General features: G+C 71.5%; 55 protein-coding genes, 1 tRNA gene and 1 rRNA gene (1 of these 57 running past the window's edge). 26 read left to right on the top strand and 31 right to left on the bottom strand.

The annotated features are described in order from the left end of the window. On the top strand, window positions 1-209 hold the 3' portion of the coding sequence (locus tag N3K63_RS13110; protein WP_261580637.1) for a TfoX/Sxy family protein. Its footprint begins 130 nt before the window's first position; 209 of the gene's 339 nt are visible here — the last part of the coding sequence; the start codon falls outside the window, past its left edge; it ends in the stop codon at window positions 207-209. A gap of 71 nt (window positions 210-280) precedes the next feature. Here N3K63_RS13110 and N3K63_RS13105 read toward each other — a convergent pair whose 3' ends face one another. From N3K63_RS13105 to N3K63_RS13090, 4 genes are all read right to left on the bottom strand, one after another. After that, window positions 281-1786 carry a protein adenylyltransferase SelO gene (locus N3K63_RS13105; protein WP_261580636.1) on the bottom strand — a complete coding sequence of 502 codons (1506 nt, stop codon included), beginning with the start codon at window positions 1784-1786 and terminating at the stop codon, window positions 281-283. 100 nt (window positions 1787-1886) lie between these two features. After that, the gene (locus N3K63_RS13100; RefSeq protein WP_261580635.1) at window positions 1887-2912 is read right to left on the bottom strand and encodes a Gfo/Idh/MocA family protein; all 1026 of its coding nucleotides are present in this window, start codon (window positions 2910-2912) and stop codon (window positions 1887-1889) included. Beyond that, window positions 2909-3913 carry a Gfo/Idh/MocA family protein gene (locus tag N3K63_RS13095; protein WP_261580634.1) on the bottom strand — a complete coding sequence of 335 codons (1005 nt, stop codon included), beginning with the start codon at window positions 3911-3913 and terminating at the stop codon, window positions 2909-2911. The genes N3K63_RS13100 and N3K63_RS13095 overlap by 4 nt, the downstream gene beginning before the upstream one ends. Then, entirely contained in the window at window positions 3910-5082 is a 1173-nt protein-coding gene (locus N3K63_RS13090) for an ROK family transcriptional regulator (RefSeq protein ID WP_261580633.1), read from the bottom strand. Before N3K63_RS13090 ends, N3K63_RS13095 begins: the two co-directional genes overlap by 4 nt. Window positions 5083-5286: 204 nt before the next feature. Here N3K63_RS13090 and N3K63_RS13085 point away from each other — a divergent pair, with 204 nt between their 5' ends. From N3K63_RS13085 to N3K63_RS13045, 9 genes are all read left to right on the top strand, one after another. Further along, window positions 5287-6525, top strand: a complete 1239-nt coding sequence (locus tag N3K63_RS13085; RefSeq protein WP_261580632.1) for an ABC transporter substrate-binding protein — start codon at window positions 5287-5289, stop codon at window positions 6523-6525. A gap of 79 nt (window positions 6526-6604) precedes the next feature. Continuing rightward, on the top strand, window positions 6605-7510 hold the full coding sequence (locus N3K63_RS13080; RefSeq protein WP_261580631.1) for a carbohydrate ABC transporter permease: 906 nt from the start codon (window positions 6605-6607) through the stop codon (window positions 7508-7510). Continuing rightward, window positions 7507-8418 carry a carbohydrate ABC transporter permease gene (locus N3K63_RS13075; protein ID WP_261580630.1) on the top strand — a complete coding sequence of 304 codons (912 nt, stop codon included), beginning with the start codon at window positions 7507-7509 and terminating at the stop codon, window positions 8416-8418. Before N3K63_RS13080 ends, N3K63_RS13075 begins: the two co-directional genes overlap by 4 nt. A gap of 19 nt (window positions 8419-8437) precedes the next feature. Beyond that, on the top strand, window positions 8438-9472 hold the full coding sequence (locus N3K63_RS13070; RefSeq protein ID WP_261580629.1) for an NAD-dependent epimerase/dehydratase family protein: 1035 nt from the start codon (window positions 8438-8440) through the stop codon (window positions 9470-9472). Continuing rightward, window positions 9472-10533: a dihydrodipicolinate synthase family protein gene (locus tag N3K63_RS13065; protein WP_261580628.1), complete on the top strand. Its 1062-nt coding sequence runs from the start codon at window positions 9472-9474 to the stop codon at window positions 10531-10533. Before N3K63_RS13070 ends, N3K63_RS13065 begins: the two co-directional genes overlap by 1 nt. After that, window positions 10530-11549, top strand: coding sequence for a hydroxyacid dehydrogenase (locus N3K63_RS13060; RefSeq protein ID WP_261580627.1), 1020 nt, complete (start codon window positions 10530-10532; stop codon window positions 11547-11549). Before N3K63_RS13065 ends, N3K63_RS13060 begins: the two co-directional genes overlap by 4 nt. Next, the gene (locus N3K63_RS13055; RefSeq protein ID WP_261580626.1) at window positions 11546-12505 is read left to right on the top strand and encodes a hypothetical protein; all 960 of its coding nucleotides are present in this window, start codon (window positions 11546-11548) and stop codon (window positions 12503-12505) included. The genes N3K63_RS13060 and N3K63_RS13055 overlap by 4 nt, the downstream gene beginning before the upstream one ends. After that, complete coding sequence (locus tag N3K63_RS13050; RefSeq protein WP_261580625.1) at window positions 12502-13419, top strand: GNAT family N-acetyltransferase; 918 nt, start codon at window positions 12502-12504, stop codon at window positions 13417-13419. Before N3K63_RS13055 ends, N3K63_RS13050 begins: the two co-directional genes overlap by 4 nt. A 101-nt stretch (window positions 13420-13520) precedes the next feature. Then, window positions 13521-15686: a peptidase C14 gene (locus N3K63_RS13045; protein ID WP_261580624.1), complete on the top strand. Its 2166-nt coding sequence runs from the start codon at window positions 13521-13523 to the stop codon at window positions 15684-15686. Window positions 15687-15804: 118 nt separating this feature from the next. On the opposite strand, the gene N3K63_RS13040 is transcribed toward N3K63_RS13045, so the two are convergent. Beyond that, complete coding sequence (locus N3K63_RS13040) at window positions 15805-16467, bottom strand: GntR family transcriptional regulator (RefSeq protein WP_261580623.1); 663 nt, start codon at window positions 16465-16467, stop codon at window positions 15805-15807. 201 nt (window positions 16468-16668) lie between these two features. On the opposite strand from N3K63_RS13040, the gene N3K63_RS13035 reads away from it, so the two are divergent. The 5 genes from N3K63_RS13035 to N3K63_RS13015 are packed head-to-tail and all read left to right on the top strand — an operon-like array spanning window position 16669 to window position 22960. Continuing rightward, complete coding sequence (locus tag N3K63_RS13035; RefSeq protein ID WP_261580622.1) at window positions 16669-18852, top strand: peptidase C14; 2184 nt, start codon at window positions 16669-16671, stop codon at window positions 18850-18852. Between the two features lie 34 nt (window positions 18853-18886). Then, complete coding sequence (locus N3K63_RS13030) at window positions 18887-20281, top strand: hypothetical protein (protein ID WP_261580621.1); 1395 nt, start codon at window positions 18887-18889, stop codon at window positions 20279-20281. 39 nt (window positions 20282-20320) lie between these two features. Continuing rightward, window positions 20321-21091 carry an SDR family NAD(P)-dependent oxidoreductase gene (locus N3K63_RS13025; RefSeq protein ID WP_261580620.1) on the top strand — a complete coding sequence of 257 codons (771 nt, stop codon included), beginning with the start codon at window positions 20321-20323 and terminating at the stop codon, window positions 21089-21091. Further along, on the top strand, window positions 21088-22164 hold the full coding sequence (locus N3K63_RS13020) for an enolase C-terminal domain-like protein (RefSeq protein WP_261580619.1): 1077 nt from the start codon (window positions 21088-21090) through the stop codon (window positions 22162-22164). Before N3K63_RS13025 ends, N3K63_RS13020 begins: the two co-directional genes overlap by 4 nt. A gap of 1 nt (window position 22165) precedes the next feature. Next, window positions 22166-22960, top strand: coding sequence for an SDR family NAD(P)-dependent oxidoreductase (locus N3K63_RS13015; protein ID WP_261580618.1), 795 nt, complete (start codon window positions 22166-22168; stop codon window positions 22958-22960). A gap of 9 nt (window positions 22961-22969) precedes the next feature. Here the strand turns inward: N3K63_RS13015 and N3K63_RS13010 are convergent, their stop codons facing one another. Next, window positions 22970-23320: a nuclear transport factor 2 family protein gene (locus N3K63_RS13010; protein WP_261580617.1), complete on the bottom strand. Its 351-nt coding sequence runs from the start codon at window positions 23318-23320 to the stop codon at window positions 22970-22972. Then, window positions 23313-24062 carry an SDR family NAD(P)-dependent oxidoreductase gene (locus N3K63_RS13005; RefSeq protein ID WP_261580615.1) on the bottom strand — a complete coding sequence of 250 codons (750 nt, stop codon included), beginning with the start codon at window positions 24060-24062 and terminating at the stop codon, window positions 23313-23315. The genes N3K63_RS13010 and N3K63_RS13005 overlap by 8 nt, the downstream gene beginning before the upstream one ends. A 77-nt stretch (window positions 24063-24139) precedes the next feature. Here N3K63_RS13005 and N3K63_RS13000 point away from each other — a divergent pair, with 77 nt between their 5' ends. Both N3K63_RS13000 and N3K63_RS12995 read left to right on the top strand, forming a co-directional pair. Then, entirely contained in the window at window positions 24140-25114 is a 975-nt protein-coding gene (locus N3K63_RS13000) for a C-terminal binding protein (RefSeq protein ID WP_261580614.1), read from the top strand. 14 nt (window positions 25115-25128) lie between these two features. Then, window positions 25129-25983: a fumarylacetoacetate hydrolase family protein gene (locus N3K63_RS12995; RefSeq protein WP_261580613.1), complete on the top strand. Its 855-nt coding sequence runs from the start codon at window positions 25129-25131 to the stop codon at window positions 25981-25983. 128 nt (window positions 25984-26111) lie between these two features. Here the strand turns inward: N3K63_RS12995 and N3K63_RS12990 are convergent. Continuing rightward, window positions 26112-26185: transfer RNA gene (locus tag N3K63_RS12990), tRNA-Pro, on the bottom strand. A gap of 127 nt (window positions 26186-26312) precedes the next feature. Between N3K63_RS12990 and N3K63_RS12985 the strand changes: the two genes are divergently transcribed. The 4 genes from N3K63_RS12985 to N3K63_RS12970 all read left to right on the top strand — a co-directional run bounded on the left by N3K63_RS12985 (window position 26313) and on the right by N3K63_RS12970 (window position 28521). Beyond that, entirely contained in the window at window positions 26313-26891 is a 579-nt protein-coding gene (locus N3K63_RS12985; RefSeq protein WP_261580612.1) for a GNAT family N-acetyltransferase, read from the top strand. A 1-nt stretch (window position 26892) separates the two neighbouring features. Next, on the top strand, window positions 26893-27396 hold the full coding sequence (locus tag N3K63_RS12980; protein WP_261580611.1) for a macro domain-containing protein: 504 nt from the start codon (window positions 26893-26895) through the stop codon (window positions 27394-27396). A 61-nt stretch (window positions 27397-27457) separates the two neighbouring features. Next, window positions 27458-28156, top strand: coding sequence for a lysoplasmalogenase (locus tag N3K63_RS12975; RefSeq protein WP_261580610.1), 699 nt, complete (start codon window positions 27458-27460; stop codon window positions 28154-28156). Between the two features lie 8 nt (window positions 28157-28164). Then, on the top strand, window positions 28165-28521 hold the full coding sequence (locus N3K63_RS12970) for an RNA-binding S4 domain-containing protein (protein WP_261580609.1): 357 nt from the start codon (window positions 28165-28167) through the stop codon (window positions 28519-28521). A gap of 288 nt (window positions 28522-28809) precedes the next feature. On the opposite strand, the gene N3K63_RS12965 is transcribed toward N3K63_RS12970, so the two are convergent. Together N3K63_RS12965 and N3K63_RS12960 are read right to left on the bottom strand one after the other, a co-directional pair. Then, entirely contained in the window at window positions 28810-29253 is a 444-nt protein-coding gene (locus N3K63_RS12965; RefSeq protein ID WP_261580608.1) for a ribosomal maturation YjgA family protein, read from the bottom strand. After that, window positions 29232-30128, bottom strand: a complete 897-nt coding sequence (locus tag N3K63_RS12960) for an NUDIX domain-containing protein (RefSeq protein ID WP_261580607.1) — start codon at window positions 30126-30128, stop codon at window positions 29232-29234. Before N3K63_RS12960 ends, N3K63_RS12965 begins: the two co-directional genes overlap by 22 nt. A 665-nt stretch (window positions 30129-30793) precedes the next feature. On the opposite strand from N3K63_RS12960, the gene N3K63_RS12955 reads away from it, so the two are divergent. After that, window positions 30794-32599: a ribonucleoside triphosphate reductase gene (locus N3K63_RS12955; protein ID WP_261580606.1), complete on the top strand. Its 1806-nt coding sequence runs from the start codon at window positions 30794-30796 to the stop codon at window positions 32597-32599. 16 nt (window positions 32600-32615) lie between these two features. Next, entirely contained in the window at window positions 32616-33305 is a 690-nt protein-coding gene (locus N3K63_RS12950) for an anaerobic ribonucleoside-triphosphate reductase activating protein (RefSeq protein ID WP_261580605.1), read from the top strand. Between the two features lie 399 nt (window positions 33306-33704). Here the strand turns inward: N3K63_RS12950 and N3K63_RS12945 are convergent, their stop codons facing one another. Continuing rightward, window positions 33705-34598 carry a LysR family transcriptional regulator gene (locus tag N3K63_RS12945; RefSeq protein ID WP_261580604.1) on the bottom strand — a complete coding sequence of 298 codons (894 nt, stop codon included), beginning with the start codon at window positions 34596-34598 and terminating at the stop codon, window positions 33705-33707. A gap of 26 nt (window positions 34599-34624) precedes the next feature. Here N3K63_RS12945 and alsS point away from each other — a divergent pair, with 26 nt between their 5' ends. Continuing rightward, window positions 34625-36424, top strand: coding sequence for an acetolactate synthase AlsS (gene alsS, locus N3K63_RS12940; protein WP_261580603.1), 1800 nt, complete (start codon window positions 34625-34627; stop codon window positions 36422-36424). Between the two features lie 17 nt (window positions 36425-36441). After that, a complete protein-coding gene (gene budA, locus N3K63_RS12935) occupies window positions 36442-37173 on the top strand; it encodes an acetolactate decarboxylase (RefSeq protein ID WP_261580602.1) in 732 nt (243 codons plus the stop codon). 18 nt (window positions 37174-37191) lie between these two features. Here budA and der read toward each other — a convergent pair whose 3' ends face one another. The 19 genes from der to N3K63_RS12840 all read right to left on the bottom strand — a co-directional run bounded on the left by der (window position 37192) and on the right by N3K63_RS12840 (window position 55524). After that, window positions 37192-38715 carry a ribosome biogenesis GTPase Der gene (gene der / locus N3K63_RS12930; RefSeq protein ID WP_261580601.1) on the bottom strand — a complete coding sequence of 508 codons (1524 nt, stop codon included), beginning with the start codon at window positions 38713-38715 and terminating at the stop codon, window positions 37192-37194. Next, window positions 38705-39388 carry a (d)CMP kinase gene (gene cmk, locus N3K63_RS12925; RefSeq protein WP_261580600.1) on the bottom strand — a complete coding sequence of 228 codons (684 nt, stop codon included), beginning with the start codon at window positions 39386-39388 and terminating at the stop codon, window positions 38705-38707. The genes der and cmk overlap by 11 nt, the downstream gene beginning before the upstream one ends. Beyond that, complete coding sequence (locus tag N3K63_RS12920) at window positions 39381-40508, bottom strand: prephenate dehydrogenase (RefSeq protein ID WP_261580599.1); 1128 nt, start codon at window positions 40506-40508, stop codon at window positions 39381-39383. Before N3K63_RS12920 ends, cmk begins: the two co-directional genes overlap by 8 nt. Before the next feature lie 20 nt (window positions 40509-40528). Continuing rightward, entirely contained in the window at window positions 40529-41335 is an 807-nt protein-coding gene (locus N3K63_RS12915) for a pseudouridine synthase (RefSeq protein WP_261580598.1), read from the bottom strand. Beyond that, on the bottom strand, window positions 41332-41916 hold the full coding sequence (gene scpB, locus N3K63_RS12910; protein ID WP_261580597.1) for an SMC-Scp complex subunit ScpB: 585 nt from the start codon (window positions 41914-41916) through the stop codon (window positions 41332-41334). Before scpB ends, N3K63_RS12915 begins: the two co-directional genes overlap by 4 nt. Beyond that, window positions 41906-42820 carry a segregation and condensation protein A gene (locus tag N3K63_RS12905; protein WP_390895203.1) on the bottom strand — a complete coding sequence of 305 codons (915 nt, stop codon included), beginning with the start codon at window positions 42818-42820 and terminating at the stop codon, window positions 41906-41908. Before N3K63_RS12905 ends, scpB begins: the two co-directional genes overlap by 11 nt. Next, the gene (locus tag N3K63_RS12900; RefSeq protein WP_261580863.1) at window positions 42804-43637 is read right to left on the bottom strand and encodes a ParA family protein; all 834 of its coding nucleotides are present in this window, start codon (window positions 43635-43637) and stop codon (window positions 42804-42806) included. Before N3K63_RS12900 ends, N3K63_RS12905 begins: the two co-directional genes overlap by 17 nt. Window positions 43638-43765: 128 nt before the next feature. Next, window positions 43766-44845, bottom strand: coding sequence for a DsbA family protein (locus tag N3K63_RS12895; protein WP_261580596.1), 1080 nt, complete (start codon window positions 44843-44845; stop codon window positions 43766-43768). Then, window positions 44845-46068 carry an aminotransferase class V-fold PLP-dependent enzyme gene (locus tag N3K63_RS12890; protein ID WP_261580595.1) on the bottom strand — a complete coding sequence of 408 codons (1224 nt, stop codon included), beginning with the start codon at window positions 46066-46068 and terminating at the stop codon, window positions 44845-44847. The genes N3K63_RS12895 and N3K63_RS12890 overlap by 1 nt, the downstream gene beginning before the upstream one ends. Window positions 46069-46138: 70 nt before the next feature. Continuing rightward, window positions 46139-46765: a vitamin K epoxide reductase family protein gene (locus tag N3K63_RS12885; protein WP_261580594.1), complete on the bottom strand. Its 627-nt coding sequence runs from the start codon at window positions 46763-46765 to the stop codon at window positions 46139-46141. Window positions 46766-46831: 66 nt separating this feature from the next. Then, complete coding sequence (xerD, locus tag N3K63_RS12880) at window positions 46832-47764, bottom strand: site-specific tyrosine recombinase XerD (protein WP_261580593.1); 933 nt, start codon at window positions 47762-47764, stop codon at window positions 46832-46834. Continuing rightward, entirely contained in the window at window positions 47761-48432 is a 672-nt protein-coding gene (locus N3K63_RS12875) for an NUDIX domain-containing protein (protein WP_261580592.1), read from the bottom strand. Before N3K63_RS12875 ends, xerD begins: the two co-directional genes overlap by 4 nt. Beyond that, window positions 48425-50122 carry a CTP synthase gene (locus N3K63_RS12870; RefSeq protein WP_261580591.1) on the bottom strand — a complete coding sequence of 566 codons (1698 nt, stop codon included), beginning with the start codon at window positions 50120-50122 and terminating at the stop codon, window positions 48425-48427. The genes N3K63_RS12875 and N3K63_RS12870 overlap by 8 nt, the downstream gene beginning before the upstream one ends. A gap of 6 nt (window positions 50123-50128) precedes the next feature. After that, on the bottom strand, window positions 50129-51832 hold the full coding sequence (recN, locus tag N3K63_RS12865; protein WP_261580590.1) for a DNA repair protein RecN: 1704 nt from the start codon (window positions 51830-51832) through the stop codon (window positions 50129-50131). After that, window positions 51829-52752, bottom strand: coding sequence for an NAD kinase (locus N3K63_RS12860; RefSeq protein ID WP_261580589.1), 924 nt, complete (start codon window positions 52750-52752; stop codon window positions 51829-51831). The genes recN and N3K63_RS12860 overlap by 4 nt, the downstream gene beginning before the upstream one ends. Next, window positions 52749-53561 carry a TlyA family RNA methyltransferase gene (locus N3K63_RS12855; RefSeq protein ID WP_261580588.1) on the bottom strand — a complete coding sequence of 271 codons (813 nt, stop codon included), beginning with the start codon at window positions 53559-53561 and terminating at the stop codon, window positions 52749-52751. The genes N3K63_RS12860 and N3K63_RS12855 overlap by 4 nt, the downstream gene beginning before the upstream one ends. Beyond that, the gene (locus tag N3K63_RS12850; protein ID WP_261580587.1) at window positions 53558-53722 is read right to left on the bottom strand and encodes a hypothetical protein; all 165 of its coding nucleotides are present in this window, start codon (window positions 53720-53722) and stop codon (window positions 53558-53560) included. Before N3K63_RS12850 ends, N3K63_RS12855 begins: the two co-directional genes overlap by 4 nt. A gap of 24 nt (window positions 53723-53746) precedes the next feature. Beyond that, complete coding sequence (locus tag N3K63_RS12845) at window positions 53747-54778, bottom strand: HAD-IIA family hydrolase (protein WP_261580586.1); 1032 nt, start codon at window positions 54776-54778, stop codon at window positions 53747-53749. Further along, a complete protein-coding gene (locus N3K63_RS12840; protein WP_261580585.1) occupies window positions 54778-55524 on the bottom strand; it encodes a hypothetical protein in 747 nt (248 codons plus the stop codon). Before N3K63_RS12840 ends, N3K63_RS12845 begins: the two co-directional genes overlap by 1 nt. A gap of 6 nt (window positions 55525-55530) precedes the next feature. Here N3K63_RS12840 and N3K63_RS12835 point away from each other — a divergent pair, with 6 nt between their 5' ends. After that, window positions 55531-56421 (top strand): hypothetical protein, encoded by an 891-nt coding sequence (locus N3K63_RS12835; protein WP_261580584.1) that lies wholly within the window; start codon window positions 55531-55533, stop codon window positions 56419-56421. 153 nt (window positions 56422-56574) lie between these two features. Here the strand turns inward: N3K63_RS12835 and rrf are convergent. Beyond that, window positions 56575-56691 (bottom strand): 5S ribosomal RNA (rrf, locus tag N3K63_RS12830). Window positions 56692-56696: the final 5 nt, after the last annotated feature.

The following is a 56696-nucleotide window of genomic DNA, read 5'->3' as shown; positions in this document are numbered from 1 at the left end:
TCGGTGACGCGGGGCTGCTCGTGCGGGTCGGCGCCGACGACACCGAGGGGTTCCTCCTCGAGCCCGACGCGTCACCGGCGGTGATGGGTCCGCGGCGGCGCGAGATGGGTCCGGGGTGGCTGCTCGTCGACGGCGAACGCCTGACCGACGACGAGCGACTCCTCTTCTGGGTCGACGCGGCACGGGAGTTCCACCGCTCGCAAGGGTGACGTGAGGGCGCCGGGGCGGGGTGCGGACGGGGCCCGTGCCGTGGGTCAGGCGCGGTGGGTCAGGCGCGTGGTCAGGTGCCGCAGAAGGCGCGGTGCCGCGGGGCGTCTGCCGGGGCCGGGGCGGCGAAGCGGCGGAACTCGAGCGATACGCGCTCGGTGTACGGCTCGCGCAGCAGGTCGACGAGCGTCTCGAAGGGCCCGAGGTCGCCCGCCGTGGCCGCGGCCAGCGCCTCCTCGACGAGGTGATTGCGCGGGATGTACACCGGGTTCACCGCCCGGATGCGTGCGGCGCTCGGCGCGAGGGCGCCCCAGCGCGCCAGCCACCGGTCGAGGGCGGGGACCGCGCCCAAGAACCTGTCCCGTACCGGCCGCTCGTCGCCGTCCGCCGCGCGTGCGAGGGCGCGCCAGAACCCCGTGAAGTCGACGCCGTGCTCGTCGAGCAGCGCGAGTGCCGCCGCCGTGAGTTCGTGCACCGCCGTCTGCGGTGCGCGGTCGTCGAGGCCGAGCTTCGCGCGGAACGCGGCGGACTCGTGGAACGCGTAGCGGGCGTCGAACGTCGCCACCGTCGCAGCGGCGGTCTGCTCCGCCTCCGCCGGGTCATCGGCCAGCAGCGGGGCGAGCGCCTCGCCCAGGCGTGCGAGGTTCCAGCGCATGATGGCGGGCTGCCGGTCGTAGGCGTACCGGCCGAACCGGTCGATCGAGCTGAAGAAGGCGCCGGGCTCGTAGGCGTCCAGGAACGCACACGGCCCGTAGTCGATGGTCTCGGCCGACACGGCCACGTTGTCGGTGCTGAGCACACCGTGGACGAACCCGACGCGCATCCACTGCGCGGTGAGCGCCGCCACGGCATCCACGATCCGTGTCAGCAGGGCGCGGTACGGATGCCGGGCGCCGGCCGCGCCGGGATGGTGACGGGCGATGACGTGGTCGGCCAGCCGCCGCAGGAGCGCCGGGTCGCCCTGCGCGCGGACGTATTCGAACGAGCCGAACCGCACGTGGCTCGCCGCCGTGCGCGCCAGCACGGCGCCCGGCAGCACCTCTCCGGCGTGGGAGCGGGGCGCTCCGGTGGCGACGACGGCGAGCGCGCGGGTGGTGGGGACGCCGAGCGCGTTCATCGCCTCGCCCATGAGGTATTCGCGCAGCATCGGGCCGACGACGGCGAACCCGTCGACGCGTGACATCGAGGTGGGGCCGATGCCTTTGAGGTGCAGGTCGCGCAGCCGACCGTCGGGTGTCCGCAGCTCCCCGAGCAGCGCCGCGCGCCCGTCGCCGAGGATCGGTTGGAAGACGCCCCACTGGTGCCCCGCGTACACCTGCGCGACCGCCGCGCCCGCGCCTTCGGCAGGCTCACCGGTGAGGAAGCGCACCCCTGCCGGCGAGCGGAGGTGAGCGGCATCCACCCCCAGCTCAGCGGCCAGCGGCTCGTTGAGCGCCAAGAGGCGGGGCCGCGGCGTGCGCACCGGGGTGACGGGGCGCGACAGCTCGGGGAACGCCTCGGCCCAGACGCGCTCGAGCACCGGCAGTGGCGCCGGTCGTGAGGTCGATGCCGCCGTGGCGACGGGGGTCACGTCGGTCATGGCGGCAGTGTAGGACGGCGGCGCGGCGCGCCCGCGTCAATGTGACGCCGCGGGACGCGAGGTTGCGGCCGGTGGCGCCGACACACGACGCACGCCGGCGTCAGTCCAACGTCACGACCGCACCGCCCCTCGCCACCGACGCCTGCGCTGCCTTCACGATCTCGACGGTGCGCACACCGACGCCGGCATCCGGCTGCGGCTGACGCCCCTCGCGCACCGCGGCGACGAACTCCTCGAGCAGCAGCGCATCGAGGTCGGAACCCACCGGGTCCCAGGTCTCGCCGCGGGCGTCGTGCCCTGCGATCCCCTTCGCGAAGGGGCTGACGGTCACCGTGCCCCGCTCCGCGACGATCTGCAGCGTGAGTCCGCCCCAGGTCGGCGAGCTCAGCGGCCAGCTCCACGAGCAATCGATCGTGGCGACGACACCGCTCGGGTAGCCGATCGTGACGAGTCCCCCGGTCTCGACGGCGAGATCGCGCTGGGCATGGAGGATCGTGTTCGACACGGCCCGCACGGACTGCGCCCTCTCCCCCAGCAGTTCGTCGAGCAGGTCGGCGCAATGCACCAGGTGGTCCACCAGCGCGCCGCCCCCCGCAAGCTCTGGATCGGTGAACCAGGCGCGGTCCTGGGGCAGGACGCCGTTGTTGATCCCGGTGACGCCGAGCACACGTCCGAGCCGCCCGCTGCGCACCTCGCCGAAGGCATCGCCGACGGCGGGGGCGAAACGCACGGGATACGCCACCATGAGGATGACGCCGGCCCGTGCCGCGGCCTCGCGCATCGCGATGGCGTCGTCGACGGTCGTGGCGAGCGGCTTCTCGCAGAGGACGTGGACGCCGGCAGCGGTCGCACGCTCAACGAGCGCGCGGTGCCGCGAGTTCTCGGCGGCGATCACCACCGCATCCGGCCCCCACGCGAAGGCGTCGTCATAGCTGTCGACATAGGCCACATCGATCTGGGCGGCCAGCTCCGCCCCCCGAGGCGCGTCGTCGGGCGCGCTCGAGCCGTCGGGGTCCGCAGCGATGAGCTCGACGCCGGGCATCGCCTTCAGCGCGTGCACATAGCTCAGCGCGTGGGTATGGGCGAAGGACAGGACCGCGATCCGCAGCGGCGAGGGATCCGTCATCGGCTGGCCTCCGCGGCCGTGGGGGCGGGAAGGGAGATCGCCGTGCCCGCGGCGATCGAGGCATAGGCGGCTTCGGTGACGGCCACGGCCTCGATGCCGTCGGCCGCGGTCACCCGGGCCTCGCGCTGCTCGGCGATGGCCGCGACGAAGTCGGCGATCTCGGCGTAGTACGGACTCTGCCGGGGCGACATGGGCGGCAGGTAGTCGGCGTCTCCACCGTCCGTCACCGCGTCGGTACGCAATGTCGTGTCCTCGGCGCTGTCGTAGCGCAGACGACCCTCGGAACCCGCGATCTCGACACTCGTCCGGAACGGCATGCCCGCCGCGACCCAACTGCCGTGAACGTGGCTGATGACCCCGCTGCGGTGCGTGAGCACCACGTGCGAGGTGACCGGCGCCGGAACGCGGTCGTCGACGGTCGGCGGGTTCTGCACCGCGTAGACCTCGGCGACGGGGCCGGCGAACCAGATCGCCTGGTCGATGTCGTGGATCATCAGGTCGCGGATCACGCCACCACCGGCCCGCTCGGAGAAGAACCAGGGGGCCTGCGGTGCCGCCCCCGCGCGGCTGAACCGCTGCACCGCGACGGTGCCGATGGCGCCGGCGTCGATGCGCTCCTTGATGCGTCGGTACTCGCCCATGTAGCGAACGACGTGGGCCGGGAACAGCCGGACCCCGGCTTCTGCCGCCGCCCGGGCGACGCCCGCCGCGATGTCGGCGGTCGGGGCCAGGGGCTTCTCGCACACCACGTTCCTGCCGCGCGAGATCGCCCGCAGCGCGAACTCGGCGTGCGTGCTGCTGGGGGTGACGATGTCGACGATGTCGACGAGTTCGATGAGCGCATCGACGGAGTCGACCACCGTGAAGCCGAACTCCTCGGCGACCTCTTCCGCGCCCGCCACCGAGGTCACATACCCGACGGCGCCGAGCGCGCGCCATGCATCGGCATGTACGCGCGATATCCCGCCGGCCCCGATCAGTCCGACCGTCAACGTGCTCACTCGTTCTCCTCAGTGGATTCGGACACAGCCGCGGACGCGCCGCGAAGTGGGGTGATCGGCGGCACGGGCATGTCGTCGATCCGATAGATCTCGGCGTTGTGGCGCTGGAAGGCGTGCACGAGGGCCCCGTGCGCTGCGGCCTCGGCGCCCAGTCGAGCCTCGGCGAGCGGCACGTGGAAGGGCAGTCCGAGGTGGTGCGGAAGCACGGCGCGCAGCGGGCCGAGCAACTGCTCGTGCGCCCCCGACAGTCCGCCGCCGATCACGATCATCGCCGGGTCGATCGTCATGATCAGCGTGGCGATGCCGTGCGCCAGCTCGTCGACGAAGGCATCCAGCTCACCCTGCGCGGCCACGTCGCCCGCCCGCGCCGCATCGAACACCTCGGCCGCCGTCGCAGCGGTCTGCCAGCGGATCTGACCGGTCTCGGTGTCGAGCCCTCGGAAAGCGAGGCGCCCGATGTCGCCGGCGGCGTTGTGGATGCCGCGACGCGGGCGACCGCCGAGGATCAGGCCCATCGCGATGCGGTTGCCGACGGAGAGGTAGATGACGTCATCGACGAGTTGCGCGACGCCGAGGTGGTGCTCGGCCACGGCGGCCAGTCGCACGCCGTTGTCGACGGCGACCGGGCATCCGAAGGCCTGTCGCAGCTGCGATCCGATGTCGATCCCCGACCATTCGGGGATCACGACCGACAGCGTGACCCGGCCCGCATCGTCGATGATGCCGGGCAGCGAGACGCCGATGGCGCGCACCTTGGACGCGGGCACGGACGCGCCCGCGAGCGTCTGTCGCACATCGTCGATGACCGCCGCGAGTTTGGCCGCGCCGCCGACGTAGTCCTCGACTCCGGCGAAGGTGCGCTGCATCGTCACCCGACCGGCGAGGTCGGCGAGGATGACGCGCACGCTGGCCACTCCGATGTCGACGCCGACCACGGTTCCCACCGCGGCGTGGAAGGAGTACCGGCGGGCGGGCCGGCCGGCGCCACTGCCGCTGTGCACCGGGGCATCGCCGATCAAGCCGGAGTCGATGAGCACGGCGACCGCGTTCTCCACCGATGTCCGCGAGATCTCCAGCGAACGCGAGAGCTCGGTCACGGTCGCGGGACCTGCGTCGCGAAGGTGCAGCGCCGCACGCGCCACGATCGACAGCGGGCTGGGCACGACCATGTGCGGTCCTCCTTGTTCGATGTCGCAGGCGTCGATGTCGCGGGGTGCGATCAAAATAGCACACCGCATTTTTACATCGTGTGTGGGTGTTTTCGTACGGGAAACACCGTTGTAACAACCACCTGTGAAGTTGTACTTGACCAATTATCCCACAGGAGTGTCATAATGAAACGGTACTCAGCACGGTATATGCAAAGGAGCACCATGCGCGTCAGAAAGTTCACCGGCGTCACCGCGGGCGTCGCGGCCATCGCCCTGTTGGCCGGCTGCTCGGGCGGCGGCGGAAGCGCGGCCGACGGAGAGCAGGACATCACGGTCTGGCTGTATCCGGTCATCGGCGACGAGGCGGTGCACAAGGACTTCTGGGACTCGACGATCGCCGAGTTCGAGAAGGAGAACGACGGCATCAACGTCTCGTACGAGATCTTCCCCTGGGCCAACCGCGACGAGTCCCTGCAGACCGCGATCGCCGCCGGCAAGGGCCCTGATGTGGTCTACCTGATCCCCGATCAGCTCGCCGCCTACCAGTCGTCGATCGCGCCGCTGAACGATCTGCTCAGCGAGGAGCGTCAGAACGACCTGCTTCCGAACGTCAAGGAATCCGTGACGATCGACGGCGACATCCTCGGCTCGCCCATCCTCACCAGTGCGCAGCCGCTCATCTGCAACGCCGCGGCGTTCGAAGCGGCCGGGGTCACCGACTACCCCACGACCTGGGACGACATCGTCGACATCGCCCCGAAGTTCACGGCGGCCGACATGTACGTCTTGAACTACCCGGCCTCGGCGGAGAACACGCTCAACCTCACCTTCTACCCGCTGCTGTGGCAGGCCGGCGGGCAGGTCTACGACGACAAGGGCGAGGTCGCCTTCGACAGCAAGGCCGGTGAAGAGGCGCTCTCCTTCATCACCGATCTGGCCGAGGCCGGTGCCCTCGATCCCGAGGCGCTCACCACCAACGTCCCGCTCGAGCAGACCGCCATCGCGCAGGGCAAGGTCGCGTGCACCTGGAACAACGGCGTCACCGAGGTCGCGCCGTTCTGGGGCGAGGAGAACGTCAAGGTTCTCGCGCCGCTCACCGACAAGGAGTCGGTCGCCTACGGCACGGTCGGTTCGCTCTCGGTCCTCAAGGGATCGAAGGCGCAGGACGCGGCGGCGAAGTTCGCCGAGTTCGCCGGCAGCGCCGAGATCGTCGAGCCGTACCTCACGGCCGCCGGCTACTTCTCGGCCCTCAGCACCACCGGTCCGCTCTATGCCGACGACCCCCTGCTCGGCGAGGTCGAGAAGTACGTCCCCGATACGACCGTGGGAGAGCTCAACTCGAGCTCGCGCGCCGTCATGGGAGTGCTCGCACCCGAGATCCAGGCCGCGCTGCTCGCGCAGAAGTCGCCGGCAGATGCGCTGAAGGATGCCGCGACCGCGGCCGCGCCCCTGGCCAAGTGACGATCGCTTCCTGACCCGGGGCGCGCGGATGACCGCCGCGCGCCCCACCCCTCCCACTCCCCCACGTGAGGTTTCGACTATGACGACGGCATCCACGGCGAAGCGGCCCGCGGGCCGGGTCGCACGAGTGCTCGAACGACGCGAAGCCCGCGTGGCGTTCTTCTTCGTGCTTCCCGCCTTCCTGCTCTTCATCGCCTTCCGCTTCGGCCCGAGCATCGCCGGTGTCGCGTTGAGTTTCTTCGACTACGACATCTCCGGCGAGATCGCGTGGCGAGGGCTGGACAACTTCGAGCGGCTCATCGCCGATCCCCTGTTCTGGCGCGCCTTGGGAACGACGCTGATCTACACGGTTCTGGCTGTGCCGATCTCCCTCGTGCTCTCGACCGTGATGGCTCTGGGCGTGCGACGCGCCTTTCGCGGTGCACGGTTCTTCCGATCGATCTTCTTCCTCCCGGTGATCACCTCGCTGGTGCTCGCCGGCTCGATCTTCGTCTGGATCTTCTCCAGCAACGGACCGTGGTCCGCCCTGATGGAACCGTTCGGTCTCGGCGGATCATGGCTGAGCAGCACGGTCCTCGTCATCCCCGCGATCGTCGTCGTGGGCGTGTGGTCACGCTTCGGCTACGGGATGATGATCATCATCGCCGCGCTGCAAGATGTGCCGCGCGAGCTCGAAGAGGCGGCCCTGGTCGACGGGTCGAACGGCTGGCAGCGGTTCCGGTGGATCATCCTCCCCTACCTGCGCCCGACCTTCTTCTTCCTCGCCGTGATCGAGACGACGGCCGCCTTCCAGGTCTTCGACGTCATCTACGTGATGACCCAGGGCGGCCCGGCCAATGCCAGCTACTCCCTCGTCTACCTGCTCTACGACCAAGGCTTCCGCTACTTCGACTACGGATACGCCGCCGCGGTCGGTGTGGCCCTGTTCATCATGACCCTCGTGGTCGCCCTCATCCAGCGCCTCGTGATCGGAAAGCAGAAATGACCGCCCTGATCCAGCCGCCCACCTCGAGCTCCGCGCCGACTCCGCCGCCCAAGGGCCCGTCGACCAAAAGCCGTTCCTTCCGAGCGCTCGAGCCCACCCGCGGGGGCATCGTCTTCCGTTGGATCTGGCTGAGCCTTGCCGGCGTACTCAGCTTCTTCCCGTTCTACGCGATGGTCGTGCTGAGCCTGAAGCCGGGCATGCTGGTCGAGCTCCCCGGGTCCCTGCTGCCGTGGACGGACATCTCCTTCGAGGCCTACGAGCAGGTGCTCGGCGGCCAGAACATCCTCGGCTGGCTGGGCAACACCCTCATCTACTCGGTCGTGTCGGTCGTGGCGGTGCTGTTCCTGTCGGCGCTCGCCGGCTACGCCTTCGCCAAGAAGCGGTTCCGCGGCAAGGAGGTGATGTTCTGGTCGTTCCTGGCGATGGTGATGGTGCCGTTCCACGTGACCCTCATCCCCACATTCATCCTCATGGCCAACCTCGGCGGCATCGACACCTACTGGGGCCTCATCCTGCCGACGCTGGCCAACGCGCAGGCCGTGTTCCTCATGCGTCAGTTCATCCAAGGACTCCCCGACGAGCTGTTCGAAGCAGCGCGCATCGATGGCGCCGGCGAGTTCCGCATCTTCCTGCGCATCGTGCTGCCGCTGTGCAAGCCGATCCTCGCGACGCTCGGGATCTTCGTCTTCCTGTGGCATTGGAACGACTTCCTGTGGCCGCTCATCATCGCCAAGTCGAACTCGATGTTCACGTTGACCGTCGGGATCTCGTCGCTGCAGCAGCAGAACGTTCCGCTGAGCACCATGCTCGCGGGGTCCGTCGTCGCGCTGCTGCCGATCTTCCTCGCGTACCTCATCGCTCAGCGGTACGTGCAGGAAGGCGTGGCCGGCACGGGCATCAAGGGCTGAGAAGAAGGGAAAGCACCACGTGACTCAGCAGATCTTCACGTCAGAGGCGGAACTCGAGGAGGCGCTCGCGACTCCGAGCGCCGCGCTGATCGACGACCTCGCCCGCGGGGCGGGCGACCTCGTGATCCTCGGCGCGGGCGGCAAGATGGGCCCGACCCTCGCCATGCTCGCGCGCCGCGGGATGGATGCCGCCGGGCGTCAGCGCGACGCGGTCTACGCCGTCTCCCGCTTCGGTGACACGGCGATCCGAGAGCGCCTGGAGAGCGCCGGGGTCACGGTCGTCCCGTTCGACCTGATCGAGAACGATGACTTCGCCGCCCTGCCGGACGCCCCCAATGTGGTGTTCATGGTGGGCGCGAAGTTCGGTGCCGCGACCAACGCGTCGTGGGCATGGGAGGTCAACGCGGCGCTCCCCGACCGCGTCGCCCGCCGCTACCGCGACAGTGCCATCTCGGTGCTCTCGACCGGCAACGTCTACCCCTTCCTGCCCGCCGCCTCCGGCGGAGCATCCGAAGAGGTCCCGCCCGCACCGATCGGCGAGTACGCCCAGTCGTGCCTCGGACGCGAGCGGGTGTTCGAGTTCGGTGCGCAGGAGCGCGGTACCCGGGTGGCGATCATCCGGCTGAACTACGCCGTCGACCTGCGCTACGGCGTGCTGGCCGACATCGGCAGCGCGGTGCATGCGGGACAGCCCGTGTCGGTGGCGACAGCCAACGTCAACGTGATCTGGCAGGGCTACGCGAACGAGGTCGTGCTGCGCAGCCTCACTCATGCCTCCACCGCCCCGTTCACGATCAACCTCACCGGCCCGGAGCTGCTGAGCGTCGAGTCCGTCGCCCGCCGCTTCGGTGCGCTGTTCGACCGCGAGATCGAGTTCGTCGACGACCCCCAGCCCACGGCGCTCCTCAGCGACGCCCGCCGGTGCATGGCCCTGTTCGGCTACCCCGCGGTCGCCGCGGAGACGCTGATCGGTCTGCAGGCCGACTGGATCGAGAAGGGCCTGCCGATGATCGCGAAGCCGACCAAGTGGGCCGTGCGGGACGGGAAGTTCTGATGGCGGTCCCGACGCTGCGCGCGGAGGCCGCGGCGACACTCGCCCGTGGGGCGGTGATCCCCGCGCATCCGCTGGCCCTCACCGCCGAGCGGCGCATCGACGAGCGTCGTCAGCGCGCCCTGACCCGCTATTACCTCGACGCCGGCGCCGGGGGCATCGCCATCGGGGTGCACACCACGCAGTTCGAGATCCGTGACCCCGAGCACGCCCTGTTGGAGCCTGTCCTCGCGCTGGCCGCAGAGGAGATGGATGCCGCCGCGGGTGCCGACGTGGTGCGCATCGCCGGTGTCGCCGGAGGCACATCCCAGGCGGTCGCCGAGGCCGCACTCGCCCGCGACCTCGGCTACGACGCCGTGCTGGTGAGCCCTCGCGTCGCCGGAGCCGATGAGCGGGCGCTGCTCGAGCGCGCCCGCGCCGTGGGCGAGGTGCTGCCCGTCGTCGGCTTCTACCTGCAGACCGCGATCGGCGGGCCCGTGCTCGATCGCGACTTCTGGCGGGAGTTCGCCTCGATACCGGCCGTCGTGGCGGTCAAGGCCGCTCCGTTCGACCGATACCGCACCCTTGAGCTCGTGCGCGGCGTCGCCGCATCGGGCCGTGCCGACGAGATCGCGCTCTACACCGGCAACGACGACGCGATCGTGGCCGACCTGCTCTCCGAGTTCCACGTGGACTCGCCCACTGGCCCGCGCACGCTGCGCTTCGTCGGCGGACTGCTGGGCCAGTGGGCGGTCGGCACACGCGCGGCGGTCACGCTCCTCGAACGCGCCCGACAGGCGATGGCGGGCGACGCCGACGCCTACCGGGAGCTCGGTCTCGTCGCATCCGACATGGTCGACGTCAACCAGGCCGTGTTCGACCCGGGCAACGACTTCCACGGCGTGATCGCCGGCGTGCACGAGATGCTGCGCCAGCAGGGGCTTCTCGACGGCATCTGGTGCCTCGACCCTGCGGAGGGTCTCTCGCCGGGTCAGGCCGAGGAGATCGCGCGGGTGCGCCACGCGTATCCGCAGCTGAACGACGACGCGTTCATCGCCGAGCACATCGAGGCCTGGTTGGCATGAGCCGGAACACGGGAGCGGCGGCACCGACCGTGGTCGCGGTCGTCTCGGAAGAGCTTTTCGCGGAGTTCTTCTCGGGTGAGGATGTCGGCCGGCTGCACGCCGTCGCGGAGCGCCTCGGTGGGACATTCGTGCGCGTCGACCGTCTGACCGGGACCGAACTCGGCGCCGCCCGCATCGTGATCACGAGCTGGGGTGTCGGGCCGTTCGACGCCGCGGTGCTCGCCGCACTCCCCCAGCTCGCGTTGATCGCGCACACCGGCGCCACGATCAAGCCTTTCGCGACCGACGAGCTGTTCGACCGCGGCATCCTGGTGACCCAGGCGGGCGCGGGAATGGCGCGGTCGGTCGCGGAGGTGTCGCTGACGTTCACCCTCGCGCTGCTGCACCGCGTGCCCGAGATGCACAACGCGCTGCGCGCCGGAGACGAGTGGTACGACGCGGATGCCGTGGGGGTGCAGCGCGAGATCCTCGGCACGGCCGTCGCCGTCATCGGCGCCTCACGCACCGGCCGGGCCTACCTCGAGCTGATCCGTGCCCTCGGCGCCGAGCCGTTGCTGGTCGACCCGACGATCGATACGGATGCGGCGGCCGCCCTGGGCGCCGAGCTGGTGCCGCTCGACGAGGCCCTGCGCCGCGCACAGGTCGTCGCGGTGCACGCCCCCACGCTCCCCGAGACCCACCACCTGATCGGTCGCCGCGAGCTCGCGTTGATGCGCGACGGTGCGGGGCTGGTGAACACGGCCCGCTCCTGGCTGGTCGATGAGGCCGCGCTGATCGACGAGCTGAAGAGCGGGCGGCTCAACGCCGCGATCGACGTGTTCGACGAAGAGCCCTGCGCCGCGGACAGCCCGTTCCGCTCGCTTCCCGGGGTGCTGGTCACCCCGCACCGCGCGGCGGGCACGCACCAGGGGCGACGGCGTCAGGGGCGGATCGTCACCGACGAGGTCGCCGCGTTCGCCGCGGGCCTTCCGCTCACCCACGCCGTCTCCCGCGACCAGCTGTCGTCGATGGCATGACGGGCACCGCGCTGCGGGTGGCCTTCGCCGGACTCGCCCACTCGCATCCGTACACCGACGCCGGCAACGTCCGCGCGCTCGGCGCCGAGGTCGTCGGCGTGCACGATGCGGATGCGCGGGCGGCCGAGGACTTCGCCCTGCGGTTCGGAGGCGCGGTGGTGGCCTCGGCAGGAGACCTGTCGACGTTGCGGCCCGATCTCGTCATCGCGACGCCGCACCCGCACGAAGTCGGCGCCTTCCTCCGGGCGCTCGGCGACGGGACCGCCCCGGTCTTCGTGAACAAGGTGATCGCGGCCACCGCGCTTCAGCTCGCCGAGGTCGACCGCGCGGTCGCGGACTCCTCCGTCCGGCTCGGCACGAGCTCCGTCCTCCGCTTCGCACCCGCCGTCAGGGCGCTCGCAGCGGAGATCTCCGCCGGCCCCGCCGCGGCGACGGTGTGCGCGCTCCGCGTACACGCCCAGCACGACAACGCGGCCTTCCGACTGCCGAGCCGCGCCTGGCAGGACGATCCGCACAGCGGCGGCGGCACGCTCGCGACGGTCGGGGTGCACGGCTGGGAGATGCTCGACGCGCTGCTGCCGGGGGCCGCCCTCGTCGCGGGGTCGGGCTGGACGCGCACACGCGACGGATCGGCCACCGCGTCGGAGGATGCCGCGGGCATCGACGGCCTGCTGAGGGTTCCCGGCGCTGCCCGCGACGTGCCGGTTCAGATGCTCGTCACAGGAGCGCCGGGCCCCGATGCGTACGCGGTGGATGTGGTGACGACCACCGGCATCCGCTCGATCGTGATCGGCGGCGATGATGGTGACGCGAACGAGGAGCTGGGCTTCGCCGGTCTGATCCGCGCGCTGCTCGATGCCGCGCCGCGCGCGGTGACCGTGGCGCCCTGGGACAGGGCCCGCGTGGTCGTGGCGAACACCATCCGCGGGGCCGAGATCGCGCGAGGTGCCGCATGAGCGACCACCGGCTCCGTGCCGCACACGCCGAGGACCAGACCGCACTCACGACGCTCTGGGCCTCCGCCTTCAGCCCTCCGCTCCCACCCGACCAATGGCTCATCGATCCCGAACGGCTCGCGCACACGATCATCGCCGAAGACGACGAGGGGCTGTGCGGCTCCATCTACGGCGTGCCCAAGCAGCTCCGCGAAGACGACGGCGGCATCGCCGACGTGCATGCGATCGGCAGCGTGGCGGTCTCGGAGCGCGCGCGAGGGCGGGGCCTCGCGCGCCGACTCGTCGCCGCGAGCGTGCAGGCAGGGAGCGCCGCCGACTGGGCGCTGCTGTTCACCGGCACCCCGGAGGTGTATCGCTCCAGCGGGTTCAGGACGTTCTCGATGTCACGAACGCTGGCGGGCCCCTGGAGCGCGCCCGCCCTCGCGGGCACCGACGGGCAGGTCGAGCGCGAGACCGTCGGTCGCGGCAGCCTCGGCGCGTTGCAGGACGTCTATGAACGCTCTCGCGACGGCAGGGTCGTGCTCGCCCCTGTGCGCGACGGCCGCGATGTGGCGATGGCGGAGGTGCGGCTGCGAGGGGCGACGCTGTACCGCCGGATCGAAGGATCGGCGGTGGTCGGCTACGCGATCGCCGAGTGTCGTGGCGAGGCCGGGGTGCTCCTGGAGAGTGCCGTGCTCCCGGACGCGGACGGCGCGCGCGACGACCTGCTCGTCGCCATCGCCGCGGACTGGGCGCTCGCCGGGGTCGCATCCTGCGATCTCGCCGTCCCCGCCCTGCCGGAGGAGGACCGCGCGCTCCGCGCCTTCGCGCCGGAGGCCGTGCGCCAGGACGACAGCACCGGGATGATCCGTCCCGTGCGGCGCGAGGCCCGTGTGCGCGGCATCCGGCACTTCACGGCGGGCGACTACTTCTGAGCGGCGCGCTCGGAGACAGGACTGGGGATCGATCGGATGATGCGGGCCGGACGAAGGACCGGACCCCTGACCGCGGCGATGTCGTCGCAAGGAGGATGAGCATGACCCAGAAGACGACCATGGCTGCGCAGGAGCCGACTCAGACCGCCGCCCTGCGCAGCAGACGCATGCTGCTCGCCGGCTTCGGTGCGGCGGCGATCGGCGGCGTGGCCGCCGTGAGCACCCAGACCCCCGCAGAGGCGGCGGGACCCGTCGCCGCGGAGGGCGGCCCCGGCTCGTCGTCGGTGGCGAACGGCGGCACGGCGAGCGAGCTGGTGACACGCAAGGGCAAGGACGGCGACCTCGCCCGTTCGACCGGTTACGCCGCACCCGGCGACGGCGGCGGCGGGCTGTACCGCTTCGTGAAGAAGGACGCACCGGCGGCAAACGGCGGCACCGTGCTCGCAGCACCCAAGGGCGGGGCCTGGGTGCTCGTGCACGACGGGACCGTGGACTTCCGGAAGTTCGGGATCATGGACGCGAGCGTGAACGCCGACGACGCGCTCGAGGCCATGGTGAACGATGCGAGCATCCACCGCATCGAGGGGCACAGCCCCCTCAACTTCGTGCGCCGTCACCGGTTCTCCCGCTCGAACCTGGCTTTCGACTTCGGCGGGCACCTGATGACGACGGCGGGCATCGAGAACGCCGGCAAGGACGACCCGTTCGCGGCGGTGATGTTCTTCCGCGGCGAGGTGACCGATGCCGTGCACGAAGCCAAGCTCGGCGAGGTCGTGCCCGACCTCGGCGACATCTTCCCGGTCGCCGACTCGTCGTTCTTCACGGTCGGCGACTGGTACGCGGCCGAGGTGAACGCGTTGTCGGGTCGTTGGGAGCGCGAGCTGCAGCGGCTCGTGCAGGTCACGCAGATCGTGGACGGCACACACATCCGCATCAACTACAAGAACGGCTGGCCGCTCGGCGCCGACCGCACGATGACCTGGCGCCGGGTGGTTCCGGTGCAGGATGTGACGGTCTCGAACCTGAAGTTCCTCGGCACCGGCACCGACGAGTACACCGGCTCGCACCCGCTGGCCTTCGAGTACGCCGTTCGCTGCGATGTGGACCACATCGACGGCACCGGCACGTTCTGGCCGCTCATCCAGCGCCGCTGGAACACGTACTACTCGACCGTGAGCTGCACGCTCAAGAACCCGACCTCGGTCACCTGGGGCGGAGCCGGCTACCTGACGCAGCAGATCTACTGCCTGTACGGCTACGTCGCCAACTGCCATACGGCCAACTCCCGGCACCTCAACGACTTCACCGCGAGCGCCTACTGCCTGGTCGAGAACTGCCACGGCGACGGCGACGACCAGGGCCCGTTCGTCACCCACGGTCAGTACGAGCACGACCTCACCTACACCGGCAACTCGGGACTCATGACCTTCGCGAACTCGGGAGCGGCATGGGGATCGGCGGCCAAGCGCATAACGGTGCGCAAGCACGTGTGCTCGTGGTTCGTCGCCCGCGTGCGCATCACCGACCTCACCCTCGAAGATGTGCAGGTGATCGGCAAGCCGTCGCTGGCGGGGTCGGGGATGCTGTGGATCAACGCGGACGGCGCGCAGCTGCGCGGATGCACGGCGTCCGACACCCTCGTGATCTCGCAGGCGTCCGACAACTCCGCCCGGCCGACGGTGATCACCGACTCGCACTTCACGTTCGTCGCACCGGGAGAGCTCACCAATGCCACGGTGAAGACTCCCGTCACGTTCGTCGACACCGTGCTCGACGGGGTGGGCGGGATGAAGATCACCGGTGCCGGAGCGGTCACCTTCCGCGGCTCGACGCTCACCGCCGCCGCCGACGCGGCACCCATCGCGTCGTCGTCGGAGCGCCTGCGATTCGAGGGGTCCACGTTGCGCAACGCCCGCATCGCCGCGGCACGCGGTGAGCGCCAGACGGTGGAGTTCTCGGGTTCGGACATCGCGCTCACGGGTGGCACCGGCATCTCCCGCACCGGCGACGGCGAGCTGCACCTCACGGTGTCCGACAGCACCTTCCGCGCGGAGGGATCGGCGACCCACATCTCGGTCACCACGGGCGCGACCCACTACCGCGCGGTCGGCAACAGGTTCGAGGGCGGCGCGCTGGAGCTGGCGGATGCCGCGTTCGGCGCGTCGTCCACGCTGCTGCACACCGGCAACGTCGAATCGGGCGTCACCCGCACGGCCTTCCCCGCCGCGGGCGACCGGGTCGTCGACATCGCGAACCTGGCGGTCTGATCCTGCTCCGCGAGAACGTCGGCCTGTCGGGCCGGGACGCCTGTTCCGGTCCGGCATCCGCGCGCCCCCGACACCCGCGCGGTGCCGGCGCTCGACGCGGATGCGCTGGGCTCGTCGCTCAGAGCGCGGGTGACTCAGCCGAAGGCGTGATGCGCTCGACCGCCCGGGTGACGTGCTCGGCGATCGCCGCCTGCGCCTGCGCGGGGTCGCCGCTTGCGATGGCATCGACGATGCGCTGGTGGCTGCGCACGTGCTCTTCCTGCTCGGCACGATCGAGGGCGGCGTTGGCGGCGTGCAGGAATCCGCTGATGCGTCCGCGCAGCTGCCCGCTCAGCTCATCGAGGAAGCGGTGCTCGGCGAGGTCGGCGAGCGTCTCGTGGAACAGCCGGTCCTGGCGCAGCACCTCGTCGATGTCACCGGGCGCCGCATCCGACATCGCCTGGATGACGGCGCCGAGGCGGGCAGCGGACTCCTCGTTCCACCGCTCCTGCACGCGGATCGCCATCAGCTGCTCGAGCGCGATCCGCAGGCTCGAGATCTCTTCGAGGTCCTGCGCGCTCAACTCCGCCACCCGTGCGCCGCGGCGCGGCTCGCGGGTGATGAGGCGCTCCTGTGCGAGACGCGTCAGGGCTTCGCGCACCGGGATGTGGCTGACGCCGAGCCGGTCGGCGAGCTTGCGCTCGACGAGGCGCTCGCCGGGCGCGAGCTCTCCGGAGTGGATGGCCGCGCGCAGCTCGTCTGCGACCTGTTCGGCGATGTTCCGATCCGAGACGCTGCGCATTCCGGGTGCCCTTCTCGATCCGCGGTTGCGTCTCGTCGAGCGGGCGCGCATCCGTCCGCTCGATGCTATGGCATCTGCGCACGGAATGGACGCCGCGCAGATTTTGCTAGATGCTATAGCAAAGCCATCCGCAGATGACGAAGGAGTTGTCATGACCGGTCCCACCATCAGCCGCGCCGCCCCCGCCCCGGAGGTGCGGTGATGCCCCGCACGGATGCCGAGGAGACGGTGCGCTCCACCGGTCGACGCGCCCTCATGACCGGCCTCGGCGCGGTCGCCCTCGGTGCCGCCGGCTCTCTCGCCGGCACGGCGCCCGCGCACGCCGCCCCGCCCGCAGTGGGCGCGAAAGACATCCTCCGCGCGGACTGCGTCGCCGACCTGGCACGGCTTCGCGCACGTGACGGCGAGACGGTGATCGTCGCGGGGTACCGCACGCCGGGCGACGCCGGTCTCCTCGTGTACGTGGGGCGCCGCGCCGCCGACCTCGAAGCCAACGGCGGCACGGTGATCGCCGGACAACGCGACACGAGGTGGCTGCTGCAGCACGACGGCACCGTCGACTTCCGCGCCTTCGGCATCACCGGGCCCGAGGTGGCCGCCGACGACGCACTCGCCGCGATGGTGAACGATCCGCGCGTGGAGCGGATCGAAGCACACACGGATCTGCTCTTCCAGCGGCGACACCGCTTCACCCGCTCCCATCTCGACATCGATTTCGGCGGCCATGTCATCACGACGGACGGAATCGAGGCGAACACCCACGACAACCCGTTCGGCGCGGTGATGTTCTTCACCGGGACGCCCCGAGATGTCGTCGTCGAGCACAGCCTGACGCAGGCCTGGCCGGAACTGACGGATGCGGTCGCCGTGCCCGACGCGACGGTCTTCCCCGTCGGCTCATGGTGGGCGGTGCAGTGCGATCCCGTCGCCGGTGGCGGAGCAGACGAGCGAGAGATCCAGCGGTTCGTCGAGGTGACGCAGCAGATCGATGCGCACCGCATCCGGATCGACTACCTCAACGGCTGGCCGCTGGAGAAGGGCCGCACACTCATCTGGCGTCAGGTGGATCCGGTCGCGAACGTGCGCATCTCGAACATGCAGTTCCTCGGAGCCGGGCCGTTCGACGGCCCCACGGACGGCTCCTTCCCCGACCCCCGTGAGCGCACCGGGTCGCATCCGATCGCCTTCGAATACGCCATCCGCTGTCATGTCGCCGACGTCCATGCCCGTCGCACCTGGTGGCCGGTCGTGATGCGGCGGTGGAACACCCACTTCTCGACCGAACGCTGCTCGGTCGAGAACCCTCCCACGGTGTTCTACGGGGGCGCCGGCTACCTGACCCAGCAGATCGCCTGCCTCTATGGACGGGTGAGCGACTGCACGTCGTCGAACGCGCGGCACCTCAACGACCTCACCGCGAGCGCGTACTGCATCGTCGAGAACTGCCACGGCGACGGCGACGACGAGGGCGGGAACCCCTTCACCACCCACGGTCAGTACGAGCACGACCTCACCTTCATCGGGTGCTCGGGACTGATGGACATCGCCAACTCCGGCGCGCAATGGGGCACCTCCGCCAAGCGCATCACCGTGCGCGACCACGTCTGCTCGTGGTTCGTCGCGGGCACGAAGATCACCGACCTGACGCTCGAGAACGTCCGCGTGATCGGGCGATCGACCTTCGACCCCCAGGCGACCATGACGATCAACGCCGACGGCGCCCAGGTGCGCGGCTGCACCGCCGGGCTGCTGGCCATCGGGCAGCGGTCGGCCCGATCGTCGCGGCCGACGACGATCGAGGACTGCACCTTCGCGCTGCCCGAAGACCAGGTGCTCATCCAGACGCCGGTCACCGCCCCGGTCAGCTTCGTGCGCTGCACGATCACGGGGATCGACGGGATGAAGGCTCGCGGCGCCGGAGACATCGAGTTCATCGACTGCCGCCTGAGCGGCCCGGCATCCGGCTCCCCCGCCGAACTCGGCGCGTCGAGGGTGACGATCCGGGGCGGCACCGTGCGTGAGGTGCTGCTCACCGCGACCGCGGTGCGCGACCAGGTCATCGCGATCGAGGGGGTCGAACTCAGCACGGAGCGTGACGAGGGCGCCCTGCTGTCGCGCGCTGCGGGCGCCGGAACCGTCACCTGGCGGCTGACGGGCCTGACCTCCACCGTGGCCAACGGAGCGTCGCACCTCGACATCGGCGCGGGCGTCAACCATGCCCGCATCACCGGCGCGCAATTCGTCGGAGGGCGCGTGCGGGTGGCAGCGGGCTTCTCCGAGCCGTCCACGCTGCTGTACAGCGACTGCGTCGAGCGCGGGGTCGCCACCGACCTTCCCGAAGCCGGCGCACGAGTGCTCATCGCCGACGTGCTGAAGAGCGCATGACCGGCGATCACCCTGACGAACCCGGAGGACCCTCGTGAACCACACGGCATCTGCCACGCACCTCGGCGACCGCATCCCCCTCCCCCGCACGCGCGCGCGCATCGGCGTGGCCCGCCGTGACATCACCCCGCCCACCGGCATCCGGGCCAAGAACTGGGGACCCGCCGAGTGGGAGCGCTCCGAGGGTGCCCACCGCCCGTTCGAACTCACCGCGCTCGGGGTGATCGCGGACGACGAGCGGCCGCGCGTGCTGCTCGCGGTGGACGGCACGTGGTGGCGTCGGGTCGCGGATGAGCAGCGCGTGCGCGGGGCGATCCTGTCCGGTCTCGGACTCGAACCCGACCAGCTGATGCTCTCGCTCTCGCACACCCACGCCGGTGCTGTGCTCTGCGCCGCCGACGCGCACCTCCCCGGCGGTGAGCTGATTGCCGGATACCTCGAGGCGCTCGCGGCCGCGGGCATCGCGGCCGCACGCGAGGCCCTCGACGCGGCGGTCCCCGGACTCATCGAGTGGGTCACCGGGCGCTGCCCCCTCGCCGCAGATCGGGAGCTCGATGTCGACGGCCGCCCGCTGGTGGGATTCAACCCCGGGGGCGAGGCGGACGACACCGTGATGATCGGGCGTCTCAGCGTCGACGGCGAAGTGCGGGGCACCCTCGTGAACTACGCGTGCCACCCGACGACGCTCGCCTGGCAGAACCGCGAGGTGTCGCCCGACTACGTCGGCGCCATGCGCGAGACCGTCGAGTCCGCCACGGGTGCCCCCTGCCTGTTCGTGCAGGGAGCATCGGGCGAGCTGGCGCCGCGCGAGCAGTACACGGGAGACGTCGCGGTCGCCGACCGGCACGGACGCTCGCTCGGCCACGCGGTGCTCGCGGCGCTGCACGCCCTGCCCGCTCCCGGCGAGGAGCTGACGCTCGACGGTGTCGTGGAGTCGGGAGCCCCGCTCGCGATGTGGACCGGACGGGCCGCGGGCGGCGGGGAGGGAGCGGCCGGTTCGGTGACGAGCGTCGAGCTGCCGCTGCGCGATCTGCCCACGCTCGACGAGCTCGCCGAGCAGTGGAAGGACATCGACCCGCGCTCGCGCGAGGAGCGCCTCGCGCGCGCCCGCAATCTGCGTGAGGGCTACATCGACGGTCCGACCGTGCCGCATCCGGTGTGGGCCTGGCGCCTCGGGGATGCCGTGATCGTGGGGCATCCGGGGGAAGCGTACTCGCGGCTGCAGAAGACCCTGCGGGCGCATTTCCCGAAGACGCCGATCGTGGTGATGAACCTCACGAACGGCCCGGGCTTCGTGTATCTGCCGACCCGCGACGCCTACGCGCGCGGGGCGTATCAGGCCTGGCAGACCCCTCTCGCCCCCGGCGCACTCGACCTCGTCGAGGACCATGCGATCACCGTGATCGCCGCACTCCTCGACCACAACTGAACCGCTGCAGCACATCGTGCTCACGACAAGAGGAGAGCAATGACCACCCCCGCATCTGTCGGCTCCGTCGCCGTCGTCACCGGAGGATCGGCCGGAATCGGCTGGGAGATCGGCCAGCGCCTCGCCGCCGACGGCTACCGGGTCGTCGCCGCCGACCGCGTTCCCGGACTCACCGCCGCCGACAACCCGGCCGGCATCGTGTGGCGGGAGCTCGACGTGACCGACCACCACGGCGTCGACCGCGTGTTCGCGGAGATCGAAGCCGAGCTCGGGCCGATCGAGGTGCTCGTGAACAACGCCGGCATCCAGCGGCACCGCGGCATCGAAGACCTCAGCTGGGACGAATGGTCCGCCGTGGTCGACGTCAACCTGCACGGGGTGTTCTCGGCACTGCAGGCGGCAGGGAAGCGGATGCTGGCGCGCGGCGACGGCCGCATCGTCAACATCTCGTCGATCTCGTCGCGCGGCTCGGCAGGGCGCGCGCCGTACGCCACGACCAAGGCCGCGGTGATCGGCCTGACCTCGACAGCGGGCGCCGAGTGGGCCGCCCGGGGGGTGCGGGTCAACGCGGTCGCACCCGGATACGTCGACACCGGCGTCTTCCGCCAGGGCGTGGAGGCGGGCACCCTCAGCCTCGACACGATCCTGTCGCGCATCCCCGCGAAGCGCCTGGCCGAGGCGAGCGAGATCGCCGCCGCGGTCAGCTTCCTCGTCTCCGACCAGTCCCGGTACATGAACGGCCAGACCCTGTACGTCGACGGCGGCTTCCTGGCCGACTACGGCGTGCCGCTGGCGAAGAAGCCCGAATGACGACGATCGCGCGCATCGACACGGCCACGGCCGTGCTCCCCCTTCCCGCGCCGCTGCACCTGGGCGCGATGACCGTGACGCGCCGCGAGTACAGCGCGGTGCGGGCGACCGCCGACGACGGCACGACCGGCGTGGCCTACTGCCTCTCACGGGAGGCGCCGATGGCCGAGATCGTCGACCGTCTCGTGGCCGCGCACGCGATCGGCGCCGATGCCGGTGACCCCGCGGCGGCATGGATGCGGATGCTGCGAGGCAGCGCCATCGTCGGCCGCGTGGGCCTCGTGCGACGGGCGATCGGCCTGGTCGACATCGCCTTGTGGGACATCGCAGCACGGCGGGCGGGTGTGCCGCTGTGGAAGCTGCTCGGCACCGGCGACGCTCCGCGCGAGGCGATGCTGGTCGCCGCGTATCCGTCGCCGGAGCGGTCCCCGCGCGAGGTAGCCGACGAGGTTCTCGCCCAGGCCGACGGCTGGACGCACGTGAAGATCTCCCGCACCCCGGATCCGGCATACATGCGCGACCTGATCGCGATGGTGAACGCCGAGCTGCCCGCCGCCACCGGGCTGGTGGTCGACGTCGGCTTCGGCTGGCCCGACGCCGACACGGCGCTGGCAGAGATCGCGCAGTGGGGCGACCCGCAGCTCGCATGGCTGGAAGACCCCCTGCTCCCCGAAGACGCCGACGGCGTCGCGCGCATCCGCCGACAGTCGGGGCTGCCGGTCTCGGTCGGCGATGAGGTCACCGATCCAGCCGTGTTGCGGGCGCTGGTCGAGGTCGGCGGCGTCGACGTCCTGCGGCTCGACGTCGTCGCGATCGGCGGGGTGACCCCTGCGCGGGAGATGATCGCGTGGGCGGCCTCGCGCGGGGTACCGGTCTCCGGGCACGTGTACCCCGAGGTCACCGCGCACCTGGGCATCGGGGTGGAGACGTTCGCGCGCGGCGGCAACCCCTACGACCCGGCGCCCTCGTTCATCCTCGGCGGTCCGGCCTTCGACGGCCCGGTGCGGCCGGCGGATGCCGTGGGCCTCGGCTTCGCGCTGGACCCCGCCGTCTTCCGATTCGAGAGGAACTGAGATGACAGACTCCGCACGCAGTGTCGTCGTGACGGGCAGCGGCAAGGGCATCGGTCGCGCCATCGCCGAGCGCCTCAGCGCCGACGGCTGGATCGTGGTCGGGCTGGAGCGCTCGCCGGGGTCCGGCACGGTCGACGAGGGCATCGTGGCCGAGGTCGTGCTCGGCGACGCGGCTGATCGCGCGACGCACCGACGGGCGGCCGGTGCCGCCCGCGCCCGGGCGCCTCTCGCCGGCTGGGTCAACAACGCCGGCATCACCAAGCGCACCCCCCTTCACGACCTCGATGAAGACACCGTGCGCGAGGTCCTCGGCATCAACGGCTTCGGATACATCTGGGGCTGCTCGACCGCCGTCTCCGCCTTCCTCGACCAGGGCGTGCCCGGCGCGATCGTGAATGTCGGCTCGATCCACGGACGCTCGAGCTTCACCGACCATGCCGCCTACGAGTTCACCAAGGGCGGCATCGACGCCCTCACACGCAGCGTGGCCGTGTCGTATGGGGCGCTCGGCATCCGCGCGAACACCGTCGCTCCCGGCGGCGTGCGCACTCCGCATCTGGAGGCCCAGATCGCCCGTGCGACAGACCCTGCAGCGGCGGAACGGGCGCTCGCGGAGGGCCCGCCGATGGGCCGTATCGCGCGCGCCGAGGAAGTGGCCGCGGTGACCGCGTTCCTGCTCTCCGACCAGGCCCCCTACCTGTCGGGCCAGTCGATCGCCGTCGACGGCGCCTGGACGGCATCCTTCGGCGACATCGCCATCGATCCGGCCGTGCGGGCGCGCTTCGCGCAGGGGTAGACGGGAGGCTCAGGCCTTGAGCATCGAGGCGCGCGAGATCACGCCGCCCACCACGTCGAACGTCGCGATGGTCTCTGTGGCGGTGCCCGCGTTGATCACCTGTTCCTGCGCCACGACCCACCGCGTACCGAAGAGCACGGTGGTCTCGATCACGCACGACAACTCGGGGTTCTGCAGCCGCGGCTCGTAGAACGCGCGGATCGCCGCCGAGCCGACGACGGGCTCCGCAGCGACGCCCGTGATCACCGCATCCGGCGCGTAGGTGGCGACGAAGGCATCCAGGTCGTGCGCGTTGAAGGCGTCGAGCTGCGCCTGAACGGTGTCGAGCGCAGAACGGTCGGGCGCGGTGCGGTCAGTCAATGCGAACTCCTCCGTTGACGTCGTAGGTGGCGCCGGTGATGAACCGGGCACGCTCCGACGCGAGCGATGCGATGATCCAGGCGACGTCCGCCGGCTGCCCGAATGCGCCGAGCGGAATACCGGCTTCGAGCTTCTCCCGCCCCGCCCCCTGCAGCTGGTCGGTGATCGCGCTCGCGACCGGGCCGGGAGTGACGGCATTGACGCGGATGCCCTCGCCGGCGAGGTGACGCGCGAAACTGCGCGTGATCGCGAGGATCGCGCCCTTGCTCGCCGCATAGTGGATCCCGGTCTGCAGCGCTCCGACCTGACCCGCGATCGAGGCGATGTTGATCACCGAGCGATCGCCCTCGGCAGCCCGCAGCAGGGGAAGAGCACCGCGGGTGAGGAAGAAGGTGCCCCGGGCGTTGGTCTCCAGCACCATGTCCCACTCGTCGAACTCGATGTCGGCATAGGGCGTGTACGGGCACACGCCGCCGTTGTTGACGAGCACGTGCAGTGATCCCCACGCGTCGGTGATCTCGCCGATCACCGCGTCGATCGATGCCCGCTCGCGCAGGTCGAGGCGCGAGACCCGCACCTCGGGTGACCCCGCCGCGCGGCATTCCGCGGCGACGCGGATCGCTTCGGCCTCGCGGCCGGCGTACGTGATCCAGAGGGCGGCGCCCTCGCGGGCGAGTTCGAGGGCGGCGGCGGTTCCGATACCGGAACTGGCCCCCGTGATCAACGCTCGGCGCACAGTCATAGGTCCGATGCTATAGCGAATCGGGCACTCATTGCGCTGCGCTGCGGAGATTTGCTAGATGCTATAGCATCGCCTCCATGACCGCGCCTCTCATCCTCGTCAGCGACTGCGACCTCCCGGGAACCGTCATCGAAGACACCCTGCGTCGGGCGGGCCTGCGCGCCGAGCGCGCCGCTTCCGGCAGCCTCGACGACATCGCCGCTGCCGGCCCGAGCGCCGAGGGCCTGGTCGTGCAGTGGGCGCAGATCACCGGCGAGGTCATGGATCGGATGCCGAACCTCCGCATCATCAGCCGGGTCGGCATCGGCTACGACATGGTGGACGTCGAGGCGGCGACGGCCCGCGGCATCGCGGTGGCCAACACCCCGAGCTACTGCATAGAAGAGGTCGCCGCGCACACGATCGCGATGATCATGGCCGAGGCCCGCGGCCTCGCCGCCTACGATCGCGCCGTGCGCGCCGGCACCTGGAGGGCCGTCGATGCGCATCCGCTCGCCGTTCGCCCCTCGACCACCACGGTCTCGGTGCTCGGCTTCGGCCGTATCGGCTCGATCGTCGCACGCGGATGCCGCGCGCTCGGCTTCCGAGTGCTCGTCGCCGACCCCTACGCCTCGGCTGCCGCCGTGCGCGAGGCCGGATGCGACCTGGTCGAGATCCCCGACGCCGTCGCCTGGGCCGACATCCTCACGCTGCATGTGCCGCTGACCGACACCACCCGACACCTCATCGATGCCGACGCGCTCGCGACGATGAAGCAGGGCGCCGTCATCGTGAACACATGCCGCGGTCCGCTCATCGACGAGGATGCGCTCGCGGACTCGCTGCGCGGTGGTCGCCTCGGCGGCGCCGCACTCGACGTGTTCGCCGGCGAGCCGCTCGCCGGCGACTCACCGCTGCGCGGCCTCGACCAGGTCCTGCTCACTCCGCACGCAGCCTGGTACTCCCCCGAGGCGCTGGCGGATCTCCCCGTGCACGCGGCGGAGAACATCATCCGCCACCTCGCCGGCGAGTCAGCGCCGATCATCAACCCGGCCTTCGCCGACGCGCGCTGACGGGGAAGGAAGACATGGAACTGCTGCGACTGGGCCCGCTCGGCCTCGAGCGCCCCTACGTCCGCGACGACGGCGTCGTCTACGACCTGGCGCCTGTGACCGCGGACATCGACGGGGCCTTCCTCGCATCGGGCGGCATCGCCCGCGCGCGCGACGCTCTCGCGCGCGGCGACCTGAAGGCCGCCGATATCGACGGCCTGCGCATCGGCGCACCGGTCAGCCGTCCCGGCGCGGTGATCTGCATCGGGCAGAACTACGCAGCCCACGCCGCCGAGTCGGGGGCCGCGCCGCCGACGCATCCGGTCATCTTCTTCAAGCATCCGAACACCGTCGTCGGCCCCGATGACGTCGTCCTGCTGCCGCCCGACGCCGAGAAGGTCGACTGGGAGGTCGAGCTCGCGATCGTGATCGGCGCGACCGCGAGGTATCTCCCCTCGCCCGACGCCGCACGCGACGTCATCGCCGGCTACACGATCTCGAACGATGTCTCCGAGCGCGCGAACCAGCTCGAGGTGTCGGGCGGGCAGTGGTCGAAAGGCAAGTGCTCCGAGACGTTCAACCCGCTCGGCCCCGCACTCGTCCCCGCCGACGAGGTCGACCCGCAGACGCTGCGTCTGCGGTCGTTCGTGAACGGGGAGCCGCGACAGGACTCCTCGACAGCCGACATGATCTTCCCCGTGCTGCAGCTCGTCTACGAGCTGAGCCAGTACATGGTCGTGGAGCCGGGCGATGTCATCAACACCGGCACACCGCAGGGCGTCGCGCTGTCGGGACGATTCCCCTACCTGCAGCCCGGCGACCGGATGATGCTCGAGATCGAGGGGCTCGGACGCCAGCAGCAGCGCACCGAGCGGGTGCGACTGAGCTGAGCTCCCCCGTGCGGGCCTGCGCGGCCGCGGCACGACGGAAAACGAGAAGGGCACCGGCTCGAAGCCCGTGCCCTTCTCGTTGTGTCGACCGTTGTGCGATCAGTATCGCCAACAGCCTTTCGTTTCCGTCGGGATGACAGGATTTGAACCTGCGACCCCTTGACCCCCAGTCAAGTGCGCTACCAAGCTGCGCCACATCCCGGAAATCGTCCGACGCGCGGACAACTCCCCTATCCTACCCGGTCTGACAGGCACCCGCGAACCATGCGTGCGGCGAGGCCCGTGAGAGTGGGGTGACGGATGTCGGCGGTGCGGCGTAGCGTCGCGTCATGGCTGAGATCGAGATCCGCCCCGCCTCCGCCGATCGTTTCGACGACGCCGCGCACGCGCTCACCGGCGGGGGCGACGGCGCGACGTGCTGGTGCCAATGGTGGATGCTCCCCCACAAGGACTTCGCGGCGGCGACGGATGACGACAAGCGCGCCAGGCTGCGCGGCGACCTCGCCGCCGAGCCGGCATCCGCCCTCATCGCCTACGTCGACGGTGAGCCCGCCGGGTGGGTCAAGGTCGCCCCGCGGCCCGCACAGCCCCGGCTGGAGCGCACCCGCAGCGTGCACGCCTCTCCCGAGCCGCTCGACGACGCCTCGGTGTGGGCGGTGAGCTGCTTCGTCGTGCGGAAGGAGCACCGGCGACAGGGCCTCGGGGGCGCACTGCTCGACGCGGCCGTGGCACACGCGCGCGATCATGGCGCGCGCATCATCGAGGGGTATCCGGTCGACACCGCAGCCAAGCGCGCCACCTCCAACGAGCTGTTCCACGGGGCGCTGACGACGTTCCTCGGTGCCGGATTCCGCGAGGTGGCGCGCCCCACCCCCACCCGACCCATCGTGTCGCTGGCGGTGGCCTGACGTGCCCGCGCCCACCGCCGTGCGGGGCGACATCACCGCGCAACGAGTGGATGCCGTCGTCAACGCCGCCAACCGAGCCATGCGCGGCGGGGGCGGCGTCGACGGCGCCATCCACCGGATGGGCGGGCCGGCGATCCTCGACGACTGCATCGCGCGGTTTCCGCAGGGGCTGGCCACCGGCGACGCCGGATGGACGACGGCTGGAGCACTCCCCGCTCGCTGGGTGATCCACGTCGTCGGGCCCAACCACGCCGCCGGCGAGCGCGATCGCGCCCTGTTGGTGTCGTGCTACCGCCGCGCGCTCGAGGTCGCCGACCGGCTCGGCGCGCGATCGATCGCTTTCCCGCTCATCAGCGCCGGCATCTACGGATGGCCGAAGCCCGACGCCGTCGACGCGGCGGTCGCCACCATCGCCGCCGCCGACACGGCCGTCACCGACGCGCGGATCGTGGCCTTCGACGAGGCGACCTTCGATCTCGTGGCCGAGCGGATCGCGCGGCTCTGAGCCACTGCCCTACGCTGGGCGCGGTGGCCACCCGACGCCACCCGCACCCCGACGGAGCCCTGTGAGCAACGACGCCGCACCGACCACCCGCACCCGCACGACCTCGTGGGGGTTCGTGGTGTTCGCCGCACTCGCCCTCGTGCACGTGGGCGCGATCACGCTCGGAGCCGAGCCGCTGGTCTACCCCACCAAGCTCCTGCTCATGCCCGCCCTCGCCGGGGCGGTGCTGCTCGCGCACGGCGGGCGGCCCTGGCGCGCTGTCGACACGTGGCTGATCGCCGCGATCGCCCTGTCGTGGCTCGGCGACGGCGCCGCGCTCTTCTTCCCCTTCGTGTCGCTCCCGGTCTCGCCGCCCGAACTGCCGCTGATGCTGCTGTGCTTCGGACTCGCTCACCTCGCATACATCCTGCTGTTCGCACGGCTGCCCGGTGCGCGCCGGGTGCCGGCCTGGGCGGTGGTGTACGGGGCGTGGTGGGTCGCGATGCTGCTCGTGCTGCACGTGCTGCACGTGCATCTGGGTGCGCTCCTGATCCCTGTCGCCGTCTACGGGCTCGTGCTCGCGGGAACCGCCGCGATGTCGACGCGCGGCGGAACGGTGACCGCGATCGGGGGCGCGCTCTTCCTGGCATCCGACACGCTTCTGGCCCTGCGTCTGTTCCTGCCCGGGGTGTCGGAGACGATGGCGGGCCCGTGGATCATGGCGACGTATGCGGCCGGCCAGGGCCTGCTCGCGTGGGGTGTCGTCCGCCGCGCGAGATGATGGACCGTATGGATGCGGTGCGTGTGGATGCGTGGCTCTGGGCGATCCGTGCGTACAAGACCCGCTCGGCAGCCACCAGCGCGTGCCGCGCGGGTCACGTGCGCGTGAACGGAGAGAAGGCCAAGGCGGCGCAGCCGGTGCGCATCGGCGACGAGCTGCGCGTGCGCATCGACGGGTTCGACCGCATCGTCGGGGTGCGCCAGCTGCTCGTGAAGCGCGTGGGCGCGCCGCTGGCCGCCCTCGCCTACGAGGAGCGCACCCCGCCGCGCGACCCGGCCCCGAAGGTCGCCGTCCGCGACCGCGGCGCCGGCCGTCCCACCAAGCGGGAGCGCCGCGACATCGACCACTTCCGCGGACGCGACTGACCGACCTGCTGCACCCGGCCCGCACCGAAACTCCTCCATTCCGCGCGTGAACGACGCCGTGGCGGGCTTTCGGCGTCCGCAGCGGCCTGGAATGGAGGAGTTTCGCGTGCGACCGCCGGCGCGTGCGGAGTCGATGGGCGCGCCGCGGGTGCTGCCCCGGGTGCTGCGGGTGCGGTCGGCGCGACTCGGCGGGGGGGGCGGCGCGGCCGGCCGGCCGGGGTGCGGGAGCGGGCAGCCGAACTCCTCCAGTTCGGGCGCGATCGGTTCCGCAGTGCGCTTTCGGAGGCGTCAGCGCGTCGGAATGGAGGAGTTTTGCGAGCGGAGCCGCCGAAGGCCCGCGTCGACAAGGGCGCAAAAAGCCGCGGCGGTGAGGTAGATGCCGAGGTCGCGAGCGTCGAAGACAGTGCCGAACACGAGTCTGGCGGGCGCGAATGCTGCACCCCACTGCTGCGGGAGCCCCGTGAGCTGGAGGAGTTCCACGGCAACGGACCATCCGCCGGCGACCGCTCCGACGACGACCGGCGACCAGCGCGGAGCCAGCACGACGACGAACAGGTACGCCGCGACCGTGTACAGCGCATCGCCGGCGATGTCGGATGCCGCGCTGTCCGGCAACCGTGTGATCCCGAGCCCCGCGGCGATCGTCACGACCAGCAGCCCGGCCGCGATCAGTCGCCGCCGCGCAGTGCCGAGGCGTGGCGGTGCGGCGGTTACCACCGGTCGTTCAGCCACGACACCGGGCTCACGACGCCGCCGAGGTCGCGCACCCTGTCGGCGAGGCCGCGGTCGCTCGTGATGACGCGGACGGTGCGGCCCGCTGATTGCAGTCGGGCGGCTTCGGCAACGATCGTGTCGTCACCCTGACCCTCTGCGCGCACGATCTCGAGGCCGTCGACGTCGGGCGCCGATCGGGCCTGACCCTCCAGCACGATGTGGATCTCAGGGAACCAGGTGTGCTCGGGCAGGTCGAGAGCGGATGCCGGGATGCCATGCTCTGCGAGCGCCGCGAGACGGCCCAGCAGCCGTTCCGCCGCTCCGGCGCGGTCTTTCCACCACCCGTCGGGCACCGAGCCGACGACGTTGGCAGCGTCGATCAGGAGCGCAGGGCGGGTGCCCAGGAGTCCGCGCAACCGCGGCCACGAGGCGGCGAATCCGGGATGGAGCGGGAAGGTATCGACGTCATCGGCGGGGACCCACGCGAGCTCCCGGCTCTCGGGATCGCTGATGACGGGCTCGAACGGGCGCACGACATCGGCGACCACGGTCGCGTAGGTCCAGACCTCGGCGTCGTGCACACTGATGAACCGCGGCCGCACGGCATCCCGCGGGACGCCGGCCTCCTCCGCCGATTCGCGCAGCGCGCCGTCGCACGCCGACTCGCCTTCATGACGCGCGCCGCCCGGGAGCGCCCACGTGTCACCGTGATGGGACCACGAGACCCGATGCTGCAGCAGCACCCCCGTGTCCGGATCGAGCGCGAGCAGTCCCGCGGCGCCGAAACGGCCCCAGTAGCGCGTGCCGTCATCGGCGACCACCCACGCGTCACCGGGGTCGCGTGGCCCGTGAGGGCGACGCGGCTCGCCGGGTGCGGGCGGCTCGATCGTCACGCCCCCAGCCTGTCACACGCGCGCCCGCGGGGCGCCGCCGTGTCGTCCGGTGACGCCCCCACCGCCGTGGGTGGGCTGGCGGGCACGCCCCACGGGTCGCGGCCCTCGCCCGGGGTCGCTTCCGCAAACGGCAGGGTGAGGCGACGGCATCCGCGATTTGCGAGACACGCGGAGAACACATGTCCCACCATCGGCGAGTCGGCGCAGCCGCACCCCGCATCCGTGGGACGCGCCGACAAGGCACGTCCCTCGAACGGCGACCCCGCCCCGCCGCACCCGCACTCCGCGGGACATAGCCACCCACCACGTCCCACAAACGAAGGGTCTGGGCCGCCGCACCCGCACTCCGCGGGACATAACCACCCACCGCGTCCCGCGAACTGCGAGCCCCGGCTGCCACACCCACCGTCTGCGGGACGCGCCCCTGGGCCACGTCACACGAACAGCGCACCCACGCAGCAACACCCGCCGCTCGCGGGACGCGGCCACCCCGTACGTCGCACGAACCGCGGCCCCTCCCCACCCACAAACCCCACAAGTGGCCTGACCACTTTCGCGACACGCCATATATGGGCTTCGCAACGCGCCGGAGCCCCACATATTGTGGTGATCCACCTGGCGGCATCCGGCCGCCTGCTACCCCGCACAGAGCGAGAGGACTCCTCATGAGCCGTAGTGTCAGCGTCGCCGAAACGATCGACGAATACCTTGCCCGCGCCGACTGGCGCGTCAACGCCAACGCCAACCAGGGCTACTCGCTGGGAGGGATGATCCTCAACGCGGCCGGCAAGCTCATCGCCAACTACTGGCTCGACGAGGTCTACGCCCCCGAGGCCGGCAAGGCCCACCGCGAGGGCGACCTGCACATCCACGACCTCGACGTGTTCGCCGGCTACTGCGCCGGCTGGTCGCTGCGGATGGTGCTCGAACAGGGCTTCAACGGCGTGCCCGGCAAGATCTCCTCCACTCCCCCGAAGCACTTCTCCAGCGCCCTCGGCCAGCTCGTGAACTTCCTCGGGACCCTGCAGAACGAGTGGGCCGGCGCGCAGGCGTTCAGCTCGTTCGACACCTACCTCGCCCCCTACGTGCGCCGCGACGGGCTGAGCTACGACCAGGTGCTGCAGGCGATGCAGGAGTTCATCTTCAACCTCAACGTGCCCAGCCGCTGGGGCACCCAGACCCCCTTCACCAACCTCACCTTCGATTGGGTGTGCCCCGACGACCTCGCCGACCAGCATCCGCTCGTCGCCTACGAGGTGCAGCCGTTCACCTACGGCGACCTCGCTCCCGAGATGGCGATCATCAACCGCGCGTTCATCGAGGTGATGACCGCCGGGGATGCCGACGGCCGCGCGTTCACCTTCCCGATCCCCACCTACAACATCACCAAGGACTTCGACTGGGAGGGCGAGAACGTCGAGGAGCTGTTCGCGATGACCGCGAAGTACGGGCTGCCGTACTTCCAGAACTTCGTGAACTCCGACCTCGACCCGCACATGATCCGCTCGATGTGCTGCCGCCTGCAGCTCGACCTCACCGAGCTGCTCAAGCGCGGCAACGGGCTGTTCGGCTCGGCGGAGCAAACGGGTTCGATCGGCGTCGTCACCATCAACTGCGCGCGGCTGGGCTTCGTGCACTCCGGCGACGAGCTGGCGGCCCTCGAGCACCTCGACGAGCTGCTGCTCATCGCGAAGGACTCGCTCGAGGCCAAGCGCGAGGTCATCACCAAGCACCTGTTCGCGGGCCTGTTCCCCTACACGCAGCGCTACCTCGGCACGATGGACAACCACTTCTCCACCATCGGCGTCAACGGCATCAACGAGTACGTGCGCAACCTCTCCCGCGACACCCTCGACATCACCGATGAGGAGGGCGCCGCCGCCGCGGTGCGCCTGCTCGACCGGGTGCGCGAGCGCATCGTGCAGTTCCAAGAGGAGACGGGCCGCATGTACAACCTGGAGGCGACGCCCGCCGAGGGCACGACCTACCGGTTCGCCAAGGAGGACATCGCCCGCTTCGAAGGCATCCTGCACGCCGGCACGTCGCAGAACCCGTACTACACGAACTCGTCGCAGCTGCCCGTGGGCTACACCGCCGACCCGTTCCTGGCGATGGAGCTGCAGGAGCCGCTGCAGCAGAAGTACACCGGCGGCACCGTGCTGCACCTGTACCTCGGCGAGGCGATGACCAGCTCGCGCGCCTGCCGCGAACTGGTGCGACGCTCGCTGGAGCGCTACCGGCTGCCCTACATCACGGTCACCCCGACCTTCTCGATCTGCCCGCAGCACGGGTACGTGTCGGGCCACCACGACCTCTGCCCCACGTGCGAGGCGGCGTGCGAGGTGTGGACCCGCGTGATGGGTTACTTCCGGCCCGTGGCCTCGTTCAACATCGGCAAGAAGGGCGAGGCTGAGGAACGTCAGTACTTCCTCGCACCGACGGAGGTGGAAAGTGGAGCACGAGCCTCGTGAGCTGAGGATCGCCGGGGTGACGGCGTTCTCGACGGTCGACTGGCCGGGCATGATGGCGGCCACGGTGTTCCTGCAGGGCTGCCCGTGGGACTGCTTCTACTGCCACAACCCCGCGCTCATCGATCCGCGTGCCGCGGGCGTGCTCAGCTGGGCCGACGTCACCGACCTGCTGTGCGACCGGATCGGACTGCTGGATGCCGTCGTGTTCTCCGGCGGCGAGCCGACGATGCAGCGCGGCCTCATCCCCGCGATGAAGATGGCGCGCGCGCTCGGGTTCGAGGTCGGCCTGCACACGGCCGGCCCCTACCCGAGCCTGCTCGCCAAGGCGCTGCCGTTCGTCGACTGGGTGGGGCTGGACATCAAGGCGACCCGCCAGGAGTACACCGGCGTCACCGGACGCGCCCGCAGCGGCGACAACGCGTGGCGGTCGTTGGAGCTCGTGCTCGCGCACAGCCTGCTGCGGGCGGGCACGAAGCGTCCGCTCGACTACGAGGTGCGCACGACCGTGCACCCGGCGGCGATCGACGACGCGGGTCTGCGCGAGCTCGGATGCCGTCTGGCCGAGGCCGGGGTGGAGAGCTGGGCGGTGCAGCGCTTCCGCGACACCGGCACGCGTTCGCCGCTTCCCCGCGTGGATGCCGACGGCTCGGCGCTCCGCCTGGACGACCTGCCCGCCGAGCTGTTCGCCAGCTTCAGCATCCGCTGAGCACGGTCGCGCCGCCCGTCGCGCCCGCACCCCGTTGCGCCGGCGCGGTCGCGCCCGCACCCGGTTACGACCTGCGCCCGGTAGCGACCCGCACCCGGGTGGCGACCCGCGCTCTCCGCCGAGTGTCCAAGACACGCCGCTGCCGCCGCGCAGATGCCGCGTGTCTCGGACACTCGGCATCCGCCCTACCCGGCGTCCCGCCGCGCCCGTCGCGCCGGCGCGGTCGCGCCCGCACCCGGTTGCGACCTGCGCCCGGTAGCGACCCGCACCCGGGTGGCGACCCGCACCCTCCGCCGAGTGTCCAAGACACGCCGCTGCCGCCGCGCGGATGCCGCGTGTCTTGGACACTCGGCATCCGCCCCACCCGGCGCCCCGCCCCGCCGCCCCGCCCGGCACCGCTCACGCGGCGGGGGCGGCCTCGCGGCGCATGAGCTCGATGAGCGCGGCGGTGGCCGGCAGGGGCGAGCGGCGGCGCGCGTAGGCGAACGACACCCGGAACGGGGTGACCTCGTCGACGAGCTCGACCACGCGCACCCCCGCGGCGGCGCGGGCGGCGAAGCGCGGCACGAGGGCGATGCCGAGGCAGTGGGGCACGTAGGCGGCGGCGGTGCCGATCTCGGCGACCTCGATGAGCACGCGGCGCTCGAGGCCCACGCGGGCGAACGCGTCGTCGATGATGCTCCGCGAGCCGTACCCGCGCGGCACGTCGACGAACCGCTCGCCCGCCAGCTCCGACAGCGCCACCCGCTCGCGTCCGGCGAGCGCATGGTCGTCGGGTACGACGAGCACGAACGGCGACGCGGCGATGACCTCGCCCGACAGCGACGCCGGCATCTCGTCGACGATCGACAGCAGCGCGACGTCGATCTCGCCGTGCTCGAGCTGGGTGATGAGCCCGGCGGTGCCCAGCCGCGCGGCGCGCAGCCGCACCGTCACCCCGGGGTTGGCGCGGTGGAACCGGCCGAGGAGTGCGGGCACGTCGATGAGGCTGACGGCGGTCATGAGGCCCATCGTCACGGTGCCGCGCAGCGGCTGGTCGGGCGGGGAGACCACCTCGCGCACCTCGCGCAGCCGGTCGATGATCTCGGCCGCGCGCGGCACGAGCGCCTCGCCGGCCCCGGTCAGCCGGATCTGCCGGTGCGAGCGGTCGAACAGCACCACACCGAGCTCGCCCTCCAGCTCGCGCACCGTCGTCGACACGGCCGACTGCGCCAGCATGAGGCGCTCGGCGGCTCGGGTGAAGCTCAGCTCCTGCGCGACGGCGGCGAAGACCGAGAGGTGACGGATATCCATTCCTCCATCATCCATCTGATCCGGTGATGGATGCCATCGCCAACGCCGTCTTCCTCGCGCCCCGCCCCGCGGCGACGATGGAAGAACCACCCCACGAAGGAACCCCGATGACCCTGCTCTCCCCCGACGCCCCCGCCCTCGCCCACCCCGCACCGCTGCGCTCGGCCGACCACATCGTCGCCGCGCTGCGCGCGCAGGGCGTGCGCTGGGTCTTCGGCGTCCCCGGCGCCAAGATCGATCCCGTCTTCGATGCGCTGGCCGCCGTCGCGGGCGATGTCACCGCCCCGCAGCTGGTCACCTGCCGCAACGAGCAGAGCGCCGCATTCATGGCGGCCGCGATCGGCCGGCTCACCGGCATCCCGGGGGTGGCGCTGGTCACCAGCGGCCCCGGCACGACCAACCTCGTCACCGGGCTGGTCACCGCCACCACCGAGGGCGACCCGATGGTCGCCATCTGCGGCGCCGTCTCGCGCGCCGAGCACCTCAAGCGCACGCACCAGTCGATGGACGCCGTGGGGCTGCTGTCGGCGGTCACCAAGTCGGCCGTCGAGGTCACCGTGGCCGACAACGTCGCCGAGGCGGTGACGGATGCCTTCCGCACCGCGCTGCGCGAACCGCGCGGCGCCGCAGCGGTGGTGCTCCCCTACGACGTGTCGATCGAGCCGACGAGCATCGGCTTCCCCGTGGCCCCCGCCACCCCGCGCCTGGGCGCCGCCCACCCCGAGTCGCTGCTGCAGGCGGCCGAGCTCATCCGCGCCGCCCGCTTCCCGGTGGTGCTGGCCGGCGCCCGCAGCGGCGCCGACCGCGTCGTGCGGGCCCTGCACACGCTGCTCGGGCACACCGACCTGCCGGTGGTGGAGACCTTCCAGGCCGCCGGCATCATCTCCCGCGACCTCGAGGACCACTACCTCGGCCGTGTCGGCTTCGCGCGCAACCAGCCCGGCGACGTGCTGCTGGACCGCGCCGACCTCGTGCTGACGGTGGGCTACGACTTCGTCGAGTACGAGCCGGCCCGCTGGAACGCGACGGGCGAGCGCACCATCGTGCACCTGGACGAGCTGGCATCCGACGTCGACAACCACTACCGGCCCGCGCTGGAGCTGGTGGGCGATGTCGCCGACACCCTCGGCGGGCTCGCCGCCCTGCTCGACGGGCTGCGCCTGCGCGAGGACGCGGCGGCGATCGTCGCCCGTGAGCGCCGGCGCCTGGCGGGCACCGAGGCCGGCGACCCCGACCACGACGACGCCCGCGGACTCGACCCGGTCGCCCTGGTCGCCGGCATCCGCTCGGCCCTCTCCGACGACACCACGGTGCTCTGCGACGTCGGCTCGCACTACCTCTACATGGCGCGGTACTTCCGCACCTACCAGCCGCGCACGCTGCTGTTCTCCAACGGGCAGCAGACCCTGGGCGTCGCCCTGCCGTGGGCGATCGCCGCGACCCTCGCCCGCCCGGGCTCCCCCGTGTTCTCGGTGTCGGGCGACGGGGGGTTCCTGTTCTCGGCGGCCGAGCTCGAGACGGCCGTGCGCCTGGGCGCGAACATGACCCATCTCATCTTCAACGACGGCTCGTACGACATGGTCGCCTTCCAGCAGCAGGACAAGTACGGCCGCACCGCCGCCGTCGAGCTGGGCGACTACGACGTGGTCGGCTTCGCCGAGTCGTTCGGGGCGCACGGCCACCGGGTGACCCGCATCGACGACCTCGTCCCCACGATCCTGGCAGCGATGGCCGAGCCCGGCCCGTCGATCATCGACGTGCCCGTGGACTACAGCGACAACCTGCGACGCCTCGGCGGCGACCTCCTCGCCGACGTGCTGCTGTGACCGGACCGGAGAAGACCATGACCGCCATCACGCGCCACACCATCTTCCAGACGAGCCTCATGAGCGCCCTGCTCGACGGGGTGTACGACGACGACATGACCGTGGCCGAACTGCTCGGTCACGGCAGCTTCGGCATCGGCACCTTCAACGCCCTCGACGGCGAGATGGTGGTGCTGGGCGGGGTCGCCTATCAGCTGCGCGGCGACGGCAGCGTCACGACGCCGCCGCTGGACGCGCAGTCGCCCTACGCCGTCGTCACCAACTTCGTGCCGTCGCTGTCGAGCCCGCTGCCGGCGGACTCGTCGCGCGCCGAGGTGGCCGCGTTCATCGACTCGCTCGCCGCCTCGCCCAACTACATGTACGCGCTGCGCATCACCGGCCGCTTCTCGCGGCTCACCACGCGCACCGTCGTGCGGCAGGAGAAGCCCTACCGCCCGATGACCGAAGCCACCGACGAGGATGCCGTCGTGACCTTCGACGACGTCGTCGGCACCGTCGTCGGGTTCCGCACCCCGCTCTACGAGCAGGGCATCGGCGTGCCCGGATGCCACGCCCACTTCGTCGACGACGCCCGCACGCGCGGTGGCCACCTGCTCGACTTCACCCTCGCCGAGGGCACGGTCGAACTGTGCGTGTGCACCGACCTGCAGCTGCGGCTGCCGCTGACGCGCGCGTTCGGCGAGGCCAACCTCAGCCCCGACGACCTGGCCGCCCAGATCGAGAAGACCGAGACGCGCTCGGCCGGCTGACCGGGCGCGCCGCCGCGCTCAGCGCTGGCGGCGCTCCCGCACGCGCATATTGACGACGATCGGCGTGCCCTCGAACCCGAACAGCTCGCGCAGGCGCCGCTGGATGAACCGGCGGTAGCCCGGGTCGAGGAACCCCGTCGTGAACAGCACAAAGGTCGGCGGGCGGGTGGAGGCCTGCGTGCCGAACAGGATGCGGGGCTGCTTGCCGCCGCGCAGCGGGTGCGGGTGCTCGGCGACCAGCTCGGCCAGGAACGCGTTGAACTTGCCGGTGGGGATGCGCTGATCCCACGACTCGAGCGCGGTCTCGAGGGCGGGCACCAGCTTGTCGAGGTGACGGCCCGTGCGCGCCGAGATGTTCACGCGGGGCGCCCACGTGACGTGGGCGAGGTCCTGCTCGATCTCGCGCTCGAGGTAGCGGCGCCGGTCGGCGTTCTCCATGTCGTCGTCGTTGAGGCGGTCCCACTTGTTGAAGGCCAGCACGAGCGCACGCCCCGACTCGAGCACGAGGTCGATGATGTTGAGGTCCTGCACGCTGATCGACTGCGACACGTCGAGCACGACGACGGCGACCTCCGCCTTCTCCAGCGCGGCCGAGGTGCGCAGCGAGGCGTAGAAGTCGGCGCCCTGCTGCAGGTGCACGCGACGGCGGATGCCGGCGGTGTCGACGAAGCGCCACAGCTTGCCGCCCAGCTCGACGATCTCGTCGACGGGGTCACGGGTGGTGCCGGCCAGTTCGTTGACGACGACGCGTTCTTCGCCGGCGGCCTTGTTCAGCAGCGACGACTTGCCGACGTTGGGGCGGCCGAGGATCGCGACGCGGCGCGGGCCGCCGATCTCGCCCTTGGCGACGGCGGAGATCTCCGGCAGCACCTTCATGATCTCGTCGAGCAGGTCGGCCACACCGCGGCCGTGGATGGCCGACACCGGGTGGGGCTCCCCCAGTCCCAGGTTCCACAGGGCCGCGGCCTCGGGCTCCTGACGGGCGTCGTCGATCTTGTTGGCGACGAGGAAGACGGGCTTGTCGGTCTTGCGCAGCAGGCGCACGACGGCCTCGTCGGTGGCCGTGGCGCCCACCATGGCGTCCACGACGAACATCACCACGTCGCACAGCTCGATGGCCACCTCGGCCTGAGCGGCCACCGACCGGTCGATGCCCTTGGCGTCGGGCTCCCAGCCGCCGGTGTCGACGACGGTGAACTTGCGGTCCATCCATTCGGCCTTGTAGGTGACGCGGTCGCGGGTGACACCGGGGGTGTCTTCGACGACGGCCTCACGACGACCGAGGATGCGGTTGACGAGGGCGGACTTGCCGACGTTGGGGCGCCCGACGATGGCGACCACCGGCAGCGCCGGGAGGATCTCGATGCCGTCGTCGCCGGCGGCGAGCCCCGCCAGCAGCTCGGCGTCTTCGTCGTCGAGGTCGTAGTCCGACAGCGTGGCGCGCAGAGCGGCGGCCCGCTGGTCGGCCAGCTCCTCGTCGAGCTCGGCGAGCTTCTCCTCGAGCTGGTCGGGCCCGGCCTCGTATTCGTCTTCAGCGGCCATGGTGGTCTCCCGTTCCGGTGCGGACGACGTCGAGGACGGCATCCACGGTCTGTGTGAAATCTAGGTCGGTCGAGTCGACGACCACCACGCCGGGGGCGGCGGTGAGGAAGTCGACGACCTGCGCGTCGGACGCGTCGCGCCGGTGCAGGGCGGCGGCCACGGCCGCGGCATCCTGCGTGGTCACCTCGGCGCTGCGCCGGGCGGCGCGCACCTCGGGGGCTGCGGTGAGGAGGATGCGCACGGGCGCATCGGGGGCGACCACCGTGGTGATGTCCCGACCCTCGACGATGACACCGTCGCGGTCGGCACGGGCCACGAGCGCGCGGAAGAGGTCGGTGAGCACGGCGCGCACCTCGGGCACCCGCGCGACGGCGCTGACCGCACCGGCCACGCGCGGTTCGCGGATCGCGGCCGTGACGTCGGCCTGACCCACCCGCACCCAGTGGTCGTCGGGGTCGAGGGAGATCGCGTAGTCGAAGTCGCCCGCCGCCTGGCGCACCGCATCGGTGTCGGCGGTGTCGGCGCCGCGGTCGAGCACATGCCAGGCGAGGGCGCGGTAGGCGGCCCCGGTGTCGAGGTAGCCGTAGCCCAGGTCGCGCGCGACCTGCTTGGAGACGCTCGACTTGCCGCTGCCGGCGGGGCCGTCGACGGCGATGATCACGGTGTCAGTCAAGGGAGGTGCTCGCAATCTTCCAGCCGCGCGCTTCGAGGCCGTCGACGGCGCGGCGCGCGATGCCGGGGATGACCCCGATCTCGGCGAGGCCGAACTGGGCACCGGGCGAGTGCTCCAGGCGCAGGTCTTCGACGTTGACCTCGAGCTCGCCGAGGTCGCCGAACAGGCGGCCGAGCTGCCCGGGGGTGTCGTCGACGATCACGACGACCTGCTCGAAGCGGCGCTTCTGCCCGTGCTTGCCGGGCAGCCGCTCCACGCCGTCGTTGCCGCGGCGGATCGTGTCGGCCACGGCGCGCCGGGCGCCGGGGGTCTCGGGGGCGCGCAGGGCATCGGCGACGCCCTGCAGGTCGGCCGACAGCGCATCGAGCACGTCGACGACGGGGCCGGCGTTGGCGCCGAGGATCTGCACCCACAGCTCCGGGGCGGAGTGGGCTATGCGGGTGGTGTCGCGCACGCCCTGACCGGCGAGGTTCATCGCCTCGTCGGGCGCGTCGAGGAAGCGGCCGGCCAGGAGCGAGGCGACCAGCTGCGGCACGTGGGACACGAGCGCGACGGCACGGTCGTGCTCTTCGGGGGTGAGCTCGATCGGCATGGCGCCGAGGTCGAGGGCGAGGCCCTCGACGAGGGCGAGGTCGGACGCCGGGGTCTCCTCGTCGCGGCAGACCACCCACGGCCGCCCGATGAAGATGTCGGCGCGCGCCGAGATCGCTCCCCCGCGCTCGCGCCCCGCCATCGGGTGCGAGCCGATGTAGTGGGTGAGGTCGACTCCGCGCGCCCGCAGGGCGTGCAGCGGCTCGAGCTTGACGCTGGCCACGTCGGTGACGACGGCGCCCGGGAAGGCGAGCAGCTCGCGTTCGATGACCTCGGCGGTCACATCGGGGGGCACCGCCACCACGATGAGCGCGGGCCGATCGTCGTCACGCGCGGCCCGGCCGGCGCCGTAGTCGATGGCCAGGCGCAGCTGCGCCGGGGACGCGTCGGCGAGGGCGACGTCGACGCCGAGTCCCTGCAGGGCGTGCCCGATGCTCGAGCCCAGCAGGCCGGCCCCGACCACGCGCACGAGACCGCCGGTGCGCGCAGCGCGCACCGGGCGTGCGGGGGCGCGGTTCGGATCGGTCACGGGAACTCCGTCTCAGAGGGTCAGCGGCTGTCGGTGTCCTCGGGGCTGTCGCCGGGGGACGACGGCGCGGCACCGCGCGAGAGGGTGAGCAGCGCGCCGCGTTCCACTTTAGTCAGCTCCCGCGCCTTCCCCGCTGGGAGGGTGCCCAGGTGCAGCGGGCCGAACTGGCGTCGCACGAGCTCGCGCACCGGGTGACCGGTGGCGGCCATCATGCGCCGCACGATGCGGTTGCGCCCCGAGTGCAGGGTGAGCTCGACGAGGCTCGTCTCGCCCGACTGGTCGATCAGGCGCGCCTTGTCGGCCGCGATCGGGCCGTCGTCGAGCTCGATCCCGCGGGTGAGCTTCGCGATGGTCTGCGCGGTCACCCGCCCCTCGACCTTGGCGATGTAGACCTTGGTGACACCGAACGACGGGTGGGCGAGCACGTGGGCGAGCTCGCCGTCGTTGGTGAGCACGAGCAGGCCGCTCGTCTCGGCATCCAGGCGCCCCACGTTGTAGAGCCGCTCGGGCCAGTCCTGCGTGAAGCGCCGCAGGTCGGGACGGCCGTTCTCGTCCTTCATGGTCGAGACCACGCCGGTGGGCTTGTTGAGCATCACATAGCGCTTGCCGGTGTCGAGCTGCACGGCCACGCCGTCGACGTCGACGAGGTCGTTCTCGGGGTCGATGCGCGCGCCGAGCGTGTCGACGACCTCGCCGTTGACGCGCACGCGCCCTTCGGCGATGAGCTGCTCGCACACCCGCCGCGAGGCCACGCCCGCGTTGGCGAGCACCTTCTGCAGACGCACCCCTTCGGGCTGGTCGGATGCCTGGTCGTGTCCGATGGTCATCGGATCACCTCGCTTTCGAAGCCGGCTGACCCGTCGTCGAGCAGCGGTGAGATGTGCGGCAGCTCGTCGAGCGAGTTGATGCCGAGGTTCACCAGCAGCGCGTCGGTCGTGCCGTAGTTGATCGCCCCGGTCTCGGGGTCGGTGTAGAGCTCGGTGATGAGGCCGCGCGCGACGAGCGTGCGCACCACCGAATCGACGTTGACGGCGCGGATGGATGCCACCTGGCTGCGCGTCACCGGCTGCTTGTAGGCGATGACGGCGAGGGTCTCCAGCGCCGCCTGCGACAGCCGCGTGGGCGCCTGGGAGTTGACGAACTCGCTCACGAGGTCGTCGTGCTCCTCGCGCACGTAGAACCGCCAGCCGCCGCCCACCTCGCGCAGCTCGAACCCGCGCCGCGGGCCGCCCGTCTCACCGTCGTAGTCGGCCACCAGCGCGTCGATGGCCTGGCGCACCGCGGGCACGGGCGAGCCGACGGCGGCGGCGAGGGCGACGAGGCTCTGCGGCTCGTCGACGATCAGCAGGATGGCCTCCAGCCGCCGTGCGACGTGCGCCGGCTCGTGCGCGAGGTCGTCAGTGGTCATAGTCGGCTCCCAACGTGGCGAGGTTCTCTTCGGACCACCGCTCGGCGGTCCAGCGCAGGGTCAGCTCCCCCAGCGGTTCGAGCTGCTCGAACGACAGCGCCGCGTGCCGGTACAGCTCGAGCACGGCCAGGAAGCGCGCGACGACGATGCCGGTCTGGTCGACCCCGGCCACGAGGTCGCGGAAGTTCAGCGACCCGGCGCCCCGCAGCAGCGTCACCACGACGGCCGCCTGTTCGCGGATGGACACCAGCGGCGCGTGCAGGTGGTCGAGCCCGACGTGCGGGATCTCCTTCGGGGTGAAGGCCATGAGCGCGATCGCGGCGAAGTCGTCGGCGCTGAGGGTCCAGACCAGGTCCGGCGCGGCGCGGCGGTACTTCTCGTCGAGGCGCACGGCGCGCACGTGCCGCTGCTCCTCGCGCTGCAGGCAGCGCGAGAACCACGCCGACACCTCCTTGAACGCGCGGTACTGCAGCAGCCGCGCGAACAGCAGATCGCGCGCCTCCAGCAGCGCCACCGACTCGGCGTCGACGAGTTCGCCCTGCGGCAGCAGCCCGGCGACCTTCATGTCGAGGAGGGTGGCGGCCACCACGAGGAACTCCGAGGCCTGTTCGAGCTCTTCGTCGGCGTCGAGGCCCTTGAGGTAGGAGATGAACTCGTCGGTGATGCGGCTCAGCGACACCTCGGTGATGTCGAGCTCGTGCTTGGACAGCAGGCTCAGCAGCAGGTCGAACGGCCCGTCGAAGCCGCTGACCGACACCCGGAAGCCCGGTTCGGCCGGCGGCTCGGCGCCCGGCTCGGCATCCGGCAGCTCGGTATCCGCGGCGACGGTGTCACCCGCGGCGTCGGCGACGGGCGGGGTGATGGTCTCGGGCGAGGGCTCGTCCGACTCAGGCGACGGCGCCACGGGCGACCAGTTCCCGCGCCAGTCGCAGGTAGGCCTGGGCGGCCGCGTGCTCGGGCGCGAACTTGGTGATCGGCACCCCCGACACCGAGGCATCCGGGAACTTCACCGTGCGGCCGATGACGGTCTCGAGCACGTCGTCGCCGAAGGCCTCCACCACGCGCTCGAGCACCTCGCGCGAGTGCAGGGTGCGCGGGTCGTACATCGTGGCGAGCACCCCGTCGAGGGTGATCGACGGGTTGAGGCGGTCGCGCACCTTGTCGATCGTCTCGATGAGCAGGGCCACCCCGCGCAGGGCGAAGAACTCGCACTCGAGAGGGATGAGCACGCCGTGGCTGGCGGTGAGCGCGTTGACGGTCAGCAGGCCCAGCGACGGCTGGCAGTCGATGAGGATGACGTCGTACTCGCTCGACACCTTGCGCAGCACGCGCGCCAGGATCGTCTCGCGCGCCACCTCGTTGACCAGGTGCACCTCAGCGGCGGACAGGTCGATGTTGGCGGGGACGATGTCCAGGCCCTCCACCGAGGTCGGCACGATGACCTCGTGCGGGTCGCGCTTGGTGTCCAGCAGCAGGTCGTAGATGGTGGGGATGTCGTGGGTCGGGATGCCGAGACCGGCCGACAGGGCGCCCTGCGGGTCGAAGTCGACGGCGAGCACGCGACGTCCGTACTGGGCGAGCGAGGCGGCCAGGTTGATGGTCGTCGTCGTCTTGCCGACGCCGCCCTTCTGGTTGCAGAGCGCGATGATGCGGGCGGGCCCGTGGCTGTCGAGCTTGGGCGGGGTCGGGAAGCCGTGGTACGGGCGACCGGTCGGGCCCATCGGGGTCTCCGAGGAGACCTTCGTCGTCCCCCGCGCCTTGTCCGTCACCGACACTCCCTGCCTTCTGCGTTGTGCTCCCCGATTCTCGCACAGGCGCGGCGCACGACACTCGTTGCCGGCCCCGCGCGTCACTCGATTCCGGCCAGCGTGTCGGCGTCGACCAGGCCCGCGTGCAGCCGCCCGCCGGTGATCAGCGAGGGGATCGCGACCGTCTTGATGTCGTCTTCGACGATCCCGCGGATGCGGGCGAGCTCGTCGGCCACCGCGGTCGAGGTCGACAGCGCATCGATGCGCGCGATCTCGTCGGCGTCGTAGCCGGCTTCCTGCAGCCAGCGCCCCAGCTGGGCGCGCGCGTCGTCGGGTGCGGCCGCGTTCATCCAGTCCTGCCAGCCGCGCCCGTCGGCGTCCTCCCCGGTGAACAGCTGCTCGAGGATGTGCCAGTCCCCCGTCGGCCCCGCGCCCGCGTCCCGCGCCGACTCGAACTGGCGCACCACGACGAGGTACGAGGCGATGAGCGGCGAGTTGGCGAAACGCGGGCCGATGTCGGAGGTGATCGGGTAGGGCAGGTAGGTGACGTTGTGGGTGTCGGCGAAGCCCGAGTCGGCCATGTTGCGGAACAGCTGCGCGCAGAAGCGGCATCCGGGGTCGAGCACCTCGAGGGCGACGGGTCGGCCCGCGGTGTAGCCGCCGAGGTAGGTGGCGTCGGCGGGGGCGTAGGCGGCGGCGTCCCAGTCCTTCATACGGCTGGGGATCGCGGCGATGGTGTCGCCGAGCGAGGTGAACTCGTCACCGAACGCGCCGAGCACGTCGCCCTCGCCGACCGACTCCCAGAACCCCGGTGTGCCGGCGTCGATCGAGCACATCTGCGCGGCGAGCGAGCACGACTGGCCGTCCTGCTTGTCGCACGTGCCGTAGACGTACAGGTTCAGTCCGCTGCGGCCCACGATGTACAGGCTCACGATGAACGAGAGCACCATCACCCAGGCGAGCACTTCGATCGCGATGGATGCCGGTTTCACCAGGCGCGGGCTGCGCACCGCGAGCGGGGCGAGCAGCGAGTTCTTGACGTCGTCGCGGAAGGAGGTGTCGCAGGAGCGGAACGTGACCCGCCGCGACACGCACGACCACGCCTTCCCGAGAAGGCGGCGGTACTTCGCCGACACCGCCGAGAGCACCAGGATCACGACGAACGCGACGATGCACAGCATCAGAGACCTCTCACCAGGCGACCGGTCACCTCGAGGGCGCGCTCGATGTCTCCCGGGGTGTTGTGGGCGCCGAGACTGAAGCGCACGAGCGGGGGCAGCTGCTCGCGTTCGGCGAGCCAGTGGTGGGCGCAGAAGTGGCCGCTGCGCACCATGACGCCCGCCTGCGAGAGGAACACCGCCAGGCGGTGCCCGTCGACGCGTTCGGGCACGATCGAGACCACCGGCGCGGGCCCCGCGCCCAGCACCCGCAGGCGCGGCAGCGACGACAGCCCCTCGTGCAGGCGCCCGGCGAGCTCGCGCTCGGTGCGTTCGATCTCGTCCCAGCGGGCGGAGAACCAGTCCAGCGCAGCACCGAACGCGATGATCTCGCCCCAGGCCTGCAGTCCCGGTTCGAGCCGGGTGTGCAGCTCGTCGCGCAGCGTGAAGCCGTCGGCGGTGACCGCCTGCACCTGCCCGCCGCCGACGAAGGCGACCTCGAGGGCGGCCAGCAGCTCGGCGCTCGCGGCGACCACCCCCAGCGCCGGGCCGTACATCTTGTGCGCCGAGAAGCAGATCGCATCGGCGCGAAGTCCCCGCAGCCGGGGCAGCGCGTGGGGCGCCGCCTGCGCGGCATCCACGATCACGGCACCGCCGCGGCGGTGCGTGCGGGCGATCAGGTCGTCGAGCCCGGTGGTGAGGGTGCCGGTCACGCTGTCCATGGCGGACACGACCACGAGCGCGCGATCGAGCTCGTGGTCCGCGACGGGCACCCTCCCCTCCGGGGTCCGTTCGACGACGACGCGCGGCACGCCGAGACGGGCGGCCGCGGTCATCGTCGACACGAACACGGCGTTGTGTTCGGTCTGCGTGGTGACGATCCGGGCGAATCGTCCCCGAGGCAGCTGCTGCAGCAGCAGGTTGAGTCCGTAGGTGGTGTTGAGCGTGAACGCGCACCGGTAGTCGCGCCGCGGCAGGTCGAGCAGGCGCAGCACGGCGGCCCGGGTGTCGTCGACGGCCGCGTCGACCTTCGCGCCCCAGGCGTAGTGGGCGCGGTCGCCGCAGGCGTTGTACTGCGTGAAGTAGGCGGTCATCGCGTCGATGACCGGCTGCGGGCGCAGGGTCTGGCAGGCCGAGTCGAGGTAGACGTCGCCGGCGGCCAGGTAGGCGAAGTCGTCGCGCGCGGGCGTGGCGGCGGGCTGCGCGCCACGCGGCCGCAGGCGCTGTGCCACTCGGGTGAAACCCACACCCCCATTGTGGGAAGGAGGCTCCCCCGGGCGCGGCCGGTCTCGCCGGAGATAATCCCCCGGGTCGCCGTCAGCCGAGAAGACTGCCGATCACGTCGAGGCGCACCTGGGCGGCCACCGCGATGATCAGGTAGTCGACGACGACGATGAGCGGCAGCCACGAGAGGATCGCGGCGCCCGCGCGGCGCCCGCCGCCCCACACCCCTGCGCGCAGCGTCCAGCCGGCGACGGTCCACAGCAGCGGGATCGTCACGAGCCACACGACCATGCACCACGGGCACAGCGAGCCGTACTCGAACACGCTGCGGTAGGCCAGCACGTGCACGAACAGGAACCCGCCGAGCACGAACAGCGCGTAGACGCGCCAGTACCAGGCGCGCATCCCGCCGCGCACGGCCAGCGCGCTCACCCCGGCGTACACCGGGCCGAGGAACAGCACGATGCCGATGAGCGAGTTCGAGAAGCCCAGCAGGTTGCCGCCCGGACTCAGCAGGTTCGGACCGCAGGTGACGATGGGGCTGATGTCGCAGCTGATGAGCGCGTCGCCGCCGGTGAGCTGGCCGATGTACTCGAGGTACAGCAGGAACGACACCGTCCAGCCGGCCAGGCCCGCCACGATCCACCAGATCGCGAGGGCGCGCGGCGGCCGCAGACCGGATGCCGTCTCGTCGGGGCGCGCGTTGAGGTCGGTGCTCACTCCCCCATTGTCGCGCCGGGCCCCGGCGCGACAAGGCCGGGCGGCCGTGAGAACCCCGCGCCGGGGTCAGCGGGCGCGCGGGTGGGAGGTGACGTAGACGTCGCGGAGGGCGTCGACGGTGACGTGCGTGTAGATCTGGGTGGTGGCCACCGAGGCGTGGCCGAGCAGTTCCTGCACGACCCGCACGTCGGCCCCGCCCTGCAGCAGGTGGGTCGCGAACGAGTGGCGCAGCGTGTGCGGCGAGACGTGCGCGCTCAGCTGCGCCCGCTCGGCGGCCTGCTGCATGACCAGCCACGCGCTCTGCCGGCTGAGGGGCGCCCCGCGGGCGCCGAGGAACAGGCGCGCGCTGGCACGGCCGCGCCGCGACAGTTCAGGGCGGGCCCGCGCCAGATAGGCGTCGACGGCGGCGCGGGCGTAGGAGCCCACGGGCACGATGCGCTCCTTCGATCCCTTGCCGCGCACCCGCAGCACGTCGCCGTGGGCGAGGTCGTCGACGTCGAGCTGCACCACCTCCGACACGCGGGCGCCGGTGGCGTAGAGGAGCTCGAGCAGGGCGCGGTCGCGCAGCGGGATGAGGGTGCCCTCGCCCGCGGCGACGTCGGCGCCGGGGGTGGGGCCGGCGGCATCCAGCAGCGCCTCCACCTGGGTGATGGTCAGCGCCTTGGGCAGCCGCTGCGGCATCTTGGGCGGCCGCAGCCGGGCGCCGGGGTCGCCCTCGGCGATGCCCTCGCGGGCGAGGAAGCGGTGGAAGCCGCGCACCGACGACTGCAGCCGCGCGAGACTCGTCGCCGCCGGCGGCGGCTCGCGCCGGGCCTGCGCGGCGGCGAAGTCGGCCACGAGCGCCGCCGTCACCTCGCCGGTGTCGGTGACGTCGTGCTCGCGCAGCCACGACCGGTAGACGGCGAGGTCGCGGCGATAGGCGGCGACGGTGTGCTCCGACAGCCCGCGCTCGATCGACGTGTGCCTGAGGTAGGCGTCGACGGCGCGTTCGAGCTTCACGCGCCGGCGTCTCCGTCGCGCCCGTTCGCGCCGTGGGCACCGGCGCCGACCGGGCGTGAGCGCGCCGGCCACGGGGCGTCGCCGGGGGCGAGGGTCTGCCACCCGCGGCTGCGCGCGGCGTGGCAGGTGAGCACCCCGATCACCAGCGAGGGGTTCTGCACGCGCCGGGCGAGCACGGCATCCATCGCCTCGTCGAGGGCGACCCAGCGGGTCTCGATGTCGGCTTCCTCTTCGGTGCGCTCGAACACCTCGTCGGCGGCCGACAGGCCGCGGGCGAGGTAGATGCGGATCGTCTCGTCGCTGCCGCCGGGCGAGGTCGCGAAGTCGGCGAGCACGCTCCAGTGCTCGGCGACGAGGTCGGCCTCCTCGGCCAGTTCGCGCTCGGCCGCGCGCAGCGGCTGCTCCTCGGCGACGTCGAGCAGCCCCGCCGGGATCTCCCACTCGCGCATGCGCACCGGATGCCGGTACTGCTGGATCAGCAGCACCCGGTCGTGCTCGTCGAGGGCGAGCACGGCCACGGCACCGGTGTGGTCCATGTACTCGCGCACCATGGGGGCGCCGTTGTAGCGCACCTCGTCGCGACGGATGTTCCACACCCGACCCTCGAAGACCGTCTGGCTGTCGGTGACCTCGACGTCGACGGGCTCGTCCTGCAGCAGGTCAGCCATTGTCGACGTCGAACAGCTCCGACGCGCGGTGCCGGTCGAGCGACGCGGCGACCAGACCCCGGAACAGCGGGTTGGCCTCGGTCGGGCGCGAGCGCAGCTCGGGGTGGGCCTGGGTGGCGATGTAGTACGGGTGCACCTCGCGCGGCAGCTCGACGTACTCGACGAGGCCCCGTTCGGGCGAGATGCCCGAGAAGACCATGCCGGCCGCGGCGATCTGGTCGCGGTACGCGTTGTTGACCTCGTAGCGGTGACGGTGGCGCTCGGAGGCGGTGGTGGAGCCGTACACCTCGGCGGCGACCGAGCCCTCGGCCAGGTCGGCGGCCATGAGGCCCAGGCGCATCGTGCCGCCCATGTCGCCGCGGTCGATGATGTCGACCTGTTCGGCCATCGTCGCGATCACCGGGTGGGCGGTGTCGGGGTCGAACTCGGTCGAGGAGGCGCCTTCCAGGCCCGCCATGTTGCGCGCGTACTCGATGACCATGCACTGCAGGCCGAGGCAGATGCCGAGGGTGGGGATGCCCTGCTCGCGGGCGAACTTCAGCGCCCCGAGCTTGCCCTCGATGCCGCGGATGCCGAAGCCGCCGGGAACGACGATGCCGTCGACGCCGGCCAGGGCCTTCTCGGCGCCCTCGGGCGTCTCGCACAGGTCCGACGGGATCCACGTGATGGCGACCTTCGTCTCCTGCGCGAAACCGCCGGCCTTCAGCGCCTCGGTCACCGACAGGTAGGCGTCGGGCAGATCGATGTACTTGCCGACGAGACCGATGGTGACCTCGTGCTTGGGGTTGTGCACGGCGTCGAGCACCTTGCTCCAGCGCGACCAGTCCACGTCGTCGGCCTTGGCGGCCAGGCCCAGGGCCTCGACGATGTAGGTGTCCAGACCCTGCGTGTTCAGCATGGTGGGGATGTCGTAGATGGAGGGGACGTCGACCGCGTTGACGACGGCATCCTCGTCGACGTCGCACATGAGCGCGATCTTGCGCTTGTTCGACTCGGTCACGGGGCGGTCGCTGCGCAGCACGAGCGCGTCGGGCTGGATGCCGATGGAGCGCAGCGCCGCGACGGAGTGCTGGGTGGGCTTGGTCTTCTGCTCTCCCGAGGCGCCCATGAACGGCACGAGCGACACGTGCACGAAGAAGACGTTCTTGCGGCCGAGCTCGTGACGGATCTGACGGGCCGACTCGATGAACGGCTGCGACTCGATGTCGCCGACGGTGCCGCCGATCTCGGTGATGATCACGTCGGGCTTGGGCTCTTCGTCGGCCTGCAGGCGCATGCGGCGCTTGATCTCGTCGGTGATGTGCGGGATGACCTGCACGGTGTCGCCCAGGTACTCGCCGCGCCGCTCGCGGGCGATCACCTGCGAGTAGATCTGGCCGGTGGTCACGTTGGCGGCCTGGCTCAGCTCGATGTCGAGGAAGCGCTCGTAGTGTCCGATGTCGAGGTCGGTCTCGGCGCCGTCGTCGGTCACGAAGACCTCGCCGTGCTGGAACGGGTTCATCGTCCCCGGGTCGACGTTGAGGTACGGGTCGAGCTTCTGCATCACCACGCGCAGTCCGCGCGCGGTCAGAAGGTTCCCCAAGCTCGCGGCGGTGAGACCCTTGCCCAACGAGGAAACGACACCGCCCGTCACGAAGATGTGCTTGGTGGTGTCGTTCGAAATGGTGCCCGCGTCAGTAGTGTCCGTCACGGGCTTTCATCCTATCAGTCGTGGATCGGCCAAGCTCAGCAGTTCCCGAGCGTGTTCGAGTGCGGCGGGCGAATCGGGCATCCCCGACAGCAGTCGGGCCATCTCCGCCTCGCGTTCGGCGCCGGCGAGGGCCTGCACGCTGGATGCCGTGACCGAGCCGTCGTGGGACTTGACCACCGTCAGGTGGTTGGAGGCGAAGGCGGCCACCTGGGCGAGGTGGGTGACGGCGATCACCTGACTCGACCGCGCCAGCTGCGCCAGCCGACGGCCGACCTCGATGGCGGCGGCGCCGCCGATGCCGGCATCCACCTCGTCGAACACGAAGGTCGGCACCGGGTCGACCGCGGCCAGCACCACCTCGATGGCGAGCATGACGCGGCTGAGCTCACCACCCGAGGCGCTGCGGGCGACGGGGCGCGGGGTGGCGCCGGGATGCGGGGCGAGCAGGATCGTCACCTCGTCGCGGCCCGACGCGCTCTCGGCCCCGCTGTCGACGGAGACCACGAGGGTCGCGTCGGGCAGGGCGAGGTGTCGCAGCTCGTCGGTGACGGCGGCCGACAGGCGCGTCGCGGCGGCGGTGCGTGCGGCGGTGAGTGCGTCGCCGGCGGTGTCGAGGGCGGTGCGGGCGGCGTCGCGCTCGGCCTCGAGCCGCTCGGCGCGGTCGCCGTCGTCGTCGAGTTCGGCCAGGCGCCGCGCGCCGGTGTCGGCGAGGGCGAGCACCTCGTCGAGGGTGCCGTGGGTGCGCACGAGGGCGTTCACCGCGGCGCGGCGCTCTTCGACGGCGGCCAGCTCGTGCGGGCCGGTCTCGTCGAGGTCGGCGAGGTAGGCGCTGAGCTCGCCCGACAGGTCGGCGATGCGGTAGCCGATCTCCTCGAGCTGGGCGGCGAGGTCGCCGAGGGCGCTGTCGCTGTCGGCGGCGCGCTCGAGCGCGCGGCGCGCTTCGGCCAGCAGCGCGGTCACGTCGGGGCGGTCGTCTTCGCTGGAGAGCGACTCGTGGGCGCTGGCGGCGGCCACGCGCAGCTCTTCGGCGTGCGCGAGGCGCTCGGCACGCTGGGTGAGCTGGAGGTCCTCCCCCGGCTGCGGGTCGACCTCTTCGATCTCGGCGAGGGCGGCGCGCAGTTCGGCGGCCTCCTGCGCACGGGCGGCGCGGTCGGCGGTGAGCGCGTCCAGCTCGGCGGCGGCCGACTTCCACGCCCCGAAGGCCGTGCGGTAGGCGGTGAGCGCCTCGGCGACGACGGGCCCGCCGAACCGGTCGAGGGCGTCGCGCTGAGCGGCGGCCGACTTCAGCCGCAGCTGGTCGGACTGGCCGTGCACGACCACGAGCAGGTCGGCGAGGTCGGCGAGCACGCCGGCCGGAGCGGTGCGGCCGCCGACGGTCGCGCGACTGCGGCCCTCGGCGGTCAGCGAGCGGCCGAGGTAGAGCTCGGCGGTGCCGTCGCCGAGGGGTTCGACCTCTCCCCCGGCCTCCTGCACGCGGTCGGCGATCGCGCCGTTCTCGGGCACGACCCACAGTCCGTCCACACGCGCGCTGTCGGCACCGCCGCGCACGGCGGCCGAGTCGGCGCGGGCACCCAGCAGCAGGCCGAGCCCGGTGACGACCATCGTCTTGCCGGCGCCGGTCTCGCCGGTGATCGCGGTGAACCCGGCGCCGATCGGCAGCGTCGCATCCGCGATGACGCCGAGGTCGCGCAGGGTCATCTGCTCGATCACGAGACGCCCTCGGTGGCCGGTCCCCGCCATCCGGTGACGGGCAGACGGAACTTGCGCACGAGACGGTCGCCGAAGGCGGCCGGATGCAGGCGCGCCAGGCGCACCGGCACGTCGGAGCGCCGCATCACGACGCGCGCGCCCGGCGGCAGGTCGTGCGACCGGCGCCCGTCGCACCAGAGGATGCCGGTGCCGTCGGTGCGGGCGAGCACCTCGATGGCGACCGACGCCTCGGGGCCGACCACGAGCGGGCGGGCGAAGAGGGCGTGCGCCGACAGCGGCACGACGGCGATCGCCTCCACGGAGGGCCAGATCACCGGACCGCCGGCGGAGAAGTTGTAGGCGGTGGAGCCGGTGGGAGTCGAGACGACGACGCCGTCGCATCCGAAGCTCGACAGCGGGCGCTCGTCGATCTCGATGACCACTTCCATCATGCGCTCGCGGGCCGCCTTCTCGACGGTGGCCTCGTTGAGCGCGAACGTCTCGTAGGCGACGGTGCCGGCCTCATCGAGCACGGCGACGTGCAGCGCCATGCGCTCCTCGACCTCGTACTCGCAGGCGATGACGCGGCGCATGGCGTCGTCGAGCACGTCGGGCTCGATCTCGGCAAGGAAGCCGACGTGGCCCATGTTGATGCCGAGGATGGGCGCGGTGCCGTCGCGGACGAGTTCGGCGGCGCGCAGGATGGTGCCGTCGCCGCCGAGGACGACGGCGAGTTCGAGCTCGTCGACCTGCACGTCGACGCCGAGCGTGAGCAGGGGCCCCGCACCGTCGAGGACGGCGCCGTGCTCGTCGTCTTCGGCCGGCAGCACGGCCGACAGGCCGGCGGCCGAGAGCGCGGCGATCACGCGGCGGGCCGCGACGACGGTGTCGGCGCGGCGGGCGTGACCGACTACCAGGACGTAGCGTGCGGCGTCGGTCATGCCTCTCCTGCCAGATCGTTCACGGTCTGCAACCATTCTGTCGGATTGCCCTGCTCGCCCGTCCCCGCCGCCGGGCGCAGCCAGGCCACGAACTCGGCGTTGCCGTGGGTGCCGACGATCGGGCTCGCGATGAGTCCGAAGGTGCCCAGCCCCTGGTCCCACGCCGACCACAGCACGCCGGCGACGGCATCGATACGGCGGCCGGGGTCGGTGACGAGCCCCTCGCGCACGCCGGTGCGCCCGACCTCGAACTGGGGTTTGATCAGCAGCACGATGTCGGTGTCGGGGTCGGAGACACCGGCGACCGCCGGCAGCACGTGGGTGAGCGAGATGAACGAGAGGTCGCCGGTGATCAGCGTGGGCCGCGCGGCGGTGCCGGCGGCCTCGGCCAGCGACGGCGCCGTCATGTAGCGCACGTTGAAGCCCTCGACCGCGATCACGCCGGGGTCGGCGGCGACGGTGGGCGACAGCTGCCCGTGGCCCACGTCGATCGCGATCACCGGGTCGGCGCCGCGCTCGCGCAGCACCTGGGTGAACCCGCCGGTCGAGGCGCCCATGTCGAGGGCGAGGCGCCCGGCCACGCTGATCGGGAAGGCGTCGAGTCCCGCGATGAGCTTGTGCGCGGCGCGGCTGACGTAGTGGTCGGATGCCGCAACGGCGAGGTCGGCCGTGTCGTCGACCTTGGTCGAGGGCTTGACGACCCCGCGACCGTCGACGGTGACCAGCCCCTGCTCGATCAGCTGCGCCGCGTGGGTGCGGGAGCGCGCGAGGCCGCGTGCGGCCAGGGCCGCGTCCAGGCGCGCCGTCATCCGGCGCTCTCGCGGGGCCCGGACTCGAGGCGCTTGGCGAGTTCGTCGTGGAGGGCGGCGTAGGCGGGCACGCGTTCGGCGAGCGGCTGTTCCTCGATCACCTCGAGCGCGGAGAGCAGGTCGTCATGACTGCGGTCGTGCGGCGCGGCATCCATCGACATGCCTCCACGATACGCGGGGCGCGGTCAGGGACGGTGGAACGGATCGGCGTAGAGCCGCTCCGGCACGCGGAACCCGTAGATGGCGCGCCCCGAGTTCCAGATGGCGGCACTCGCGGCCCGCAGCAGGTCGACGGGCCGGTCGCCCTCGGCGAGGATGCGCAGGTCGGCGCCGTCGACCTGCACGCCCGCGCGGCCGACCCACGTCGCATCGCCCTTGACGACGGTCGCAGGATAGGGCTCGTGCAGTTCGCGCAGGTCGCCGACGATGTAAGTGGGACGCGAGACCGTGGGGGCGGCCAGCACATGCTTGGGCCGGTCGACGCCGGTGAGCACAAGCACCGAGGGGATGCCGGCGGCCTGGGCGCCGGCGATGTCGGTGTCGAGCCGGTCGCCGATGAACAGCGGCGAAGAGGCGGCGAACCGCGCCACCGCGACGTCGAAGATGGCCCGTTCGGGCTTGCCCGCGACGGTCGCGAGGCGGCTCACCGCGGTGTGCACCGCGGAGACGAGCGTGCCGTTTCCCGGGGCGATGCCGCGCGCCTGAGGGATCGTCCAGTCGGTGTTGGTGGCGATCCAGGGGATGCCGCCGTCTTCTTCGGGGGTCGCCAGCGCGTAGGCGGCCTCGGCCAGATGCTCCCAGCCCACGTCGGGCGCGAAGCCCTGCACGACGGCGGCGGGGGCGTCGTCGGCGCTGCGGGTGACGACGTAGCCGGCCTTCTCGGCTTCGAACACGAGGCCGTCGCCGCCGATGATGAGGATCGTCGACCCGACGGGCACCCGCTCCTTCAACAGCCGGACCGCGGCCTGCGGGCTGGTGACGACGTCCCCCGGATCGGTGTGCAGGCCGAGTTCGCGCAGGTGCGCGGCGACGGTCGCATCGCGTCGGGAGGCGTTGTTGGTGATGTAGGCGAGCCGCCGGCTCTCCCCGGCGCGGTTGAGGCTCTCGACCGCGTGGGGCAGGGCGCCGGGGCCGGCGTAGACCACGCCGTCGAGGTCGGCGAGCACCAGGTCGACGCCGTCGAGCGGGGTGCGCGCGCGGCTGGCGAACAGCGCCATCAGTCGTCGTCGCCCTTCGGTGCCGACTCCTCCACAACAGGCTCGTCGTCCTCGGCGGGCTCGTCGTCCTCGGCCGCGGGGGCCTCGTCGTCGGCGCGGTGCGCGTCGTCGTCGTCGTCCTCGTCGGAATCGTCGGCTTCGAGGTTGTCCTCGTCGAGCTCGTCGAGCTCGTCCTCGGGGAGGGCGATCTCTTCCACTTCGTCGATCTCGATGACCTCGCGGTCGGCGTCGACGGCTCCGAGGGCTTCGGCGGCCACGTCGGCGCGGCGCTGCCACTGTGCGGACTCCTCGTCGCGGCCGAGCTCCTCGAGCACGGCAGCTCGGGCGGCGAACAGCGCGGGGCTCCACGAGAACGCCCGGTCGGGGTCGAGTTCGGGGATGTCGAGTTCCTGCAGCGCGCGCTCGGTCTCGCCGAGGTCGAGTCGGGCGCCCGACATCGCGATGGCCAGTTCGACGCGCACCTCTACGGGCAGCGCGGTGCGGTCGACGCCCCGGCCGGCCTCGAGGGCGCGGTCGGGTCGGCCGACGCCACGCTCGCTGTCGACGATGAGCGCGATCTGCTCGTCGCTGCCGGAGATCCGGCGGTGGGTGCGCAGCTCGCGCAGTGCCAGGGCGAAGTCGCCCACGGCGTAGGCGGTGATCGCCACGGTCTCGCGCACGACGGCCACGCGTCCGGCGCGGCGGGATGCCGCCAGGGCGTGCTCGTGGGCGAGGGCGGCGTCGTCGTCGATGAGGCGCGCGGCCATCACCAGGTGACGGGCGACCTGCTCGGCGTTCTCGGAGCTCAGGGTCTTCAGTTCGTTGCGCGCCGAGCCCGGCAGGTCACGTGCGGTGACCTCCTCGGGGACCTCGGGGCCGCGCGCTTCGCGCCGCTCCGAGCTCTGCGGCGGGCGGGAGGCGCGACGCTCCCCGTCGCGCGACGCGTACGGCTTACGGTCGCCGTCGCGCTTCTCGTACGGGCGACGCTCGCCATCGCGCTTCTCGTACGGGCGGCGCTCGCGATCACGAGGCGTGTAGGGCTTGCGGTCGCCATCGCGCTTCTCGTACGGGCGACGCTCACCATCACGAGGCGTGTAGGGCTTGCGGTCGCCATCGCGCTTCTCGTACGGGCGACGCTCACCATCACGAGGCGTGTACGGCTTGCGGTCGCCGTCACGCTTCTCGTACGGCTTCCGCTCGCCATCGCGGGGCGTGTACGGCTTGCGATCACCGTCGCGCTTCTCGTACGGGCGACGCTCACCGTCATGGGGAGTGTAGGGCTTCCGGTCGCCATCGCGCTTCTCGTACGGGCGACGCTCACCATCACGAGGCGTGTAAGGCTTCCGGTCGCCGTCACGCTTCTCGTACGGGCGACGCTCACCATCACGCTGCCCGTAAGGCTTCCGGTCGCCATCGCGCTTCTCGTACGGCTTACGGTCGCCGTCGCGCTTCTCGTACGGCTTACGGACGCCGTCGCGCTTCTCGTACGGCTTCCGGTCGCCGTCGCGCTTCTCATACGGCTTGCGCTCACCATCGCGCTGTCCGTACGGCTTCCGGTCGCCGTCACGCTTCTCATACGGCTTCCGCTCGCCATCGCGCTGGCCGTACGGCTTGCGATCGCCGGAACGGGGCGCCGACGGGCGCTCTCCTTCGCGTCGACGTGAGCTCGAGGAAGCAGGCGTGTAGCGCGGCTTCGAACCTCCACGGGGACGGTCTTCGCCGTCGGGACGTCGCTCTGCGCTCATCTGCTTCTTCCTCTCACTGTCGCGTAAAACAGAAATGGCCACCCAGCGTTGGGTGGCCATTTCTTGAAAGAAGTCCGGCGGTGTCCTACTCTCCCACAGGGTCCCCCCTGCAGTACCATCGGCGCTGTGAGGCTTAGCTTCCGGGTTCGGAATGTAACCGGGCGTTTCCCTCACGCTATGGCCGCCGAAACACT

Source organism: Microbacterium festucae (genome assembly GCF_025421715.1).
Taxonomy (GTDB): domain Bacteria; phylum Actinomycetota; class Actinomycetes; order Actinomycetales; family Microbacteriaceae; genus Microbacterium; species Microbacterium festucae.
This window is presented reverse-complemented; position numbering and strand designations above follow the sequence as displayed.

Bases quoted from the DNA above. Each gene is read 5' to 3' on its own strand.
- N3K63_RS13045 (WP_261580624.1), top strand. From the start codon at position 13,521: ATGACCCAGAAGACGACCATGGCTGCGCAGGAGCCGACTCAGACCGCC.
- N3K63_RS13055 (WP_261580626.1), top strand. From the start codon at position 11,546: ATGACGGGCACCGCGCTGCGGGTGGCCTTCGCCGGACTCGCCCACTCG.
- N3K63_RS12915 (WP_261580598.1), bottom strand. From the start codon at position 41,335: ATGACCATCGGACACGACCAGGCATCCGACCAGCCCGAAGGGGTGCGT.
- N3K63_RS13040 (WP_261580623.1), bottom strand. From the start codon at position 16,467: ATGCGCAGCGTCTCGGATCGGAACATCGCCGAACAGGTCGCAGACGAG.
- N3K63_RS12900 (WP_261580863.1), bottom strand. From the start codon at position 43,637: ATGGGCCCGACCGGTCGCCCGTACCACGGCTTCCCGACCCCGCCCAAG.
- budA (WP_261580602.1), top strand. From the start codon at position 36,442: ATGACCGCCATCACGCGCCACACCATCTTCCAGACGAGCCTCATGAGC.
- N3K63_RS12955 (WP_261580606.1), top strand. From the start codon at position 30,794: ATGAGCCGTAGTGTCAGCGTCGCCGAAACGATCGACGAATACCTTGCC.
- N3K63_RS13025 (WP_261580620.1), top strand. From the start codon at position 20,321: ATGACCACCCCCGCATCTGTCGGCTCCGTCGCCGTCGTCACCGGAGGA.
- alsS (WP_261580603.1), top strand. From the start codon at position 34,625: ATGGATGCCATCGCCAACGCCGTCTTCCTCGCGCCCCGCCCCGCGGCG.
- N3K63_RS13065 (WP_261580628.1), top strand. From the start codon at position 9,472: ATGGCGGTCCCGACGCTGCGCGCGGAGGCCGCGGCGACACTCGCCCGT.
- scpB (WP_261580597.1), bottom strand. From the start codon at position 41,916: ATGACCACTGACGACCTCGCGCACGAGCCGGCGCACGTCGCACGGCGG.
- N3K63_RS12970 (WP_261580609.1), top strand. From the start codon at position 28,165: ATGGATGCGGTGCGTGTGGATGCGTGGCTCTGGGCGATCCGTGCGTAC.
- N3K63_RS13020 (WP_261580619.1), top strand. From the start codon at position 21,088: ATGACGACGATCGCGCGCATCGACACGGCCACGGCCGTGCTCCCCCTT.
- N3K63_RS13000 (WP_261580614.1), top strand. From the start codon at position 24,140: ATGACCGCGCCTCTCATCCTCGTCAGCGACTGCGACCTCCCGGGAACC.
- N3K63_RS12985 (WP_261580612.1), top strand. From the start codon at position 26,313: ATGGCTGAGATCGAGATCCGCCCCGCCTCCGCCGATCGTTTCGACGAC.
- N3K63_RS12895 (WP_261580596.1), bottom strand. From the start codon at position 44,845: ATGCTGTGCATCGTCGCGTTCGTCGTGATCCTGGTGCTCTCGGCGGTG.
- der (WP_261580601.1), bottom strand. From the start codon at position 38,715: ATGGCCGCTGAAGACGAATACGAGGCCGGGCCCGACCAGCTCGAGGAG.
- N3K63_RS13075 (WP_261580630.1), top strand. From the start codon at position 7,507: ATGACCGCCCTGATCCAGCCGCCCACCTCGAGCTCCGCGCCGACTCCG.
- N3K63_RS13105 (WP_261580636.1), bottom strand. From the start codon at position 1,786: ATGACCGACGTGACCCCCGTCGCCACGGCGGCATCGACCTCACGACCG.
- N3K63_RS13080 (WP_261580631.1), top strand. From the start codon at position 6,605: ATGACGACGGCATCCACGGCGAAGCGGCCCGCGGGCCGGGTCGCACGA.
- N3K63_RS12945 (WP_261580604.1), bottom strand. From the start codon at position 34,598: ATGGATATCCGTCACCTCTCGGTCTTCGCCGCCGTCGCGCAGGAGCTG.
- N3K63_RS13050 (WP_261580625.1), top strand. From the start codon at position 12,502: ATGAGCGACCACCGGCTCCGTGCCGCACACGCCGAGGACCAGACCGCA.
- N3K63_RS12875 (WP_261580592.1), bottom strand. From the start codon at position 48,432: ATGGCTGACCTGCTGCAGGACGAGCCCGTCGACGTCGAGGTCACCGAC.
- N3K63_RS12995 (WP_261580613.1), top strand. From the start codon at position 25,129: ATGGAACTGCTGCGACTGGGCCCGCTCGGCCTCGAGCGCCCCTACGTC.
- N3K63_RS12845 (WP_261580586.1), bottom strand. From the start codon at position 54,778: ATGGCGCTGTTCGCCAGCCGCGCGCGCACCCCGCTCGACGGCGTCGAC.
- N3K63_RS13035 (WP_261580622.1), top strand. From the start codon at position 16,669: ATGCCCCGCACGGATGCCGAGGAGACGGTGCGCTCCACCGGTCGACGC.
- N3K63_RS12860 (WP_261580589.1), bottom strand. From the start codon at position 52,752: ATGACCGACGCCGCACGCTACGTCCTGGTAGTCGGTCACGCCCGCCGC.
- N3K63_RS13100 (WP_261580635.1), bottom strand. From the start codon at position 2,912: ATGACGGATCCCTCGCCGCTGCGGATCGCGGTCCTGTCCTTCGCCCAT.
- N3K63_RS13060 (WP_261580627.1), top strand. From the start codon at position 10,530: ATGAGCCGGAACACGGGAGCGGCGGCACCGACCGTGGTCGCGGTCGTC.
- N3K63_RS12840 (WP_261580585.1), bottom strand. From the start codon at position 55,524: ATGGCCGCGCGCCTCATCGACGACGACGCCGCCCTCGCCCACGAGCAC.
- N3K63_RS13090 (WP_261580633.1), bottom strand. From the start codon at position 5,082: ATGGTCGTGCCCAGCCCGCTGTCGATCGTGGCGCGTGCGGCGCTGCAC.
- N3K63_RS13005 (WP_261580615.1), bottom strand. From the start codon at position 24,062: ATGACTGTGCGCCGAGCGTTGATCACGGGGGCCAGTTCCGGTATCGGA.
- N3K63_RS13015 (WP_261580618.1), top strand. From the start codon at position 22,166: ATGACAGACTCCGCACGCAGTGTCGTCGTGACGGGCAGCGGCAAGGGC.
- N3K63_RS13085 (WP_261580632.1), top strand. From the start codon at position 5,287: ATGCGCGTCAGAAAGTTCACCGGCGTCACCGCGGGCGTCGCGGCCATC.
- N3K63_RS12850 (WP_261580587.1), bottom strand. From the start codon at position 53,722: ATGTCGATGGATGCCGCGCCGCACGACCGCAGTCATGACGACCTGCTC.
- N3K63_RS12855 (WP_261580588.1), bottom strand. From the start codon at position 53,561: ATGACGGCGCGCCTGGACGCGGCCCTGGCCGCACGCGGCCTCGCGCGC.